The sequence below is a fragment of the Clostridium sp. UBA3061 genome (assembly GCF_002367465.1).
GTDB classification, from domain to species: domain Bacteria; phylum Bacillota; class Clostridia; order Clostridiales; family Clostridiaceae; genus Clostridium_J; species Clostridium_J sulfidigenes.
In genome coordinates this window covers 115,344-173,014 of record NZ_DFCF01000010.1, presented here as the reverse complement: position 1 = coordinate 173,014, position 57,671 = coordinate 115,344, and the positions used below count along the sequence as shown (strand labels likewise).

Sequence of the window (57,671 nt, the reverse complement as noted above, 5' to 3'; positions counted from 1 at the left end):
TTTCTTCTCGTCTTGGTGGAGGAATAATGCTGATATTAGCAAGTATAGCCTTTGGTATGTTCTTCTAAAATCAGATTTTGAAAATAAATATAAAAAGAGTGTTGCTGTCAACACTCTTTTTATATTATGATACAATGTAAGTATCCTATAGTTATAAACTTATAATGGAGTGAAAGATATGAGTAAAAAGAAAAATAGAAAAACAAATAAAGAAATTTTACAAGAAGCTCATGCAGAAGGAATGTTTAGTGAAGCAGAAGAAATATCTAAAGGAAAAAAGAAATATGAATTTAAAAGTGGATTTGATGCTGTGTTTTCAGTAATTATTGTAATTATTGCATTACTAATAATATCCTTTGTAAGAAGATACTTTAACTTATAAAATTAAGATAGGATGTAATTTATTAAATGAGGTGAAGAAATGTATTATAACACTCAAAAAATAAATCTTAATTCTAAAATAGAAGTAAATAGGGTTGAGGAATTTTTAAGGGGATTTGCCCTTAAATATGAAGATGTAGATTATACTTTAATAATAGAGGAAGAGGGAGAAATAATAGCTACCTGTTCTAAGAAAAATAATATCGTTAAATGTTTTGCCGTAAGCGAGGAGCATCAAGGTCAAGGTATATCAAATATACTTATTACTGATATCACTAATAAACTCTTTGAAGAAGACATATACCATAACTTTATTTTTACAAAGCCTTCGAATAATTTTCTGTTTCAAGGACTTGGATATAAGGTAATTGTTGATACGGATAAAGTTAGTTTATTGGAAGCTGGAAATAAAAATATCCATAGTGAGTTGAAAAATATAAAGAAGAGTTATGAATTAAAGGAAGAAGAGCAATATGCTGCGTTAATTATGAACTGTAATCCTTTTACATTAGGACATAAATATATAGTTAAGAAAGCAGCTATGGATAATAAAAATGTTATAATTTTTGTGGTAGAAGAAGAGAAGTCCTCATTTCCATTCCAAGTTAGATTTCAACTAATAAAAGATGGAGTTAAGGAATTTAATAATGTAACTGTAATACCTGGTGGGAATTATATTATATCATCAGCTACTTTTCCAAATTATTTTTTAAGAAAAGATGACGACATTTTAAAAGAATATACTAAAATAGATGGAAACGTCTTTGGAAAATATTTTTGTAAGGAACTAAATATAACTAAAAGATATGTAGGAAGTGAACCTTACTGCAATGTTACCAATACTTATAATGAAACTTTAAGAGAAGTATTGCCTAAGTACGGTGTGGAAGTTGAAATTATAGAGAGATGCGAGATAGAAAATAAAGCTATAAGTGCGTCTAGAGTTAGAGAATTACTTAAAGAAGATAGACTAGAAGAAGTAAGGGAGTTAGTCCCATTAACTACCTATGAATTTTTAACAAGCAGCCTAGGGAAAGATATTATAGAGAAGCTTAAACTTAGAGATTTGCCTCATTAAAATAATAAATATTTCCTATGACAAAAATTGAAGGCTAATTAATAGACAATATAAACATTTAATTTTATCATAGTAAGGAAGGGGAAAAGTGATAGGATAATTATTGCCTATCCTTACATTAATATGGACTATACAGAAATAGATGAATTTTTAAATCATAGAGAAAAGAGAGTATTATATCAAGAACAACTTCTGAGAAATACATCTGGTGGAGTTACTCTTGCCACTGTAAGAGTAAACTATCCTGGTATAAAAAAATCTAATTATATTACAGATAGAATTGCCAAGATAGTTTGTGAGGATATATATTTATTTCATAATAAAAATATAATTTGTAAAGAAATCTATAAGAATAAAGAAGGAGTTATAGGTCATTTCATTTTTAATACTGATAACATTGAAGTAAAAAAGCAACTTATATATATGGAAGAAAATCATATATTAGGCAGATGTGTAGACATAGATGTATATTATCTTGATGATAGTGATCCATTGATGCCGTCCTTGCGTGGAGTATCTAGAAGTGACATAGGCCTAGAACCTAGAAAATGTTTTTTATGTGAAGAAGAAGCTAGAATATGTTCTAGAAGTCAAAAGCATAGTATAGAGAGGATAAAAGAGTATTTTATTAGTAAGTATGAAGAATATACCTGCTATGTAGATAAAAGAGATAGATTGTCCTATGAGATATCTCAACTAGCCCTTAAATCAATGATTACAGAGGTATCAACTATGCCTTCTTATGGATTAGTTTCACCTGTTACAAAGGGGTCTCATAAAGATATGGATTACTATACATTTTTAGAGAGTAGTTTTGCCATAGCACCATTTATAAAGGAAATGGTAGAAGCGGGATATAGCTATGAAACTCCAAAAAATATTTTTAAAGCTATTAGAACTATTGGAATAAAATGTGAAGAGACTATGTTTAAAGTTACTAAAGGTATAAATACCCATAAAGGTATGATATTTTTAATAGGAGTAGTGGCTACTGCGCTAGGTAAAGCTCTATATGAGAAAATATCCTTCAATAAAGTTCAAATTATATTAAAGAATATGTGTGAAAATATATTGGATGATTTTAAAGATTTGCATAAAAAGAAAGACTTAACTCATGGAGAGGCTTTATATTTAAAATATGGCTTTGCTGGAATTAGAGGAGAAATTAAAAAAGGTCTTGAAAATATTTTCCAGGAAATAATACCCAAACATAAAAATTCTAATCTAAAAGGAAATGATTTGTATTCTGAAACATTGCTTATGTTGATTAGTAAAGTAGAAGATAGTACCATTGTGCATAGACAAAATATAGAAAAACTTCGTGAAGTTCAAAGACGTGCCTATGAAATTTTAAACTTGGGGGGCTTCAATAGCGAAGAAGGAATTAAAGCAGCCCATGACTTTGAAAAGCAGTGTATAGACGAAAATGTGAGTCCGGGAGGATCAGCGGACTTATTGGCATTAGTTATATTTTTGACAGAGTCTGAAAGGTTCTTTTCATAAACTTTAACTCGTTACAGATGTAAATTTTTAAAGTAGATATATTTAATTAACACAGGATGTTAAATATATCTACTTTATTTTATAATTTTTTCAAAAATACCCATGGAATATAGAGAATATATAATAATCATATATAGAAATTAATGTAAAATTAAAGTAAATATAAAAAATGCAGAAATAATAGTTTACATATTTAATATAATATATAGAAATTAATTAAAAAAATAATTATTTTTATGTATTGAAATATTTGAAAATTCAGTATAAAATGTAATAGTGATAATAATTTAACAAGCATTGTAGGGGGGAAAACAATGAATACATCCTTTAATTATGAAGAACTAGATGTTATATTAAAAAATCATGGATATAACCCTAGTAGTATAATTGCAATATTACAAGATACTCAGGAGATATATAGATATCTTCCAGAGGAAATATTTCCATATTTCTCTAAAAAGTTAGGTATTAGCGAAGCAAAAATTTACAGCGTAGCTACATTCTATGAAAACTTTTCTTTAGAACCTAAAGGGAAATATGTAATAAAAATATGTGATGGAACAGCATGTCACGTAAGAAAATCTATACCAATATTAGAGAAGCTAAGAAGTGAATTGAATCTTTCAGAAAACAAAGTTACTACAGATGATTTAATGTTTACTGTGGAAACGGTTTCATGTCTTGGAGCCTGTGGTTTAGCACCAGCACTAACTGTTAATGACAAGGTTTATGGGGCTATTACTCCTGAGAAGGCAATAGAACTTTTAAATATGCTTAAGGAGGACAAATAATATGCTTCTTAATAGAGAGGATTTAATTAATATAAGAAATACCTATAAAGAAAGCTTTCACAACGAAAAGGTAAAAATTCTTGTATGTGGAGGTACCGGTTGTATAGCAGGTGGTTCATTAGAAATATACGATGAGTTTGTAAGACTAATGAAGGAAAAAGATATAAGATGCGAGGTTAAATTAGAAAAAGAATCTCATGAAAAATCTGTTGGAATTAAAAAAAGTGGTTGCCATGGATTCTGTGAGATGGGACCTCTAGTAAGAATTGAACCATGGGGATATTTATACATAAAGGTTAAGCCACAGGATTGTGAAGAAATTATAGATAAGACTATTGTTTTAGGTCAATGTGTAGATAGATTGGCTTATGAAAAGGATGGTAAGGTTTACAGAACTCAAGATGAAATACCTTTCTATAAAAAACAAACTAGATTGGCATTAGAACATTGTGGTCATATTGATTCTACATCTATAGAAGAATATTTTGCTATAGGTGGATACTCTGCTTTAGAAAAAGTACTATTTGATATGACTTCGGATGAAATTATAAAAGAAATCGATGATTCAAATTTAAGAGGCCGTGGTGGCGGTGGTTTCCCAACTGGCCGCAAGTGGGGTCAAGTAAAACGTCAACCTGAGGGTGAGAAGTACATTGTATGCAATGGTGATGAGGGAGATCCAGGTGCATTTATGGATAGAAGCATAATGGAAGGAGACCCACATAGAGTTATAGAGGGAATGATGATTGCAGCAGTAGCCTGTGGAGCACAGGAAGGATATATATATGTACGTGCAGAATATCCTCTTGCTGTTAGCAGATTAAAGAATGCTATAGAAGAAGCTAAAAAGTATGGAATATTAGGTGAGAACATTCTTGGTACAGGTTTTAGTATGGATATAAAAATCAATAAAGGAGCAGGTGCTTTTGTATGTGGAGAAGGAAGTGCACTAACAGCTTCTATTGAAGGAAAAAGGGGTATGCCTAGAGTTAAGCCACCAAGAACTGTAGAACAAGGATTGTTTGGAAAACCAACAGTGCTTAATAACGTAGAAACCTTTGCTAATGTACCTATAGTAATTGAAAATGGAGCAGATTGGTATAAAACCATGGGTCCAGAGAAGAATAATGGAACAAAAGCTTTTGCATTAACAGGAAACATCGAAAATACAGGACTTATTGAAGTTCCAATGGGTACAACCTTAAGAGAAATAATATTTGATATCGGTGGAGGAATAAGAGGAGGAGCAGAGTTTAAAGCTGTACAAATTGGAGGTCCTTCAGGTGGTTGTTTAACAAAAGAACATTTAGATTTACCACTAGATTTTGATTCTTTAAAGAAAGCCGGAGCTATGATAGGTTCTGGTGGGCTAGTTGTAATGGATGAAAATACTTGTATGGTAGAAGTCGCTAGATTCTTTATGAACTTTACTCAAAATGAGTCTTGTGGTAAGTGTATACCATGCCGTGAAGGTACTAAGAGAATGCTTGAAATATTAGAGAGAATTGTAGCAGGTAAAGGTGAAATTGAAGATATTGATTTATTACTAGAACTTGCAGATACAATATCTTCTACAGCTTTATGTGGATTAGGAAAAACTGCAGCATTCCCAGTAGTAAGTACAATAAAGAATTTCCGTAGTGAGTATGAAGCGCATATTATTGATAAGAAATGTCCAACCAAGACATGTCAAAAACTTAAGACTATCTATATAGATGCAGACCTTTGCAAGGGTTGTTCAAAATGTTCAAGAATTTGTCCAGTAGGTGCCATTTCAGGTAAGGTTAAAGAACCTTTTGTAATTGATAAAAATAAATGTATTAAATGTGGTGCCTGTATTGAAGCTTGTGCCTTTAAAGCTATAAAGGAGGATTAATAGAATGAATGAACAATTTATGATTATAGATGACATCCCAGTGGAAATAAAGGGAGAAAAAAATATTTTAGAGGTTATTAGAAAAGCAGGAATAGATTTACCAACTTTATGCTACTACTCAGAGCTTTCTGTATATGGAGCTTGCCGTATGTGTATGGTAGAAAATAAGTGGGGTGGAATTGAAGCTGCATGTTCTACACCACCAAAAGCTGGTATGGAGATATATACTAATACACCTAGATTAAGAAAATATAGAAAGAATATATTAGAATTATTACTTTCAAATCATTGTAGAGATTGTACTACATGTGAGAAAAATGGACATTGTAAACTACAGGAGTTAGCACATCGATTTGGGATAAGACAAGTAAGATTTGACAATACAGCAGAAAAAAGCGAATTAGATACATCATCTTTATGTATAGTAAGAGATAAGAGTAAATGCATACTTTGTGGTGACTGTGTAAGAATGTGTAATGAAATTCAAAATGTAGGTGCCATTGACTTTATAAAAAGAGGAGCAGAGATGAGTGTAGGTACAGTTTTTGACAAACCTATAGCAGAATCAAACTGTGTAGGTTGTGGTCAGTGTGCAGCAGTATGTCCTACAGGAGCTATAGTAGTAAAAGATGATACACAAAAACTATGGAAAGATTTAAGTGATAAAAATACTAAGGTAGTAGTGCAAATAGCTCCAGCAGTAAGAGTTGGAATAAGTGAGGAGCTTGGACAAAAAGATGGAGAAAATGTAATGGGTAAAATCGTTGGAGCTTTAAAGAGAATGGGCTTTGATGAAGTATTTGATACATCTACTGGAGCTGATCTTACAGTACTGGAGGAAACAGGAGAATTTATTTCAAGATTAGAAAATAATGAAAGACTTCCGTTATTTACTTCTTGTTGTCCAGCTTGGGTTAACTATGTAGAAAGAACTTACCCAGAGATGATGAGTAATATCTCAACATGTAAATCTCCTATGCAGATGTTTGGTTCTGTTTTAAAAGAGCACTATAGTCATTCTAGTAAAAGAATAGTTAATGTAGCAATAATGCCTTGTACAGCTAAGAAATTTGAAGCTGATAGAGATGAATTTAAAGTTGATGGAGTTAAGGATGTAGATTATGTTATAACTACTCAAGAGCTTATAGCTATGATAAAGGAAGCCGGAATTGTATTTTCAGAGATAGAACCAGAAGCTGTAGACATGCCATTTGGTGTTAGTAGTGGAGCGGGAGTTATATTTGGAGTTACAGGTGGAGTTACAGAGGCTGTTTTAAGAAGAGTTTTAGATGACAAATCTGTATCTACACTAAGAACTATAGCATTTAATGGAGTAAGGGGAATGTCTGGTGTAAAGGAAACTAGTATTACAGTAAATGACAAGGAATTGAAAATTGCTGTAGTTAGTGGTCTTAAAAACGCTGATGACCTAGTGAAAAAGATAAAATCAGGAGAAGCACATTATGATTTTATTGAAGTAATGGCTTGCCCAGGTGGATGTGTAGGTGGAGCAGGACAACCATTTACTATGTTTGAAGGAAAGCAAAAACGTGGAGAAGGTTTATATGCAGCAGATAAGATGAGTAGCCTTAAACGTTCAGAAGAAAATCCAGTAATGATGTCTCTTTATTCAGGATTATTAAAGGGAAAAGTTCATAAGTTATTACATGTGAATTATAATAGAGGGGAGTAAACGCTGTGGTAAACTTAAGTGTTTGTATAGGTAGCGCCTGTCATGTAAAGGGATCTTATAATGTTATAAATGCTTTTCAACAGAGCATTGAAGAATATAATCTATCTGATAAAGTAGACTTAAAGGCAGTATTTTGTTTAGGTCATTGTTCTGATGCTGTATCTGTAAAAATTGATGACGGAGAAGTATTCAGTGTATCAGGCTTAACGGCAAAGAGTTTCTTTAAAAAAGAAGTATTACCAAGAGTAAAATAAGGTAATAAAACAAGCTAAATGTTAAATTAATATTGAGCCTACACTTATAATAAAGTGTAGGTTCAATATTTTGTAAGTTTTAGTGAGCTATTTTGAGAAGAAGCTCTATTTACTAATAGTAAATAAGTATAACTTCTAAAAAATCTCTGCAGTTGTTAATTAAAATCTATATATGTGATATAATGATGTGCATGTAAAACTTAAGAATTAATTAACAGGAGCTGATATAAATGTATGTATTATTTGGTGAAAATGTAATTCATAATGATGAGATGAAAGAAATAATAGAAAGTAAAACTGATTTTAAAGTAATTAAGGATATGACAAAGGGAACTAAAAGAGAAGATGTTCATGCCTTTTGCTTAAGTGTGAAAATCTCAATCTTAAATGAGATTATAGAAGAAGAATATGATGATTTTAATTTAAGTGAAATGGAAGAGGACGACATTTTTGATGAATATCTCAGTTTAGCAGAAGAGATGGCCTTAGATATGGAAGAGTTTATTCCAGAGGAAGCTATTATAGATGCAAAGGCCTATAAATGGGATCAATCAGATAAAGATATAAAAATTATTGTTATCATTGGAAATGACCAATTAGAAGAAAGAAAATTGAGAGATATAATGAAAAGATTACTAACTCAAGCAGAGTAAATGTGATATTTTTACAAAAAATTCACAATATATTCTTTATTTTATATAGAATTAGGTATAAAATATTTTATACGGTTGAGTATAAAATTTTATTATTTTTGTTTGGAGGAGATATATATGCTTAAAGAGAATGGAAACATTTCAATTCACACTGAAAATATAATGCCGATTATAAAAAAATGGCTATACTCTGATAAGGATATATTTATAAGGGAACTTATCAGTAATGGTTGCGACGCTATTAATAAATTAGAAAGACTAGTGACCTTTGGAGAAGCAACTGTGGAGAAGTCTAAATACGAAGTTACTGTATCCTTAAATAAAGATGAAAAAACTATAAAGTTTATAGATAACGGTATAGGAATGACTTCAGAGGAAGTAAAAAAATATATTAACCAAGTAGCTTTCTCAGGAGCTGAGGAGTTTTTATCTAAATATAAAGATAAGATTGATGAAGGAAAAGGCATAATTGGCCATTTCGGATTAGGGTTTTATTCAGCTTTTATGGTATCAGAAAAAGTTGAAATTGATACTTTATCTTATAAGGAGGGCGAAGAAGCTGTTAAGTGGATTTGTGAAGGCGGTACAGAATATGAAATTGAATCTTCTGAAAGAACTTCTAGAGGAACAACTGTTACTCTTTATATAAGTGAAGATAGCAATGAATTCTTAGATTATTATAAATTAAGGCAAATTATAAAAAAACATTGTAACTTCTTCCCTGTTGAGATTTATCTAATAGATGAGAATGAGAAAAAAGATGATAAGGATTCAGAGAAGGATATAGAAAAAACTCCTTTAAATGATACAAAACCATTATGGATGAAAGCTCCAAAGGATTGTACAGATGAAGAGTATAAAGAGTTCTATAGAAAAGTCTTCAATGAATATAATGATCCGCTATTTTGGATTCATATGAATGTAGACTATCCATTTAATTTAAAAGGGATATTGTACTTCCCTAAATTAAAACATGAATTTGAAGCTACAGAAGGAGAAGTGAAACTTTATAATAAGCAAGTTTTTGTGGCAGATAACATAAAAGAAGTTATTCCTGAGTTTTTACTTTTATTAAAGGGTGTTATTGATTGCGAAGACATTCCTTTAAATGTATCAAGAAGTTTTCTACAAAAGGACAGTAATGTATCAAAGGTTTCTAGACACATTGTAAATAAGGTAGCTGATAAACTTACATCTCTATTTAAAAATCATAGAGATGAGTACAATGACTTTTGGAAAGATATAAATATTTTTATTAAATATGGTTGTCTAAGAGATGAAAAATTCTATGACAAGGTTAAAGATATACTAATTTTCAAAACTACTAATGGAGACCATGTAACATTAAAACAATATCTAGAAAACAATAAGGAAAATCATGATAAAAAAGTTATTTATGTTAATGATGAAAAGCAACAGTCTCAATATATTAAAATGCTAAAAGACAATAACTTAGAAGCTGTGATTTTAAATACCACACTAGACAGTCATTTTATTACTTTAATGGAGAGTAAAGAGGAAGGAGTACAATTTAGTAGAATTGACTCTGACTTAACAGAAATATTAAAGGCTGATGCAATAGATGAAAGTCCTGAAGAGAACAAGGCTATAGAAGAGATATTTAAGAATTCTATAAATAAGGAACAACTAAAAATCTCTATAGAGCCTATTAAAACAGAGGAAGTTCCTGCTATGATTACTCTATCAGAACAGTCTAGAAGAATGGCTGAGATGAGTGCGATGTTTGGAGGAGGGGATATGTCAATGTTCCCTAAAGAAGAGACTTTAGTTGTAAATAGTTCAAATCCATTAATTAAAAAATTATTTAATTTATCTAAAGATGAAAATAAAAAAGACTTGGTTAATGATATTTGTAACCATGTGTATGACTTAGCTATGATAAGTCATGGACAATTAGGTGCTGATGAAATGTCTGATTTCATAAAAAGAAGCAATGATTTACTTGGAAGATTAATTAACTAGAGGTACCTAATAATTGTAATGATGAAGTGTATGTCCTAAAATAATTTGGGGACATACACTTTATTTTATACTATAATGGTATAAAATAAAAATGATATATTATATTAGGAGGTTTCAATGAAAATTTTAGTTGCTGATGATGATGAGAGAATTTTAAGACTTATTGCGGATTATTTAACTTTTAATAAATTTGAAGTAGTTACTGCAAAAGATGGTAAACTTGCTTTAGAGAACTTTGATGATACCATTGATTTAGTAATTTTAGATGTTATGATGCCTATTTATGATGGATGGATTGTATGTAAAGAGATTAGAAAGATATCAGAAGTACCTATAATTATATTAACGGCTAAAGATAGTGATTTAGATGAACTTTTTGCCTTTGATATAGGAGTGGACGACTATGTATCTAAACCATTTAACATAGCCCTATTACTTGCTAGAGTTAATAGACTTTTAAAAAGTAAAATTATTAAGGCGGGAAGCATTGTATTTAAAGGGATTGAAGTAAACGAAGAAAGTCACATGGTAAAAATGGACGGTAAGGAGAAAGAACTAAATCCGAAAGAATATGAACTATTGCTTTACTTTGTAAAAAATGTAAATAAAGTAATAAGTAGAGAAACGCTACTAAGAGTTATATGGGATGAAGATTACTTTGGTGATACTAGAACTGTAGATACTCATATAAGTCGGTTGAGAAATAAATTGGAAGATTATAATAAGTATCTAAAGACCATAAGGGGTTTTGGATATAAGTTTGGAGAAGTATGATGAAATCAATTAAATTAAAGTTATTTTCTGGTATAGTTCTCATATTCAGTATTTTTATCTTAGGGATTGCAACCTATGGAGTCACATATAAAGACTTTTTTCAAAGGGAAAAGTTAATGGAAATGAATGAAGTAATTGAAGAAATTAAAAACTATATAGATAAAGATTATGATAATAGAGTTGATGGGAAGTTAGAAGGACTTTCAGAGAAGTATAGTGTTCAAATAGATATAAAAGATGCACTAACATCAGAGAGCAGATTTTCTAGCCATAAAATGGGTAAAAATAATATGATGAATGGGCAGCATAGGTTTGAAGTTATAGAATTTATAGGTGAAAAAGAAGGAGTAAGTGAAACCATAACTCTTGATAGATCTACAGGTGTAGAGTTCTTAACTGCTGTAGGAAAAAATGTATATACTTACGAAATAACTGTTAAAACACCAATTACTGTTATTGATGATGCAGTAAATAAATCTATGAAGCTTTTATTTATGATAATGGTACCTGTTGGATTTATAGCACTTTTTATAACAGCATTATTTTCAAGACAATTTACTATGCCAGTAATAGAAATAACTAAAAAAACTAGAAAAATAGAAGAGCTAAGCTTTTGTGAGGATTTAAATATAAAGAGTATTGATGAAATAGGAATACTAGCTAAAAGTGTTAATAATTTATCCCATAAAATAGAAGAAACCTTAAAAAATCTAAAAGAAAAGAATTTAGAGTTAGAGACTATGATGAATAATGAAAAGAAAAATCAATTAGCTCGAAGGGAATTTGTGTCATCTGTATCTCATGAACTAAAAAGCCCTATAACTGTTATTTCAGGTTATATTCAAGCACTTCAAGAAGGTTTTATATCTTCAGAAGAGGATAGAAAATATTATTTAGATGTAATAGGTGGAGAAACAGAAAGATTAGGTATCATAGTCAATGATCTTTTAGATTTATATAAGCTAGAATCAAATACCTTTAAATTAAATAAAAAAGAAGTAAATATAAATAGTTTGATAAAAAAAACTCTAGAGAAAAATAAATTTAGATTCGAAGAAATGAACATAAATCTTAACTTTACGGAAGGTGAAAATATTACTATTATAGTGGATGAAGTTAGATTAGAGCAAGCAGTACAAAATTATATTAATAATGCCCTTAGCCATGTAGATGAAAATAAAATAATAGATATTAATCTAAAAGTAATTGAAGATAATTTAGTAATCTCTGTGTATAATAGTGGCAGTAACATTGAAGATGATAACCTTACTAGGATTTGGGAAGGGTTTATAAGGGTAGATAAGGTAAGAAACTATAAAGAAAAACGCCTAGGTTTAGGTTTAGCCATAGTGAAACAAATAGTAAATCTTCATGAGGGTACCTATGGGGTAAAGAATAGGAAGCATGGTGTGGAATTTTGGATAAGCTTAAGGTTATAAAAATGTATATTTATTTTAATCTAACTATTAGATTGTTGTAACATTAATGTAACATTCCTTTGTTATTATAAAGGTGTAAAAAAAATAAAAAATAATTAATGAAGGGAAGGATTTAATATGAAAAAATCAATGATAGCTTTAGCACTAGTAGGAGTAATTACCGCTTCGGGAGCAACTATGGCCTTTGCGGAGGAAAATTTAGGAGGAGCTTTTAGAAATGGTGGAGCTACACAGGTTCAAAGCTTAGTAGAAGAAGGAAAGACTTTAGAAGATGCAAAGAAAATTATGCTACAAGAGAAATATGAAAGAGTAGATGCTGCGGTAGAAAGAGGAACAATAACTGCAGAAAGAGGAGAAGAAATTAAAGCTGAAATGGCTGAAAATAGTGCTACTTGTGATGGGACTAGCATGAATAGAGAAAACAAGGAAGGCTATGGACTTAATCAAGGCTTAGGTAATGGTGCAGGTCAAGGTAGAGGAGCTGGCCAAGGAAAAGGTGCTGGTAGAGGAAATTGTATAAATAACTAAATTTATTATTTAGGTAGATAATATTATAGGAAGGATAGATATATTTATATAAGTATATCTACCTTCCTTTTTTCTATAATATTTCTTTACATTAGTTTGGATAGTTATGGTAAAATATTGTATATATACTACGACTATGAAGGAGATAATAATATGAAATGTGTAGTTATTCATGGTAGCCCAAGAAGAGGAAATACGTGGAATGTATTAACTCTAGTAAAGGAAGAAATGAGAAAAAGTTTAGACATAGAGTTTATTGATATTGAGCTAAGAAAAGAAAATCTTCCCCTATGTATAGGATGTTTTAATTGCATTTATAAGGGCGAAGATAAATGTCCTCACAAAGATATTATGAGTAAAATTATGAAAGAAATTAAAGAAGCAGAAGCACTAATAATTACTTCTCCTGTATACTCTATGCAAATAAGTGGATTACTAAAAAACTTTATAGATCATATGTCTTACAATTTCCATAGACCAAGTTTATTTACAAAGAAGGCTTTAATAATAACCACCACAGCTGGCGCAGGTCATAAGGATGCTGCAAACTATGTGAGAAGTGTTTTAAACTACTGGGGATTTAATCATGTTCAAACTTTACCAATTGCTTATAGAAGTAGGGAACTTACAGAGAAAAATAAAAAAAAGGTATTAGAGTGTGGAAAAAAATTTAGTGAGGAATTAAAATCTAAAAAGATTCATAAACCTTCCTTAAAATCAGTAGTTATGTTTAACCTTTGGAAAGCCATGTCAAAGGAGAAATATGAAGAAGGAAGTGCAGACTATGATTACTGGCATAGTGAAGATATGAGTAAAGGTGTATTCTCACCTAAAGTTCCTATTGGTATATTAAAAAAATTAATGGGAACAATTATTTATGGGTTAATGAATAAATAAGGTATGTATAAATATATAAAAAGTGGAAAATAATATATGAAAGATATAAGAATTTAGCTTGAACTATAACATGATAAGTACTATAATATGAATACATTATNNATAATGTATTCATATTATAGTTATTAAATAAAAAATCCGCGGTTGGGGTGATGGTTTTGGATATAGAAATTGAAGATATACTTGTAAAGTTGTTAGAAGGTCAAACAAGACTTGAGACAGAAATTAATGGTGTTAAAAGTGAGATAAAGAAAAATTCAATAAAAATTGAAGCTATAGAAAAAAATATAGATATGATTGTAGAAGTACAAAGTTCACATAGGGAACAAAATGAAAGTTCATTTAAAAGCACAGATTTAATAATAGAAGAGAAGACAGACTTAATTGAGAAATCAATAAAAAACATTTCTAAAAATGTTAAAGAAGTAAAAGAAAGCATAGAAGTATTAAAGGACATGACAGGTAGACATGAAGTAGATATTAACATACTAAAACGAAGGCCGGTATAGATAAAAATTTAATGACTTCATTAATAACCATTTTATTAATTTAAGATAGTTATTTTTTATGGCTAAAATATAGATTAAATACTAAGGGGGTGCTACAAGCACCCCTTATATATTATAGATTTAGTTAGCTATAGGATAACTTGCATTTAGGTTATATTTTGTAGAAGTACTATGAGCACCATTATATCCAACAACTTTAAGATAGTATGTGCCTAGTGTACGTGCTGAATAAGAAATGGATTCATTTGATGTTGAGCTTTTAGTAGAAGAGGCTACTCTTTTTCCTGATGAGTTATAGAGGTATAAGTCATAGTCATATGGTAGATTTGTTAATGTTGCAGAGATAACACCAGATTTGTTAGTTGTTACTTTATAATAATCAACGTCTGTATTTGAATATATATATGAACTATAATCTACACCACTATTTATAGTATATGCTTGGGAAGTAGAATCGTTTGGTTCATATGGGTCTGCTGGTTCTTCTGGATCTGTAGGGTCTGTTGGATTTGTAGAGTCTGGTAGGATTTGTATAGATGGGTCACCGAATAATGTCCAAGTGTTGAAGGTTAACAAATCACTGCTTGTACCGTTATCTAGCATTCTAGTTTCACCAGAGTAACACAAGCCGCCTAGTGACACCCTACTGTTGTTGCAAAGTAAGTCAATTATTCCGTCTTGACCATTCATAGGAGGTATCCAAGGTTGATTTACTGTTGACATTAATGTTCCTATTGCACCTATTGGGTTTCCGTTACTATTCTTTGAGCGAAGCCAAGTTTCTGCAAAACAAGTACCGCTTTGGAATTTACCACTTACACAAGAAACACTTATAATAAAAGGAAGTTGTCCTGGGTTTTGAAGATTTTTTATATTGGTATTGCTGAAGCCTGTTGTTACCCAGTAATTTTCAGCACCGTGTCCACAATAATTTATTATACCTCTGCCTTGGTTTAGACTATTAGTAACAGAAGAAGCTGATGCACCTGGATCGTATATACTATCCACTTGAGTATAACCTGCATTTAGAAGTCTACTCTTTATACTATCCATTTGTTGTATATCTGTTTCTCCAGAACCTTCATCTGATGCTATACCAACGCCTTTTTTAAACCATGCAGCTGTATTATAACCATTTTGTTCAAACTCAATAGATCTTTGTACTTGAGTTTCAACATCTGCAATACTTTCTGCAGAAAAACGGCCTACATATATGTCAGGATAATCATCTGAACCTGCAACCTTTGTATAAGTAGGATCAGAAACCCCTGTAGAGTAAGTAGGAGAGGATACATGTGCATAGTCACCTACAAGAAGTACATAAGTTAATTCAGGGTGTTGATTGTAATAGTTTTGTATATAGTTTTTTATTTCAGTTGGATTATTAGATGATGATACTGTAGACATATTTACTAATGTAGTGTTTATTCCTCTGGAGTTTTTCCAATTAATAAAGGAATTCATAGCACTACTAAACTGATCATAGGATATGATAAGCATAGAGCCTGTCTCTGAAGGATTATTCATTAAACGATGAGTAGGAGTTTTTAAATTACTGTAGTTAATAAATGTGTTTGAATAAGCAGGTTCGAAATCAGAAGTGGTTTTATTAGACCTTGAAGTGGTAAGTGAATTTACTGATGATTTACCATCTGTTATTATTTCTACAGTTACAGATTTATAAACTCTTAAAGTTTCATTTTTAGGTTTATATTGAAATGCATTTAGTGTAATAGTTGTCCCTCTTAATTCTCTCATTATGAAAGGTTCACTAAAAGAAACTAATTCTGAAGGATAAAAGTTTTTATTTTTATATTCCTTACCTAACTTATAAGGTATATCTTCAGGATTTTTATCCCTTGTTATAGAACCTTTTGATGGAGCTATAGGGATGTTTTTATAGTCTTTATATTCTGATGATATAACGTTCAACTTAACGTCGGCATCATTTGGTATAACTATATTTCTGCATATGCGAGGAAGTTCAGGAGCCCCTTCTTCAAGAGGTAAGCTAGTACCCTCACAATTAATATTATAGTAAGATTTATTGTTAATGTTTACTAAGTCTTTACTAAAATTATTAATATCAAATTTTACAACTGTATGGTGAGAATCAGACTCTAACACAGTAACACTAACATCTTCAGTGCTATTTGAGTTACCATCATTGTCAAGACTAGAAGTGGTTCTAGTATTAAATACGAAGAAACATTGAGTAACTAAAAATGTCAGTAGAAATAAAAATACTGATAGTTTTGATTTAAACAATTTTTTCATACATTCCCTCCTAAAAATTAGAATTTAATAGAGATAAAATAAATAGAAAATTATCTAAATAGTACATCCCTCCTTTTAAATTATTATAATTGTAACTTATGATATGAAGTGTGTTTTGTCTATATAGATAACAACTAAAATATGAAATTATTAAAGTTGTTTATCTCAAATATAATATTATGAAAAATTATAATTTTAATATGGGGTTTGAAAATTAATTATGTGACAATAGATAAATCATATTATATAAAATTGGATGAATAATTTTTGAAGATGTTTATAAAAGTAGTTCATCACTTTTATGAAAGAATGCATATGGATTTTATGCACAATTATATGTAATAATTAAATGAAAAATTTATGTTATTTATATATTAGAACAAATTTACATAATTGTAAATATGAAATGTGAAATTTCTTTAAAAAGTTAATAATATGGAAACAATTAACAATAGCTTAAATTCAAAATAGTGTATATGATATGCGATATACTGAAAATTTGCATAGGTAAGGTGTAACTTTATTGTATGACGAATAATTGTTAGATAAAACGAGATAACTATAAATTTAAATAATACTTTATTAGTATTATATGTTATAATTTCCTTATTAAAGATAATAACTTAAAGAAAAAGTGATAAGTTCATCTAGTAGTAAGAGCATAGTTTATATAATAAAACATTTAGGTGAAAATTAAATTTAAAAAGTGGGGGAACTATGATGTATAAAATTAAAGATAGTAAAAGAAAACATATGATAGAAGCTTATGACCAAGACAATAACTTAGTAGGGGAAGGTATAATTTCACCTTTTATGGAATCTGATTTATATGAAAGGCCTAGATTAAATATCTACATTGATATTAAAGTAAAGGATGTTATAGATAAAAGGGAGTTAAAAGATCAAATCTTTGATGAAATAATGAAGAAATCACAAGTAATAAGACAAGAAAATAAGGAGCTTGATGTAAGAATCTATCATTGTTGTTTTTCAGACAATAAAGAGAATATAGCATATTATTCTTCTAAAAAAGGCTTTAACCATGATGAAGGAATGCATATTATAAAGAAAAAAATAACTGAGGAGAGTTTCCAGATTACAGATATTGAGGGTATAGACTTTGCTACTCTTGAATTTATAAACGAAGACGAGATAAAACAGTTAGTAGAAAAGCAAAACGAAGTATTTGTTAGAGGCTATTCCATTGAGGATATAAAGGAATTAAGAAGAGAAAATCAATGGTTCAGTATAGCAGCTAAACATAGGGGCGAAATTGTAGGTAATATTATTATTATCGTAAAGGAAGATGGATTAAACAATAAATATGGTTGGGTGGATGATTTATTTGTTTCAAAAGAATGGAGAAAGCAAGGTGTTGGAAAAAATCTGATTATAAGAGCCTTTCAAGGGTTAAAGGATTTAAATATCAAGGAATCAAGACTAGAAGTCTGGAGTGCAAACAAAAGAGCATTGTCAGTTTATAATAGTGTAGGATATGAGTTTCACGAAGAAACAGAATCATCAATTGGGATGTCTCTTTAATGCTATTTTATATGAAATACTTAACTTGTAATGATGATTATTTATATGAGGATACAATAATTGAAAGTTATATTATAAACTATAAGAAAGGAACATTGTAAAATGAAGTTATTGATACATGACTTAGAAAATAAAGAGTTTAAAAAGATATTTCCTAATCAATTAGATGATACAATTATTATTTCAGATGATGGTACAATACATCATTGCATTGGTTGTTTTGGTTGTTGGATAAAAACACCTGGAGCTTGTATAATACGAGATAAATATGGTGATATGGGAGAGTATTTGTCAAAGTGTCAAGAGGTCATTCTTATTAGTAAATGTTGTTATGGTGGATTTAGTCCCTTCGTAAAAAATGTATTAGACCGAAGCATTTCTTATATCCATCCCTATTTTGCAATAAGAAATGGAGAAATGCATCATCGAAGAAGATATAAAAATCATATAGATATGAGAGTTTGGTTTTATGGTGAGAATATAACTGAAAAAGAAAAACAAACTAGTGAAAAATTGGTGAAAGCAAATTCTATTAATTTGGATTGTCATGTTAGTAGTATTTCATTTGTTAATAGCATTGAGAAAATGGAGGATGAGATACTATGAAAATAGCTATTATTAATGGAAGCCCTAAAATTAAAGATAGTGCCTCTGATTGCATCTTACAAGAGTTGAAAGTTTTTTTAAGTAAGCAAGATAATACGATTATAGAATATCACTTTAGAAAGCCACAATTGAGTATAAAGGAAATGGAGAATCTAGTAGAATGTGATGATTTAGTATTTGCGTTTCCTCTATATGTAGATGGAATTCCATCTCATTTGCTAAGTTGTCTTACAAAATTAGAAAATTATTTTCAAGCTGTAAATGAAAAAGAGATTAAAGTTTATTCTTTGGTGAATTGTGGATTTTATGAAGGTCATCAGAATAAATTAGCCATTGAAATTATGGAAAATTGGTGTATAAAAGCAGGACTTCAGTGGGGACAAGGGCTTGGAATTGGTGCAGGCGGCATGCTCCCATCCTTAAAAAATGTACCTATTGGTAATGGACCTAAGAAAGACTTAAAAAAAGCTATAAACCAAATTGCAAACAATATTTTAAAATCTACCTCAGAAGAAAATATATTTATAACAGCAAATTTTCCAAGGGTTGCCTATAAGTTTGCTGCAGAAATGGGATGGAGACAATCTATTAAAGGAAATGGATTAAAGAGGAAAGACTTATTTTTAAGAAAATAATAGTTTTTTTACTTATTTAGAACAGAAATAATGAAATTCTAAATGATATGAAAGAAAATATTAATATTGAATTATTTAAATTTGGAAATAAGAATACCGCTTATTCATTATGAATAATACGGTATTTTTATTTATTGAAGAACCTTTGAAAAAAGCTTAAAATCAACTTAATATAGTCATAATCTACTTTAGGCAAAAGTTCACATAATCAACTGGCACATCCATTCTAATAGCAATTTCCTTAATTGATAAACCATTATTCAAGAATCTTCTGACAACCATGATCATATTTTCACCAACTTCAATAATATGATTGTCAGGGTCGTAAAATCGAACAACACGCTGCCCCCAAGAATGTTCTACTATGGAATGTACATAATTAATATCTGTCATGTTATTAAGCCTTTGAATAAAGCAATCAAAATTATCTTCTTCAAAGTATAATTCTGTGTCATTTCCTCCAAATACAATTTCATTATCTTTTTTGTGAATAAAAGTACACCACGAATCTTTTGTTTGTAATGCAATACCTCCTGTTAAAGTCACATTTGCACCAAAATCCTCAACAACCTTTAATCCAAGCACTTCATAATAAAACAACTTTGATTTTTCTATATCAGAAACCACTATTAATGAACTCAAAAATTTCATTATATTCCTCCTCATATAAGTAATAATTCTTATTTGATTTAATTATTATAGTAACTTTTTAACCTATTTTTCATATTGTGTAATTGGCAAGAAAAATTTTTCATTAATGAAAAGGGGGGGATTATCATGTTTAAGGAAAAAACGTACAATAAGAATAATTGTAAAAATTCTAGTTATAAATATAAATGTCAGTGTTATACACATGAATATATAGGTATTGCAAGAATTGTTAAATCACAGCCATACCCAAAGCAACCATCGTTTTCTTGGAGCTTCTAGCTAAATAAACCAAGTGTAAATAGAAATGTGTATAAATTTATATTGAGCTGTCATCCCTGACAGCTCTTATTGTTTAATGGCTAAGTGCTAGTTGTTTTCAATAGCTCAATTTTCTAAAAGATTAGATAGTTGTTCCTAATTTCTTCATTGTATAACCTATGATAAATAAATCAATGACTAATCCTAAAATTATAATAACTGTTTTTGAAATTAGTGATAAATGAAAGCTAAGGGATATTTTAATAAATATCAGTGATGTTAATAAGCATATAATTATAAATACACCAATCAAAATAGCAAATTTTTTAATGCCATTTTTTTTTGTATATTCAATAATATCATCAATACTACACAATAGAATGGTTATCATTAATATGGCACTATCCCATTGCTGAATTCCAATAAGTTTAGCTAAAATCCATAAAAGTATACCAAATACGATGATAAGGTGCTTGTATTTTTTCCATGAATTCATTTTAAATTACTCCTATTCACTCAGAATGCATTAGAATTATTTATTGATTCTGTTTAATTAATATACATAGTATAACATATTTTTCAATACAGTTCTATTAAGCTTAAATATCAAGCTATTGTAATTCATTTTCAACATTTATTTATTACTATCAGTAATTTATACACCTGGGCATTCTCCTTGTCATATGTGTTTTTAGGAGAAGAAAAGAGGATATTTATTTTCAGGTGACTTAATTTATAAAGGAACTTTAGATATTTTTTATCCTACAACAAATCCTACTGACTTTATGCAATCAGTTCAAAAAATCAGTACTCTAGATATTAAAAGAATTTTCCCAGGGCACCACAGTTTAGATATTAGTGTTAATTTAGTTGATGAAATTAATCAAGGATTCGCTAAAATTAAGAAGTAAGGTTGTCTGCATCAAGACGCTGGAGTCTTTAAATTTGAGAATTTTGCAATTCATATTTGAGCAAATTTAATGTATACAACTATAAATATAATAAGCATAGTCTACTCTATAAACACTTATATTATAAAATAATTTCTACAACATAATATAATAAACCTAAAGAATATATTTGGATTTTTCTTGTTAATACAAAAATATATGCGTAAAAAACTATTTAACCATTTATATAGGTATACAGGTATATAGGAAACTATTAAAATATATAACTATTTAAATAGTTGTTTTATTCATGCGGGTTTCGGGCGGTTTTCATGTTTTAGTGGTAAGCGTTAATGAAGTAAGAATTTTTTATTTTATATTTACTTTTATTGGTTTATAATTAATTTATGGGTTATAATGTATTATCTAGTATATAAAGAAGGATAAACGTGCTATATATAGTCTATGGTTTTATAGGATTATGAGTATACTATTTTGTTACAGTGCTATTTGGTGGAGATTCTGGAATAGGGATATTAGCTGCAATAATAATAGTATGCACAATAATTATTATAGAAAAACTTAATGATATAAAAATGAAATTAGATGGAAAAGATAAATAAATTTTAATTGGAGGCTTAAAATGGATTGTGGATTTGAAAAAGAAGATGGATGGTTTAGATATAGAGCAGCAGCGATTATAATAGAAAATGGACAAGTACTTTTTGTGAAAAATGAAGTAGACGATTATTATTACTCCGTTGGAGGAGGTGTACATCTTGGGGAAAAGGCAGAAGATGCAGTAAGAAGAGAGGTTTTTGAAGAAACAGGCGTAGAATATGAGATTGAAAGATTAGTTTTTATTCATGAGAACTTTTTTAATGGTACTGGATCATTAGAAGGGTTAAAATGTCATGAGATAACCTTTTACTTTTTAATGAAGTCAAGAGGAAGTCAAGAACTCAATAGCAATAGTTATTCCCTAGGTGGTCGTGAATATATGCATTGGCTACCTATTGAAAAATTGAGGGATTATTTAGCTTTTCCTAGCTTCTTTGCAGAGAAACTAACATGTATTAGTGATACTCTTGAACATATTGTCACATATGAAAGCATTTAATTTAATATTATTTAGGATATATGGAGTTGTTAGTACATATATAGTGAATATTAGGGAGGTTAAATGTAATGAATAAAATAGAACCTTATAAAGGGATTTCTGCTATATACGAGGAGATAAGACCTTCTTATCCAGAAAAATTAATTCAAGATGTAATCTCAAAGACTGATTTGAAATTCAATGATAGGCTACTTGAAATTGGATCAGGAACTGGAAAAGCAACTATACAATTTGCAGATAAAGGCTTTAGAGTTCATGGAATAGAATTAGGGGAAGATATGGCAGAAATACTAAGAGATAAGTGCAGAGACTACCCAAATGTTTCAGTTGATGTAGTATCTTTTGAGGAATGGAATTGTCCTAATAATGAAAAATATGACATGATTTTTTGTGCTCAGGCATTTCATTGGCTAGATAAAAATATTAAATATAAAAAATGTCATGAACTTTTAAAGGAGAATGGCTATCTTGTTTTATTTTAGTATAATCCATGTGATGATGAATTTCCTAGAACAAAAGAAATTGAAAGAAAGGTTGAAAGTATTGTTAAAAAGTACATTTCTAATTACTTTACTGACAATAGAAAACCTGAAAGACGTGTACATGATGGAATATCAACCAATGATGAAAGAAAGGCAGAAATAGAAGCATCTGAGTTGTTTGATTTAGTTGAAAAAATAGAATATACACAAGAAGTAAGAAATAATTCAAGGCAGTATTTAAAGGCTACAAAATCAATGCCAGCATTTGCTTCTATTATTGATGGATTAGATGAGGAAATCATTAAAAAGATGGATAGTGAAATTGAAGAGGTTATAAATAATAATGAAGGATATGTAAGTGGGTTCTTTAAGTTTTCTTTGTATATAACTAGGAAAAGATGACTTAATATTATAACATAAGACAATGATNNATCATTGTCTTATGTTATAATTTATTAAATAAGGAATTAACTATTTTACTTCAATAGAAATTAATAAATAATTATAGTACAATAGTTTTTGAAACATAAAGATAAATCAGGAGGGAACAATGAAAGAAAAATCTTATTTCTGTGAAAAACAAGTTACGGATGAAACTACTAATGAAACAAACATCCTAGAACAAGAAGCTAATGACTTAAAGAATGAAAAATATTTAGAAGATGTAGATACTGAAATTGCAGGGTTAGTAGATGAAATTATCCTTAAAAGAATTCAAAGGACAGCTAAGAGTGCATTGAAAAGAGAGTGTTCTAAAGATTTAAAGGAACTTCTAAAAGTGGAAACCAAGGATACTTTAAAAGAGATAATGAATGAATTAAACATTGAATATAAGTCAGCTGATAAAAAAGATGATTTGATTGATAAAATTGCCATTAATTATGAAGATGCAATCTTAAAAGTATTGAAATATGTAGATAGTGATTGTTATATTTCTTTACAAAAAATACTAAAAAATAATGGAATTATTCCTATAAGTGGACATATGGATGAGTCCGAAAACTCTATATTTATGCAAGAAATGGGAATGTTATATATTGCTGAAAGTGATGATAAATTATATCTTTGTGCACCAGAGCAGTTTCTTAAAGTTATACCGCAAATAGACAAGAAGTCTATAGAGAAGAATGATGAAATAATAAAGTTATTTAGAGGTATGCTTTACTATTATGGTGGGATTGCTGCAAAAGAATTTATGGAAAGATTACCTGAGGATGCAAAGATAGATTTACCCTTAGAAGAAGTAGAGAAAATTTTAGCTATGGGAGAAAAAACTTGTGCTGAGTATATCTATGAAGATAGTTTTGGGTTAAATGGTTTTTTATGCGATATACAGGAGTTGGAAGCTCTAAAATTACAAGGATTAACAGATGACTACAAACAACTTACAAAAACAGAGTTGCTTAAGGCTAGTAGAAGAGATTACATAGGTGATAAAAATAACTATAAAAAATTTATAAAAGTTATTAAGGATAACTATGATATACCAGGAGATGGTATAGAACAATTACTGGAGTTTACATATGAAACATATCAATTTGAAGGTAAAGAAGAACTAATTAAGAAGGCTCTTGATCATCTATCTGTACCAGAATTTTTGGAAAGTGAAATAATTAATGCAATAGATGATGTTTGTAGGAAAATCCCAGCTTGGAAATATAATGGGTATACAGAAGCAGAGAAAAATAATTCTAATAGAGTTAACATAGAAAAGGTAAGAGTTGGAAGAAACGATCCTTGCCCATGTGGTAGTGGTAAAAAGTATAAAAAATGCTGTGAATCTAAGGGATTATAACTTGGTTAGGAAAGTCTTAGTTTTATAAAGTTTAATTTAATAGTAAACATAAGTAAATAAACTTCAGAGGAGATAGTGCTCTTCTGAAGTTTATTTTTGTTTAAATTTGTTTGATTTGCTCATAAGATAAATAGATATCCATGTAAAATAAAGTATAACTTTATAAAAAGAGGAATATTAAAGTTTTTAGCGTATATATAAAGGATGGTAAAAAGATGCTATTAAAATAAAGGAATTATTGGGATTTAAATGAAGAATAGCAGAATAGAAATGGATATATAGTAGCAATATCTTTATGATAAATGTTTTAGGGGAGGTATTTAGTTATGAACTTATGTATTAAACAGTATAAGTATGAATATAAAGATGAAGTAAATGAGCTTATTTCAGATGATGATTTTGTAAGAAACGATGTAATTAGCTGCTTAAATAGATGGCCTCAGTATGGGAGCATTGTTGTAGTTGAATCTGAAGTAGTTGGTGTAGGTGTATTTACTGGAGTAAGTAAAAAGACTAGTATGACTTTTTATGTGAAACCAGCAAAAAGAAAAAAAGGTATTGGAACTGCCTTGTTAAAGCACTTAGAAGATACAATGAGAAATGTTGGAGTTAAGGAAATAGTTTGTGATTTTAGAATTAATGATGTTGAAAAAACATTTTTGTATAAGAATGGATATAACTATTGGTTTAAATCTAATTTTATGACTTATAATGGCAGCAAATTGGCGGTAGATAACGATGAAATTATAAATTATGAAGATAAGTATTATCATGAATGTCAAAAAGTTTTCAGTGAAGCATTTCATAAAATGCGTTTATCTGTGGGTCTAGATTCTACATTGAGCCTTCCAAGTGATGAAGAGAGAAATCAGTACAAAGAAAATGCAGAAAATATATTTCTGCTTCGTAAAAATGGTGAAATAGTAGCAGCTGTTAGACTTGAAGCTAATGAAATAGATTCACTTGCAGTAGGAGTAGAGCATCAACATAAAGGGTATGGAAAAGCATTGTTAAGCTATGCTGTTAATAGATTGTTAGATAAAGGATATACAACAGTGGCACTTTGGGTAGTTGAAGGAAATTCAGCAAAGTTTTTATATGAAAAGGTAGGTTTTATAAAAGAACGTGTACATGAGTTCGTTGTTAAAGGTATAAAGTAGAAAAGGTTATAAATAAAAGTTTATAGAGTAAATAATTTTTATTTATAACATATGGAGGAAATATATTATGAATAGTTGGAAAAGTGATAGAATTGGTTCTGCAGAAAGAGATGAAAATCCTACAGTAATGGTAAAAATGAAAAGCGGCTTTGCTGTTATAGGAGATAATCAATTTCTGCCTGGATATTGTGTTCTTCTTGGATATCCAAGAGCGAGTTCATTAAATGAATTATCTCTAGAAGAAAGAACTCAATATTCAACTGATATGACATTAATAGGAGACGCCATTATAAAAGCATGTAATCCATTAAGAATTAATTACTCTATTTTGATGAATTTAGATCACTATTTACATGCGCATATTGAGGCTCGTTATGATTGGGAACCTGAAGAGAATAAGTGTAGACCATCTTATTTTTATCCAAAGGAACAAAGATATGGTAGTCAGTATGAATATTCAGATGAAAAATATGGTGATTTAAAAACAAATATAACAGAAAATTTGTTGGAATTAATGAAGGAGATTGATTACTAGATGTATGAAGAATATTTTAGTGAGGTGTATACCGTGATTGATTACAATGAAATTTTAAGAGAAAATTTAGTCTTAAAATCAAAGAGGTTAATTTTAAGACCATTCACTATGGATGATATAGATGATGTTTTTTTATATGCCAGTGATGATTTTGTAACAAAATATTTAACATGGCCTTCATATAAGGATATATCAGAAATAGAGGACGTTGTGAAAACATACTATATTGATAAAAGTGGAGTTTTTGCAATTGAATTAGAAGAAGAAGAAAAATGTATTGGGTGCATTGATTTAAGACTATATAATCAAGATAATAAAGCGAGTTTTGGTTATGTTTTGAATAGAGGTTATTGGAATAAGGGTTATATGTCAGAGGCTTTAAATCTAATATTAGACTTTTCTTTTTCAAAACTAGAATTGAATCGTGTTGAAGCTACGCACTACATAGGAAATGAGGGCTCTGGTCGTGTTATGCAAAAATGTGGTATGAGATATGAAGGAACTGGCATACAGGAAGTAAAAGTAAAAGGTATTTTCTATGATGTTGTTCACTATGCAATTTTGAGAGAAGAATGGTTAATTGGATATAGTGACTAATGAAGATAAATTTAAGTTAATTGGAGGGGTACATATATGGATATAGTTTTTGAACTAGGACAAGCTGATGATTTTGATGAGTTAGAACAGCTTTATAACGATTTAAATGACCATTTAGCAGAAGGAGTAAACTATCCTGGATGGAAAAAAGGGATATATCCTGTACGGCAAAATGCAATTGATGGAGTCAAACATGGAAATCTTTATGTAGCAAAGCATAGTAATAAAATAGTTGGTTCTATTATTTTAAGCCATGAGCCTGAACCTGCATATTATAATGCAGAATGGGGATTTAAGTCTGATTATTCAGATGTTTTTGTAGTATATACATTTGTAGTACACCCAAAGTTTTTGAAATGTGGTGTAGGTAAAGCGTTAATGGATTTTGCTATTGAGCATAGTATTAAGTCACAGGTTAAATCAATTAGATTGGATGTCTATGAAGGTAATATACCTGCAATTAAGCTATATGAAAAATGTGGTTTTAAATATATTGATACCGTTGACTTAGGGCTTGGAAACTATGGGTTGAATTGGTTTAGATTATATGAAAAATTACTTTGACAGTGTGAGTATACTCTATAGTTAAATTATTAAGTATAAAAGTGGGAGGAAATTATGGGGATTAAATGTAAAGAAGTTTCAGATTATTTTGCAAGTTATGGAGTGGAAAAAGAAAAACGATTGGAGTCCATTAGAAATATAATTCACGATATAGTTCCTGATATAAAGGAAAAAATGTGGACTAAAGTTCCATGTTTCTATATAGATAGAGCAACTATTGTTATTCGCGTATTCAATGATCATATAAATATTTTTGTAGATGAAGTATTTCAATATAAAGATGAGTTATTAGAATATAAAATTACACCAAAAGGCGCACTACAAATATTTGATAAACAAGCAATACCATTTGAAACTTTATCAAAGATATTTAGATCTTGTTTCACAAGTGTGTATTAGGATTCCTATAACTGCCCATCACACCTTATATGATTGTTTGGCTTGTCAGCATATTTGTCCAATGAATTCGGAGCAAAAAGAGAAAATTATTGAGGATATAATTTTTACAGAAGAAGAAACCAATATGTTATTAGAAGGGAAATCCATTGATTCTTTTTCAGCGGGCTTTAAATCGAAGGTGTATATGCTAGGAATTGATCAATGGTATGAAGCAATTCCAAGAAATTTGAAAGTTTTATTTGATAATATGTAATACCGGTAATATTGAAACTTTGTAGTAAAATTATATAATAAGAGAAATATAAATTAAGAATTGGAGGATTAGAATGGATACTAAGAAGAAGTTAGTTATTGCTATAGCAGCAGTATCTGGTGGTGGAAAGACTACTGTTACAACAGTATTAAATAAAAAATTACATAATTCTAAAGCATTATACTTTGACGATTATGAATTTAATGGTCCTGAAGATATATGTGAGTGGGTTGAGAGAGGTTCAGATTATAATGAATGGAACTTGACACCTTTAATTAATGATTTAAATTCTTTGCTTTCCAATTCTATAGAATCATTAGACTACATAATACTTGATTATCCATTTGCTTACAAACACAATGAAATGAGTAAATATATAGATTTGACAGTATTTATTGATACATCTCTGGATATTGCCATGGCTAGGCGTATATTGAGAGATTTTAAAGAATTTTCTTTTGAAAGTATAAGGCAAGATTTAGATGTTTATTTATCACGTGGAAGATTAGGTTATTTAGAAGCGTTGAATTCAATTAAACCAAACTCTGATTTTGTAATAGATGGTTCCTTACCAGTAGAGGCTATAGTAAGTCAGATTCTTGAAATAATCAATAGGAGGAGCAAATTTGAGAATATGAATTACGTAGAATACATACGTGATAGAGTTGGACATGATGCAATAAATTTAACAGGGGTAAATATTTTAATAATCAACAAAAACAATCAAATTTTGCTTCAAAGAAGGGGAACATTTCCATATAAGTGGGGACTAGTTGGAGGAATTACAGAATTAGGAGAATCCCTTGAAGAAACTGCTATTAGAGAATCAAAAGAAGAGACAGGATTAGATATTAAGGGGCTAAGGCTACTAGGAACTACATCAGGAGAAAAATGCTATATGGACTTACCTAATGGCGATAAAGCATACTTTATAACTGTTGGATATTTTACTAAAAGTTTTAGTGGAGTATTAAATATAGATGATTTTGAAACCAAGGAATTGAAATTTTTTAGTTATGAACAATTACCTGACAATATACCAAATAGTCATAGGATCATGATTGATAAATATTATAATAATTTTAAAGGAGAAGATTTAAATGTGGATGGAGTTAGATAATATTTGGCAAGAGGCTTTTTCATTGGCTTGGGAATCTTTTAAAAGGAATACTATTCCTATAGGAGCTGTTATAGTTAATGAAGAAGGCAATATCATATCAAGAGGAAGAAATAGAATCTTTGATGATTCTAGTAACAATCCGTTGGTAGGAAGTAATATGGCTCATGCTGAAATGACTGCTATGATAAATTTAAAAGAAAAGGAACATCCCGATATAAAGAAATATACCTTATATACAACTATGGAACCTTGTCCTATGTGTTTTGGGACCATGGTGATGATGGGAATAAGAAATTTGAGGTATGCAGCAAGGGATGGTTTTGCTGGTGCAACGGAATTAAATTATAATATGGATTATATAAAAAGCAAAAAAATATTTATATATAAAGAAGATGATGAATTAGAGTTATTTCATATTTGTCTACAATCTGCTTATGAGTATTCAAGAAATCATAAGAGATTAGAAGAAGTATTGAACTCATGGAGAACCTATTGTAGAGAAGGTGTTTTGCTGGGAAAACAACTGTATGATGAAGGTTATTTTTTAGAAGCTATAAAGCAAAGAAAGGAAATTGGACAAATATATGATGAAGTAATACTTAGATTTAACAATATTTAATATTATTGGGAGGAGCACCTTAATGAATCAAGATATATTGTTTAAAACTAATGACTTTGTTTTTAGTTATCGAGTTGCAGGATTATTAATTAAAAATAACAAAGTTCTACTTCAACGCCCTATAAGTGATGCAGGATATGCAATTCCAGGAGGGCATGTTTCTTTTGGAGAAACAAATGAAGAAACTCTAATTCGAGAATTTAGAGAAGAAATAGGTGTAGACATAAAGGTAGAGAATTTAAAGTGGGTAGGTGAAATTTTCTTTCCTTGGGGAGATAAACCATGTCATCAAATTAATTTATTTTATAAAGTTACTTTAACTGAAGATACACAAATTCCATTGAATGGAGATTTTTATGGGATTGAAAAAATAGAGAATGGCTCATTTAAACTTGAGTTTTTATGGGTGGATTTGAAAGATATTTTAAATGTTGATCTATATCCTACAAATGCCAAAGAGTTACTATTAAATAATTCAAAGGAAATAAAGCATTTTATTTATCATGAAGAAGTATAGATAATGAACTCAAACTATAGATAAATTAAATCAATTTATAATTTAGCAGACAAGGATAAAGAGGGGAGATTTTTATGAATTTGCATGTAAGAGAAGCAGTTAGAAGTGATTATATTGAGATCAATAATCTTGTTAAAGAAGTACATAATTTACATGTTGAAAATAGACCAGATGTTTATGTGAATACTGATACTCCTTTGATAAAAGAAGATTTTTATGAGTTATTAAGCACCAGTGACACAAAGGTATTTGTAGTAGAAGATCTTAATAATAAAGAGTTAGTAGCATATAGCATTGTGAAAATTATGGCCCATAGAAGTATTCAGATACTTAGAACAATGACACTTGCTTATATAGATGATTTTTGTGTTAAAGCTAGTAAGCAAAAGAATGGTATTGGAAGATTACTTTTTGATTATGTTGTAAGTTATGCAAAATCAGAAGGAGCTTTATCTTTACAGTTGATTGTATGGGAGTTTAATAAAGATGCTATTAAATTCTATGAATCATTGGGAATGACAGTAAGAAATAGAAGAATGGAATTAAACTTGAGTTAATATAAATGTAAAAAATATAATTTAAAGATAGGTACTGAGGGAAATAAATCCCCTAGTACCTTATTGTTTTTTATGAACATTTATTATTATAGGTGAGTATAATAATAATGAATCTAATAGAAATAAAATTTCATATAGATAATAGGGGGAAATCATTTATGTCAGAATATTATAATGGTGAAAACATCAATCAAATAAATTATACAAACCAAGGTTTAAATGTAGACAATAGTGATTATAGTAATGATTCAAGCTATTGCCCAGAGTATCAATATAATTGCTCACAATGTCCTTATTACAACCAATGTCAACAACAGTGTTGCTGCTGTATTGGTCCAACAGGACCACAAGGTCCAAGAGGATGCATTGGACCGCAAGGCCCAACAGGACCACAAGGTCCAAGAGGATGCATGGGATCGCAAGGGCCAACAGGACCACAAGGTCCAAGAGGATGCATTGGACCGCAAGGCCCAACAGGACCACAAGGTCCAAGAGGATGCATGGGACCACAAGGTCCAACAGGCCCACAAGGCCCAAGAGGTTACATGGGATTACAAGGACCAACAGGCCCACAAGGAGCAACAGGTGCGACAGGTGCACAAGGACCAACAGGTCCAATAGGAGCAACAGGTTCAACTGGAGCTCAAGGACCAACAGGCCCACAAGGAGCAACAGGAGCAACAGGAGCGACAGGAACAACAGGAGCAACAGGAGCAGCTGGAGCAACAGGAGCAACAGGAGCTCAAGGCCCAACGGGGCCACAAGGTCCAATAGGCCCAACAGGCCCACAAGGAGCAATGGGAGCAACGGGTGCGACAGGAGCTCAAGGCCCAACAGGCCCACAAGGAGCAACAGGAGCGACAGGAGCAACAGGAGCAACAGGAGCAACAGGAGCAACCGGTGCGCAAGGTCCAACAGGTCCACAAGGACCAATAGGGCCAACAGGACCACAGGGAGCAATGGGAGCAACAGGAGCGACAGGAGCTCAAGGTCCAACAGGGCCAATGGGAGCAACAGGAGCAACGGGAGCAACAGGAGCCCAAGGAGCAACAGGATCGCGAGGCCCAACAGGCCCACAAGGACCAATAGGCCCAACAGGCCAGCAAGGAGCAATGGGAGCAACAGGTGCAACAGGTGCGCAAGGTCCAACAGGTCCACAAGGCCCACAAGGAGCAACAGGAGCGACAGGAGCAACAGGAGCAACAGGAGCAACAGGAGCAACAGGCCCAACAGGCCCACAAGGGCCACAAGGAGCAACAGGAGCAGCGGGGGCAACTGGTTCTACAGGCCCACAAGGACTAACAGGAGCAACAGGAGCTCAAGGTCCAACAGGTCCACAAGGACCGATTGGAGCAACGGGAGCAACAGGAGCAACAGGAGCTCAAGGCCCAACAGGCCCAATAGGACCAATAGGGTTAACTGGAATTCAAGGTCCAACAGGACCGCAAGGAGCAACAGGAGCAACAGGAGCTCAAGGCCCAACAGGCCCACAAGGACCGATTGGAGCAACAGGAGCGACAGGGCCACAAGGAGCAACAGGAGCTCAAGGTCCAACAGGCCCACAAGGACCGATTGGAGCAACAGGAGCGACAGGGCCACAAGGAGCAACGGGAGCACAAGGGCCAACAGGACCACAAGGACCAACAGGCCCTACTGGTGGAAATTCACAATTAAGAGGACTTCAAGTTTCTAGAAATCTTCAACAAGAAGTTCTAGCAAATGCTCCAATCATATTTGATGCTATTAATGCAAATTATGATGGAGATTTAGTTTGGAATACAAACACAACTATTACTATTAACAGAGCAGGAATTTACTACATTAGTTGGTGGGTTTCTTATGAGAGAACAACAGCAAGTTATGTTTCTTTTGCAGTCTTGCAAAATGGGTCCATACAGGGGCCAGCAAGTAATCCTAGTAATGTAAGAGATCAAATTTCTGGATTTGTAATAATAAATGGAGCTGTTGGAGATACAATTAACTTAACCAATATAAGTACGAGTTCAGTATTGCTGGCTACAGACGCAAATGTTCGTGCATCTTTATCAATAGTTAGCGTACACCTATAAAATTTACTCAGCTGGGGTTATAATAACCCCAGCTAAATTTAAAGATAGTAATAGAAATACTTAAAGATTATAAAAATAAATGTATAAATTGTAAAGATTTTAGAGCATAGTGAGGTGTTTTATGATGAATTCATATAAAATTTGTGTATATGCAATATGTAAAAATGAAGAACAGTTCGTAGAAAGATGGGTAGACTCAATGTCTGAAGCTGATAGTATAATAGTTTTAGATACTGGTTCAACAGATAATACAGTAAACAAGCTGAAAGAATTAGGAGTAAATGTATATAAAGAAATTTTTAATCCATGGAGGTTTGATGTAGCAAGAAATAAATCGTTAGAACTAGTGCCAGAAGACACTGATATTTGTGTATGCACAGATTTAGATGAGGTATTTGAAAAGGGTTGGAGAGAAAAGGTTGAGAATGCATGGAAAGAGAATACTCAACAGTTACGATATAGATATACTTGGAATTTTGATGAAGATGGAAATGAAGGATATGTATTTTTATACGAAAAAATTCATGCACGTAATGGCTTTAAATGGGTTCATCCTGTTCATGAAGTTTTGAATTATTATGGTGATCAACAATATATTGTTAGTACTGAACCCAAAATACAACTAAATCACTATCCCGAAAAATCAAAATCTAGGGCACAATATTTAGGTCTTCTTGAATTGTCGGTACAAGAAGATCCAACTGATGATAGAAACTTACACTATTTAGGTAGAGAATATATGTACATGGAGATGTGGGATAAATGTATTAGTACATTATTAAAGCACCTAGAATTACCAACAGCATTATGGAAAGCTGAACGTTCTGCTTCTATGAGATATATAGCAAAATCTTATATGGAGAAAGGAGATATTAGTAAAGCTAAGGAATGGTTTGCCAAATCCATTTTAGAGGAACCTAATTTGAGAGAACCCTATGTAGATATGGCAAATTTATTATATAGATTACAAGAATGGTCAGGGGTGCTTTATATGATAGAATGTGCACTTAAAATAGAAGATAGACCGTTATCTTATATTAATGAACCAGGACCATGGGGTTCAGAACCATATGATCTTGCTTCCATTGCTTGTTTTAATTTACAACTTTACAAGAAGTCATATTATTATATAACAAAAGCAGTTGAAATATCACCTAGTAATAAGCGTTTAAAGAATAACCTTGATTTAATAAAAAAATTTATCTAATAATAATTATTAGAGATAGATGAAGTTATATACAATATGATTAATAATAAAAATAGAAACCTTTATTTTTGATGTTAACCATTTGAAAAATGTGGAATTAAACTTGGGTTAATATAAATGTAAAAAATATAATTTAAAGATAGGTACTGAGGGAAATAAATCCCCTAGTACCTTATTATTTTATATCATGTTAAATTTCAAGTTACACTAAATCTATATTTCTTCTAGAAATTTTAAATCCTATTTTTTCTTCAATTTTTTCAAGTAAATAGGTATCTTTTGGGTCCATAAAACAGCAAGTATAACCACTTTCACCAGCTCTAGCTGTTCTACCAATTCTATGAATATAGCTTTCTGGAGATTCTGGAATGTCATAGTTATATATGTGAGTAATACCAGAAATGTCAATACCTCTTGCAGCTACATCCGTTGCAATTAGATATTGAATATCCGCATTTCTAAAGGACTTCATGATTCTTTCTCTTTTATTTTGAGGAACATCGCTATGAATTTTCTCGCAATTAAATTTTCTTTTACCCATAGCCATTTCAAGAGCATCGGCTCTTCTTTTAGTTCTGCAGAAGATTATTGCCATAAATGGGTTATCTTCTTCAAGAGCTTTGAAGAGAGAATCTTGCTTTAAGCGATCTGTAGTTTCAACGATTTCTTGATTTATAGTAGAAAGAGTTATGCTTTCTTTTTTTACAGACACCACAATAGGATCTTTCATATATTTATAAGCAAGTTTTTTAACAGAAGAATCCATAGTAGCAGAAAAACATAATGTTTGATGGTTTTTAGGGGTATGCTTAATTATATTTTCTACTTCATTTTTAAAACCCATAAGTAGCATTTGATCTGCCTCATCAAGAACAAAGGTTTTAAGCTTAGATAAATTGATTGATTTTCTCTCAAGATGGTCAAGAAGTCTTCCAGGGGTAGCTATTATTAAGTGAATGCTTCCCTTAAGCTTATTTAATTGGGAACCTATATCTTTTCCACCATAAGCAGCTAAAATATTTATGTTTACGCTCTCAGCTAATTTAGAGGCCTCGTTAGTAATTTGAATGGCTAACTCACGGGTTGGAGTCAGTATTAACACTTGTGTAGCATCAAGGTTCGGATTAATATTTTCAAAAATGGGCAATAGAAATGCTAAAGTTTTACCTGTGCCAGTTTGAGCTTCAGCTATAAGGTCTTTTCCATCTTTAATATATGGAATACTTTCTCTTTGAATATCAGTTGGATCTTTTATCCCAGACTTATTTAATATATCTATTATATTTGTACTAATTCCTAATTCTTTAAAATTCATTTACTCATACCTTTCATCCTTTATTCAACGCCTAATAGTAACACATATTAAAGTATTTATCAATTTAATAGATTCCATACAAATGAGATGAATAATCCTTATAATGTGGAGCATAATGAATGGTGAAAAAGAAAGGTAGTAGAAAAGGCCATTGCAAGGTAATAACACGAAATATATTACTGTTGAAAGTAAGGTGAAGATATTGAGTAAAACTACTAGAAGAGGATATGTCCCAAGGGATGAAAAGGAATTTGGAGATGAATACAGATGTAAATTACAAAAGGCAGGAGAAGAGCTTTTGTTTCTATTAAATAGGGGATATAACATAAAGGGAGCATCAACTTTTATAGGAAATCACTATCTTTTATCTGAAAGGCAGAGGCTTGCATTAGTCAGGGGAATTTCTAAAAGTGAAGATGTTACAAATAGAAAATCTAAAGAAGTTACTGATTCTTTATCTGGTAAAACAGTTAACATAGATGGTTTTAATACAATAATAACTCTAGAAGTTGCACTTTCTAATTCACTAATTATAAAGTCAATGGATGGTACAATAAGAGATTTAGCAGGACTTCGGGGTACATATTCAGTCATAGATAAAACAGATATAGCAATTAAACTACTAGGTGAAAGATTAGGACAATATAAAGTTAATAAAGCTATATTCTATTTAGATAAACCAGTTTCGAATTCAGGGAGACTGAAGATGAGAATCTTAGACTTGCTAGGAAATTTACAATTTGAAGTGGAGGTTGAGATTATTAACAATGTGGATAGTATATTAGAAACAAAAGAAAATGTAGTATCTAGTGATGCAATTATCATTGGTAAATGTAACAGTTGGATAAATATGAATAATAATATTATTGAGGATAAGAAGTTAGGGGGTAATTGTGTGGATTTTAGTAAATTTTATTTTTTGTAAGGATGTATGAACGCATAAGTAAAAACATTACTGTTTTGTATAAATCAACAGGTAAAAGAAGGGAAGCAATTTTGGAACCAAACGTAGTAAAAAGACGCATAAAAAAGCTGTTGAGGGAGTGAGTAAAATTCTACCTACTAGATAGTAGCAAAATAAATACTTCTGCCATAGTTATTTGGCAGAGGTATTTATTATTTTATTATAATACAGTACTGAAAAAAAGTTCCATGTACACCTTCTGGAAAGAGATATCTATTCATTAACTTTTGGATTAATGTTATTCAAATAAAAACTTTTCAAGTTCCTCAACCTTATTAAAATAATAATCACAGTTTTTTTTCATAAATTCTATAATTAAGCTATTTGTGTGTGACCATCCAGCACTAGCAAAATCTACATTACAACTCTTTGCCATATCAAAGCCTGGCTTTAAATCATCAATCATTATAAGTTCATTAGGTTTAAGATCATATTTACGCATAATTTCCTGAAGAGGATATGGATTAGGCTTACGCTCTTCTTCACAGCGTTCCCATCCGAAAATCATGTCTGGAGCAAGACTACAATTCTCTAAATAATCACGATTTATGTTTTCACTGTAGGAATGAGAGACAACACAAACTAGTCCATCTTCTTCTTTTTGCCTTTGAATAATTCTTTCGAATCCAGTATAGAAAGCAGGTACATTGTTTTTTACGTACTCATTCCATGTAGTAAGTTGATATTCCATTTCCTCCTCTGTAAACTTCAAAATATCAAAGCATAAAGAATTAAATCCAGGATCAAAACAATACATCATAAATTCATCTAGAGTTATTTCTGTATTTGGACGAAGTTTAAATAAGGTATTTTTAAATACTGGAAAATGTATTTCAGGTGTACTTCTAACAACGGTATCGTCATGGTCAAGGACTAAACATTTATATTTCAACATAGCTGACTCCTTTTATATTTTTATATTTTGGAATTTAATTTTTAACTTGTTAATATTATAAATACAAATGTATATTAACTAATATATATTATACATGAATATGAAAATATTTTGGAGATATTTTCATATAGATTGCAGAGATAGGTTTGGAATTAAATAAGTTGACATATCAATGAGTCATTTATATAATTATCATTGAGTAGTTTAAAACTCAATTTTAAGAAAGGCAAGGTATTTGCAGACATGAGAATATAATTCACTTTTATTTATGAGAAATCAAAATTAGAATGAGGCCTCAAGAAAGGCTTTGTTGTTATGCATTTTATTTGATTTTGTGAGTGGATAGTATTTTTGTAACTGTTGATGGTTTGTCAATATAGTGTGTTATTAACCTTAATTAAGACTTTGAATCCTAATATATACTGATTTTTTTGTATATATTTTAAGGTTTTATTTAGTGCAGATTAAAGGTTATGATATAGTTGCGATGCTATCCTCTCCAGGTTATAAGGAGGGGATTTTTTGTTATTAGTTGAATGTAGTAATATTAAAAAAAGTTTTGGTGATAGATCCATCTTGGATATAGAAAATTTAAAGGCTTGTTCCCAGGATAGAATAGGTGTTGTAGGTGTAAATGGAGTAGGTAAAACTACATTAATTAATATATTGTGCCAAAGATTGCATCCAGATGAAGGCCATGTTAAGTTATATGGAACATACTCATATATATCACAGTTAGAAGAACCAGAAAGTATATCAATAACTAGTGAAATGGCTTCTAGATTTAATGTAGAAAGTATTTGGAATGAGAACATGAGTGGAGGAGAAAAGACTAGATTTAAACTTGCTTATGCACTAAGTCAGAATAGCCAGTTGATATTTGCAGATGAGCCTACTAGCAATATGGATATAGAGGGCATTGAGCTTATGGAAAAAAGTTTTGAAAAATATAAAGGAGCTCTAATTCTTATATCCCATGATAGAAACTTCTTAGATAGGTTATGTAATAAGATTTTAGAAATAGAGGATGGAAGAATAAAAATATATTATGGTAATTACAGTGACTATGCTGCTTTGAAAGCTAAGGAGAGAGACCGAGCTGAATTTGAATATGAGGAGTATAAAAAAGAAAAGAAGCGACTTCAAAGTGTAATTATCCATGCAGAACAAAGGGTGAAAGGTATAAAAACTACTCCTAAACGAATGGGAAATTCTGAGGCTAGGCTTCACAAGATGGGAGGTCAAAAGGCCAGGGCAAACATTGAAAGAGCGGTGAAAAATATTGAAAAGAGAATAGATCACCTTGAAGTTAAAGAGAAACCCAAAGAACAAGTGGACATAAAGCTAGACATTGAGGATTCAAATAAGCTCCATAGTAAAATAGTTATAGAGGGTAAAAATATAACTAAGGCATTTGACAAGAAGATGATACTAGATAATGCTGAATTTAGCATATATAACACCTCAAAGGTAGCACTCATTGGTCCTAATGGATGTGGAAAAAGTACTTTAATAAAGATGATAATGGACAATGATAAATCTATTAGAATTGCTAAAGGAGCAAATATAGGATACTTTAGTCAAGCTATTGACATTTTAAAAGAAAATTATACTATTATAGAAAATGTAATGGAAAGTAGCATATATGATGAAACTTTCGCTAGGATACTACTAGCAAGATTATTATTTAAAAGAGAAGATATTTATAAAAAAGTAAGTGTATTAAGTGGAGGAGAACGAGTTAAAGTATCCTTTGCAAAAATGCTATTACAAAATATAAATCTTCTTATATTAGATGAGCCCACTAATTATATGGATATAAACTCTCTTGAGGTTGTAGAAAATGTACTTAAAGATTATTATAGCACTTTATTGTTTGTATCCCACGATAGAAGATTTGTAGAATCTATTGCAGACAATATAATGACTATAGAAAATCATAAAATTAAGATGTTTAAAGGTAATTATAATGAGTATTTAGAAAGCAAAAATAAAAATAAATATAATGATAAAGAAAAAATTGAAAATGAAATTTTCATATTGCAAAATCGTCTTTCAGAAGTTGTTGGAAGGTTATCCATGCCATCAAAAAAGGATGATGTAGTTGAACTGGATGAAGAATATAATGAATTATTGGGTAAATTAAAAACGTTAAAAACAAATTTATCAAAATAGTAAGAAAACTCTTTACAACATATTGCAAAAGTGATATTATTGTTTTCAATAAGAGGAAGTGCACAGAGCTCTTTAAAATTAAAAACAAAATGAACAATGAAAGGGACGAGTATTATAGAGTACAATTTATAGAGAGGGAGTGTTTTGGGCTGTAAACATTCCTAAATATGACTATAAGAAAACTAACCCTAGAGTTATGGCTGATTAGCTAATATTAGTAAAATGCCATCGGTAAATACCGTTATAAAATTTGAGATGAATTGAGTTATTTTAATTCAATTTGGGTGGAACCATGGATGTTATGCATTCGTCCCAAGGTGGGACGGATGCTTTTTGTCGTATAAAAGTAATTCAATAATTTTTGTTAAGGAGGGGATAAGTATGATAAGTATAAAACTTAAAGATGGTTCAATAAAAGAAATTTGTGATGATTCTAATGTTTATGATCTTGCAAGTTCAATCAGCAAAAATTTAGCTAAATCAGCAATAGTAGGTGAAGTAAATGGAACCTTGGTTGATTTAAGTTGCAAATTAAAAGATAATGACCAGGTAAATATTTTAACCTATGATGATGAAAATGCTGTTGAGGTAATTAGACATTCAACTGCACATATTATGGCTCAAGCAGTAAAAAGAATTTATAGTAATTCGAAACTTGCTATAGGACCTTCCATAAAAAATGGTTATTATTATGATTTTGATATTGAAAGTCCCCTATCTGCTGAAGATATAGATAAGATTGAAATAGAAATGAATAACATAATTAAAGAAAATTTAAAATTTCAGAGAATAGATGTTTCTAGAGAAGACGCAATTAAGCTAATGGAGGAAAAAGGGGAAACTTATAAAGTTGAACTTATAAGAGACTTACCAGAAGGAGAGAAAATTTCCCTATATAAGCAGGGAGAGTTTATTGATCTTTGTAGAGGACCTCATATACCATCTACAAAGTATGTAAAAGCTTTTAAACTAACAAGTGTAGCTGGGGCATATTGGAGAGGCAATGAAAAAAATAAGATGCTACAGAGAATATATGGTGTTGCCTTTGCAAATAATACATTACTTGAAACTCATTTGCATAATGTAGAGGAGGCTAAAAAAAGGGATCACAGAAAATTAGGCAAAGAACTAAAATTATTTAACTTTGTTGATGAAGGCGTAGGATTTCCATTTTTCTTACCTAAAGGAGTAGTTCTTAAAAACACTTTAATTGATTTTTGGAGGACTTTGCATGCACAAGCAGGTTATGTTGAGATCGAGACTCCAATAATGCTTAATAAAAGATTATGGGAAGTTTCTGGGCACTGGGATCATTATAAAGAGAATATGTATACTTCAATTATTGATGATGAGGAATTTGCATTAAAGCCAATGAATTGTCCAGGAGGAATGTTAGTATATAAATCTGAAGCTCATTCCTATAGAGATTTTCCAATGAGAGTAGGTGAACTTGGTAGAGCTCATAGACATGAACTTTCAGGAGCATTACATGGACTTATGAGAGTAAGAGCTTTTACACAGGATGATGCTCATATATTTATGTTACCAAATCAAATAAAATCAGAAATTAAAGGAGTAATTGAGCTCATTGATAAAGTTTATTCAAAATTTGGATTTAAGTATAATCTCGAGCTTTCTACAAGACCAGATAATTCCATGGGAAGTGATGAAGACTGTGAATTAGCAGAAGACTCCTTAAAAGGGGCTTTAGATGAATTAAGTTTAGACTATAAAATAAATGAAGGTGATGGAGCATTTTATGGTCCTAAGATAGATTTTCATCTTGAGGATAGTATAGGAAGAACATGGCAATGTGGAACAATTCAATTAGATTTTCAATTACCTCAAAGGTTTGAATTAGACTATATTGGAAGTGATAATGAGAAACATAGACCAATAGTTATTCATAGAGTAATATATGGAAGTATAGAAAGATTTGTAGGTATATTAATTGAACACTTTGCAGGAAAGTTTCCAACATGGCTTGCTCCAGTTCAAGTAAAGGTACTGCCTATATCAAATAAATTCAATGAGTATTCAGAGAGTATTAAAAAGAAGCTAAGTGAAAATGGCATAAGAGTTGAAATGGACTATAGAGATGAAAAGATAGGCTATAAAATAAGAGAAGCTAGAAATGAAAGAATACCTTATATTATTGTTGTAGGAGAAAAGGAAGAAAAAGAAAATACAATTTCACTACGTAGTAGAAAAAATGGAGATGAAGGAACTTTTAAATTAGAATCTTTAATAGAAAGAATCAGTAATGAAATAAGGAATAAAGAATTATAAACAGAGTTCTTAGCTTCTATGAAGCTTTAGAAATCGTTATCCAGGGACATAACAGCTCTTTAGTCCCACTTTGAAGAAGATGGGAGTATTAGAGCTGATAGTCATCGGATAAAATAAGGTAAATATATAAAATAACATCCTGAAAATGGATGTTATTTTGTGTTTTTAACAAAAAGGGTATATTACTGTAAGAACTACAAATAAAGATGATATTCTTATTATATTTATTAGAGCAAGAGGAATTGATGAAATTGAATTAAAGATAAAAAAAGCTACCACAACGGCTCGTACATGCAATTTCAATAAACTACTTATTCCAAACTTTGATGATGTGATTGACAACTGATAATAAGACTATACCTGCTGTTATTTATAGAACATAAAATATTGAGGTATGTTTTAAACTTAGGAGATAAGAAAATAAACATATAAATAATATTGTTCGTGTGGATATTATGCTATAAAATGTAAGTATGTATATCATAAATTTCAAATAAGATAATTAAAGCTTATTTATATTAATTACACGTAGATATGCCTCAACTGCTATTATACCTAACTAAATATAAAGTACTTTTTAATAAGTAAGAAAGAAAGAAGAGGAAGTTAGTTTATGGAATTAAAAAAAATATCTAATAGAATTTATTACTTACCTGCAGAAGAAGAAACTGATAGACCAGTTATTGGATATATCAAAGGAGATAAATATTCATTGGCTATCGATGCAGGTAATTCATCTAAACATGTAGAAAAATTTTATTGTGAATTAAATAATGCAGGTTTGAACTTACCAGATTATACAGTGATTACCCATTGGCATTGGGATCATACATTTGGCATGCATTCAGTAGTAGGAAAGACAATTGCTGGACAATTGACAAATAAAAAATTGAAAGAAGTTGCAACATGGCAATGGTCTGATGATGATATGAAAAGTAGACTTGAAACAGGTAAAGATATTGAAATGTGTGACAAATGTATTAAATTAGAGTATTCAAACAGACAAGATATAAAAGTAACTTCTGCAAATATAGAATTTAGCGGAAGTTTAAAAATTGATTTGGGTGGAATTTATTGCGAAATAACTGAAATTGAAGCACCTCATTCAGAAGATTCGGTATTGATTTATGTACCCGAAGAAAAAGTGGTGTTTATTGGTGATGCAGATTGTGAAGATCACTATGATAATAATGGCCAATATGATAAGGATAAGTTAGGGTGTTTTATTAAGCTAATTAAAGAAATTGATTTTAATACTTATGTTCTGGGACATGATAAACCTGGAACAAAGGAAGAAGCAATTTCATATTTAATGGAAGAATTAAAAAAGTTAAGTTGAGACATAAAGAGAGGAATCGTACCATAAGTAGGTGCGATTTTTTTGTTAGTTTAAGTGGTGAGTTGAAATTGAATATATATTAGTATTAAAAGAGAATTTTAGATGATTAAGATAATATATGAATAGGAACTTTGCAAAGGAGTATTAACACATGAGAGAGATAGTAATATGAATGATTGAATTATCAGTGAAGATATAAATTATATAGAAAAGTAGGTTTTACATATATGCGAGCCAACCATAACCATGGTGAAATATCGTCAATAGTCCACGGAGATAAAATGTTCAAAGTTTTGGTAGTAATCATGCTACAAAATTTTTAAATAATCAAAGAGAAAATAACAGATAGTATATAGTAAGATATATCATATTAAAGCATATATGGGAATATATTTCATTAATATGGATTACATGATACAATTTTATTGTAAGTAATATTTTTTATGTTTTAATGTAAAAAAGAAAAATTAAATGGGGGTGTAAAATAGTATGGATATGTATAAAGTTATCGAGATTAAGCAAAATGTTTTCGAAAACAATGATAAACAAGCAGAACTACTTAGAGAAGATTTAAAAAAAGATAAGACTTTTTTGTTAAATTTAATGTCATCACCAGGGTCAGGGAAAACAACAACTGTTTTAAGAACAATTGAAGCTTTAAAAGATGAAATGAGTATTGGGGTCTTAGAAGCTGATATTGACTCAGATGTGGATGCTAATACTGTTTCAAAGACTGGTGCAAAGGTAATACAATTGCATACCGGTGGCATGTGCCATCTGGATGCAGATATGACTAAACAAGGACTAAATGGATTGGGAACAGAAGATATTGATTTTGTAATATTAGAAAATGTAGGAAACTTAGTATGCCCAGCAGAATTTGATACTGGTGCATCAAAAAATGCAATGATACTAAGTATACCAGAGGGAGATGACAAGCCCTTAAAATATCCTTTAATGTTTTCCATTGTTGATGTTTTATTAATTAACAAGATAGATGCAATAGATTATTTTGACTTTGATTTAGAAGCAGTGAAAGAGCGTGTGAAAAAATTGAATCCCAATATTAAGGTCATCCCAATCTCTGCTAGAACTGGTGAGGGAATTGATGACTGGGCTAACTGGATACGTAATGAAGTAAAAGATTGGAATAAAAAATAGGGTATATTGAAAAATTATTGGGGGAATGGGTATGGTAAAAGTAAAAGTATTAGAACTTGCCAATCATATAAGTAAGATAAAACCTGGTTCGAAAAATGAAATAAAGCCTAAAGATCCAGAATATAAAATTTTGGAACCAGTTGTTACAGAAGAAATGGCAGAAGTAGGACTTTGCGTTGAATTCCGTAAACCAAAGAGCGCAGAAGAAGTTGCTGCTTTATGTGGAAAATCTTTAGAGGAAACAAAGAGAATTCTATGGGAACTAGCCCTTGCTGGTGTTTGCTTCGTTGGTAAAGAAGATGGCATTGATAAGTATTGGTTTGAGATTTGGGTTCCAGGACACATGGAAATGATAGTTAACCACCCGCATAAGGAAAGTGTTGAGAATTATAAGCAAATTGCCGAGGCTTTTGAGGCCTATGGAAGAAAAAAAGCACCTATAACAGCAGGCATTTTTCCAGTTGGAACAGGTCCTATGCGTGTTATTCCTATAGAAACATCAATTCAAGGTGAAACAAAAAGAGCATCCTATGAGGAAGTTTCTAAATATCTCAATGAAAATACTGTTTTCTCCGTTTCGGATTGTTCTTGTCGTACATCAAGAGAAGCTATGGGAGAAGGTTGCGGCCACTTGAAGGAAGATATGTGTATTCAGCTTGGTCATGCTGCTGAATACTATATCCGAACAGGAAGAGGTAGAGCAATTACCCGCGAAGAAGCTTTTGAAATCATTAAAAGAGCCGAAGAAAATGGTTTAATGCACCAAATGCCAAATGCAGATGGTCCAGGAAAAACTCATGCCATTTGTAACTGTTGCGGCTGTTCATGTTACGCTACGAGAATTGCAGGAATGTTCTTAAATAATGATATGGTGCGTTCAAATTATGTATCAAGAGTTGATAAAGACAAATGTGTTGGTTGTGGAGAGTGTGTTCAAGTTTGTCCAGTTAATGCATTGAAATTAGGTCAAAAATTATGTGCTAAAACACCAATTATTGAGAAGAAGAGAGTTGACTTTGCCCACAATACAGAGTGGGGTCCAGATAAATGGAATGTAGATCATCGTATCAACAAGAAAAATGTTGTTGATACAGGTACAAGTCCTTGTAAAACACAATGTCCAGCACATATTTCTGTTCAAGGCTATGTTAAGCTAGCATCTCAAGGAAGATATAAAGAAGCGCTTGAACTTATTAAGAATGAAAATCCATTTCCAGCAGTATGCGGACGTATTTGTCCAAGAAAATGCGAATCTGCTTGTACTAGAGGCGATATTGATGAACCAGTCGCTATAGATGAAATCAAAAAATTCATTGCTGAACAAGATTTAAAAATGGATACTCGTTATGTACCAAAATTAAGACATGAATACGGTAATAAAATTGCAGTTATAGGTGCTGGTCCTTCAGGTCTCTCTTGTGCTTTTTATTTAGCTCTTGATGGTTATAAGGTAACGGTATTTGAAAAGCAAAAGGTACTTGGTGGTATGCTTACCCTTGGTATTCCTTCTTATAGATTAGAAAAAGAAGTTATAAATGCAGAAATAGATATTTTAAGAGAACTAGGAGTAGAATTTAAAACTGGTATTGAAGTAGGTAAAGACATAAGTCTTAAATACTTAAGAGGTCAAGGATATGAAGCATTCTATATTGCAATCGGTGCCCAGTTAGGCAGAAACCTTGGTATCCATGGTGAAGATTCAGAAGGGGTTATTACAGGGGTTGATTTCTTGCGTAATGTAAACTTGGGTAATGAGGTAAACCTTGAAGGAGACGTGGTTGTAATTGGTGGCGGTAACGTTGCTATTGATGTTGCAAGAACAGCTACAAGAGTTGGAGCTTCAAAGGTTAACATGTTCTGTCTTGAAAGTCGAGAGGAAATGCCAGCCCTTGAAGAAGAAATTGAAGAAGCATTATCAGAAAGCATTGAAGTTAACAATTCTTGGGGTCCAAAGCGAATCCTTGAAGAAAATGGGAAAGTTATAGGCATAGAATTTAAAAAGTGTCTTTCAGTTTTTGATGATAATGGGAAATTTAGTCCTATATTTGATGAAGAGATCACTAAGATTGTGAAGGCAAATCATGTTCTAATTTCAGTAGGTCAAGGAATGGATTGGGGTAGATTGCTAGAAGACAGCAAAATAGAATTGAATCCAAACAAAACAGTGAAAGCAGATTCCTTCACTCTACAGACAGGGGAGCCAGATGTATTTGCTGGTGGGGATGTATTAACAGGTCCTAAGTTTGCTATTGATGCCATTGCTTTGGGTAAAGAAGGTGCAATTTCAATTCATCGCTATGTTCAACCTGGACAGAGCTTACTTCTTGGAAGAGATAGAAGACAGTACTCTGCACTTGATAAAGAAAACTTAACATTACAAGGATATGACCGCATACCAAGGCAGAAAGTAGACCATGTAGATGGAACGAGATCAAAAGAAACCTTTAAGGATTTACGCCCTACATTTACTGAAGAGCAAGTGATGAAGGAAACAGAACGTTGCCTTGGCTGTGGTGCTACAATTACAGATGAATATCAATGTATAGGCTGTGGTGCATGTACTACTAGATGTAAGTTTGATGCTATTACACTTTTTAGAAAATATGATGCACAAAGTGTACCACTTGAAAAGCTTAAACCTATAATTGTTAAAAATATAATTAAGCGTAAAGGTGTAATCACAGCTAGAAAGATTAAAAAGTTATTCACAAAAGATTCTTAAAAATAAAACGAAATAATTGACATATTACAGGAGAAAAGGTGAGGGAACATATAGTTGCCTCCACCTTTTTACCTAGATTAGAAGGGTGATTTTAATGCATGAATTAGGTGTAGTAATTGAAGTGGTTAAAACTGTTGAAAATTTCGCAGAAAAGAATGGATTAAAGAAAATAGATACAATAGTTTTACAAATTGGAGAACTTTCTTCAATGATTCCTAAATATATTGAATCTTGTTATCCAGTAGCAGTAGATGGTACAAGATTACAGGACACAAAATTAAAGATTGAAATATTACCAGGTAATGCAATCTGTAGAAAATGTAGAAAAGTTTTTAATATCATTGAGAATAGTAGTAAGTGTCCAAGCTGTACAAGTGAAGAATGGGAGCTATTATGTGGAAAAGAGTTTATGATAAAGGAAATAGTTGCTTGTTAAGGTAAGACTTAAAAGATAAGAGATAGAAATACGTATAAGATATTTTACTAGGGGCATAATATGGACAAGCGATTAACATTTAATGAGGATACTAGCATTTATTATAAATGGCAATGTTTTAAATGTTTATGACACCATAGATTTATATTTAGTAAGAAAATAGGAGGTATAGTGTGAAGATATTTATTGATGAAATAAGTGATGTAGTAAAAAATACTTTTGAAGAGCTAGGATATGATAAAGAATCAGGAAAGGTAACTGTATCTAATAGACCAGATTTATGTCAGTATCAATGCAATGGTGCTTTAGCTAATGCTAAGAAATACAAAAAGGCACCCAGTGTCATAGCGCAAGAAGTTGTTGAAAAATTGAAAGAAAATAAGTTTTTCTCTAAATTAGAAATTGCAGGACCTGGGTTTATTAATATAACGGTTAATGATAAATTAATAATTGACTATGTAAATAAGATGAATAATGATGAAAAGTTTGGAACTTCATCTGCTACAAAAGTTAAAAAAATATTTGTAGATTATGGTGGAGCAAATGTTGCAAAGCCCTTACATATAGGTCATTTAAGATCAGCAATAATTGGAGAAAGTATAAAAAGAATTGCTAAGTTTATAGGTCATGATGTAATTGGAGATGTTCACTTAGGTGATTGGGGTCTTCAAATGGGTATGGTTATCTCTGAAGTTGAAAGACGTAATCCCAAATTACCTTATTTTAATGAAGGTTTTACTGGAGAGTATCCAAAAGAAGCTCCATTCACAATAGATGAATTAGAAGAAATATATCCTTATGCTAGTAGCCTTGCTAAAAATGATGAAAAAGTTATGAATGCAGCAAAACAAGCTACCGTTGAGCTTCAACAAGGTAGAAAAGGATATCTAGCATTATGGAAACACATATTAAATGTTTCTGTTAATGATTTAAAGAAAAATTATGGTGCATTAAATGTTGACTTTGAATTATGGAATGGTGAAAGCGATGCACAAAAGTTTATTCCGGATATGATAAAATATTTAAAGGATAATGGATATTGCTATGAAAGTGAAGGGGCCTTAGTTATTGATGTAAGTAAGGAAGAGGATAAGAGTGTACTTCCACCATTACTATTATTGAAATCAGATGGAGCATCACTATATGGAACAACTGATTTGGCTACAGTTGTAGAGAGAGTTAGAAACTATGAGGCTGATGAAATAATATACTTAGCTGATAAAAGACAAGGACTTCACTATGAGCAATTCTTTAGATCAGCTAAAAAATCTGGAATTGCAGGTGAGAATGTAGAATTAGATTTTATAGGCTTTGGAACAATGAATGGAAAAGATGGAAAACCATTTAAAACTCGTGAAGGTGGAGTAATGAGGCTTGCAGATTTAATAAATTTAATTAAAGAAGCGGGTAAAGAAAAGCTTAAAGGTAATAAAAATATATCAGCAGGAGATGTTGAAGAAATCTCATCAAAGGTAGGTTTAGCAGCTTTAAAATATGGTGATTTATCAAATCAAGCTTCAAAGGATTATATATTTGATATAGATAGATTTGCTTCCTTTGAGGGAAATACAGGACCATATATTTTATATACAATAGTAAGAATTAAATCTATTTTAAATAAAGCTAACACATCTGAGTTAACGGAAAATGTATTAGAACCACAAAGTGATACAGAAAGAAACCTAATGTTACAATTAATTAAATTTAATGAAGTAATTGAGCTGAGCTTTAGAGAACGTGCACCACATAAGATATGTGAATACGTTTATGAATTATCAAATAACTTTAATAAATTCTATAATGATACAAGAATATTATATGAAGAAGATGAAAATAAAAAAAATTCTTGGTTAGTTCTTATTACTTTAGTTAAAGATTTATTAGAACAATGCTTAGATTTATTAGGCATGGAAAGTGTTGAAAAAATGTAATATACTGCAGTCCTTTTTTTAGTCATGGATGGGATTTAAAGCAATTCGCCGCCATCAAGGTGTAACATCATTTTATATTTTTTCATACATTAGATATATACAAATACTTAGGAAGTGTGTTATTACGAGCTTTATAAGCAAAGTCTTGTACAAAATCGCCATTGAAGGTGGGGGATTAGTTAAAAAGAAGTTTGATAAAGAAACTAGTAATTGCAAAAAAGTCAATGCAGAAGTGTTATTGAAAATATTAAGAGAAAATTGCAAAAGTGAAATCGGAATTAAGTTTAATTTTCGAGATATCAACTCCATAGATGATTTTAAAAAACATGTTCCATTAACCCAATATGATTATTACGAAAATTATATAAGACGAATGTCAAATGGTGAAAAGAATATTTTAATAAGTGAAGGTGTAGAATACTTTGGTCATACATCAGGAACCACAGGAAAGCAAAAGTTAATTCCATCTACTAAAACAAGTAGAAAACTTGCTTCAAAATATATGGCATTACTTACCAATAAGTTTTCTTATGATAACTTTAGAGAAAATTGGAATTATGGAAGAGGCTTAATGATAGCTGATATAGTAATGACAACTTATACCCAAGGAGGAGTACCAATATGTTCTGCCACTTCTGGAGGGATGAATGGTATAAGATTTATATTACCATACTTATATACTTCACCAATAGAAGTCATGAAAATAAAAGATAAGGAATCCTCCCTTTATCTTCATCTGCTATTTGCATTAAAAGAAACTAATCTTTTATATATTAGTGGAGTTTTTATATCTAATATATTGGATTTATTTAGGATATTAGAAAGTAAACATCAGGATTTAGTTAGAGATATAAGGAGAGGATGTATAAGAAATACTTTGAATATTGATGAAAACACTAGAAAAAAGTTAAATTCACTTCTTTCTCCTGATGCTAGTAGAGCTGATAAATTAGAGTATGAATTTGGAAAAGGATTAAAGGGTATAAGTAGGAGAGTATGGCCTAATTTATCATATATTGCCACAGTAACTGGAGCAAACTTTTCTATATATGATGATAAAGTAAATTATTATACTGATTCATTGCCAATTTATTCACCAGCCTATGCAGCTACTGAGGCTATGATTGGAATTAATCCTTATGCAAATAAGATAAGATATGTAATTATCCCTGACACTGCATTTTATGAATTTATTCCACAAAAGGAAGGAAAAGAAGATAGTCAGAACACCCTTTGTTTAGAAGAGCTAGAAATAGGGACAAAGTATGAAATAGTTATTACTAATTATGCAGGCCTTTATAGATACAGAATGGGTGATGTTATTCAGGTAGTGGGATTTTATAATAATTGTCCTGAAGTGGAGTTTTTATATAGGAAAAATCAAGTGTTGAATATGGTATCTGAAAAAACTAATGAAGAACATTTAACTAATTCTATAAAAAGTACAATAAAAAAATTAAATTTAAACTTAGTAGACTATACTACAATGCCTGATAACTCAATTACACCTGGAAGATACACGTTTTACTTTGAATTTAAAAATAGTATATCTAATTATAAGATTAAATTATTAGCGGAAACCTTGGATAAGGAGATTAGAAGTTCTAACTTAGCCTATGATAGAGCTAGAAATAACAAGAATTTATCTATGGTAAAGGTAATACTTTTACAACCAAATACCTTCAATACAATTAAGGAATCTTTATATAAGAAGGGAATATCAAAAAATCAAATTAAAATTCCAAGGGTTATTTCTAATAATAGGAGTATATTAAATATTATTAATAGAAATAAGGTATGATATACTTCTTTAATATTATTTGTATTTGTAATATTCTTAAAATATAATATTATTAATAAAGTTTTTATAGGAGGATATTATGATGATAACAAGAGAGGAAGCGTTGGAACTACTTACCGAATACAATAAAGAAGGATTTCATATTCAGCATGCATTAACAGTAGAAGGTGTTATGAATTACTTTGCAAAGAAACTTGGATATGAAGATGAAGCAGAGTTTTGGTCTAGAGTTGGATTGCTTCATGATTTAGATTTTGAAATGTATCAAGAACAACATTGTAGCAAAACTCAAGAAATAATGAGACAACGTGGTCTTGATGAAAGATTAATAAGAGCAGTAGCTAGCCATGGATATGGACTTTGTGCAGAAGAACAACCGAAACCAGAACATGAGATGGAAAAAATATTATTTGCGGTAGATGAACTTACTGGTTTGATTGGTGCAGCTGCAAGAATGCGTCCATCTAGGAGTGTTATGGATATGGAACTTTCAAGTCTTAAGAAAAAGTTCAAAGATAAGAAATTTGCTGCTGGATGTTCAAGGGATGTAATTAGACAAGGAGCAGAAATCCTTGACTGGGAATTAGATAAATTATTTGAAGAAACAATTCTAGCTATGCGTTCTTGTGAGGATTTCATTAATAAGGAAATGGAATTATATAACAATTGGTAGATTATATTGGATAATTTTTATACTTATGTAACCATATGGGTAAGTAAATTTGACAAGTAAAAGTAAAAATGATATTATTATATTGTCAGTGTGTATGAAAACTCAAGACCATCTGAAGGTGGTTTTGAGTTTTTTTATAATAAGGTTTCTTACAAAGATATGAGTCGTTGGTTTATGCCATAGGTAATGATATTTTAAAAGAAAAAATATCATGAAAGAAGAATGGCTGAAAGTAAAAATTATTAAAACACTAGTTTGAAATTAGAGAGGAGACGGTCAAGAATGAATATAAAAAATGAGCAAGTTAATCATATTAAATTCGGATCAGGAGTTATAACAGAGGTAGAGGGCGATAAGATATTAGTGCAATTTCAAGATGACCTTGGAGTAAAAGCCTTCGCATATCCAGAAGCATTTAAAATGTTTCTAGAAGCAGCAAATGAGGAAGTTCAGAATAGTATATTAGAAAAATTGTATATAAAGCAAGAGCAGTCAAAAGCTGAACTAGAAGAGAAAAGAAATGAAGAAAAACAGGAAAAAGAAATACTTGAAAAAGCTGCAAAGGAAGAGAAAAAAATATTACTTGCAGAAAAGAGAGCAGCAGCAAAACTTGCAAAAGCAAAAGATGCAAAATAATCAGTAGTTTTTGATAAATATAGAGTCATTGCATAGCTTTATGATTCTAAAGATATAATAAAAACACATTAGCAGAGGCATAAGGCTATTTTATTAGCTATATGTCCCATTCTAATTTTAACATATCTTTAAGTATTTCTACCTTATCAGTTCCAATTTTCTCACATAGTGTTTGCTCTATGGCTGCCTTTTGAGATAAATTTATCTCATAACATTCTTCACCTAAGGGAGTCAACTGCAAACATTTATCCCTATTATTGTTTGTTGAATTTGTAATTTCAATTAAGCCCTTTGCTTCAAGATTTTTTACAAATTTATGAGTTGCCTGTCTAGAGATATCAACATGTTTTGTAACGTAAGATAGAGTTGGTTTTTTATTATATATTCTTGCCATGATATACCATTCAGAGTTTGAAATATGTATATCACTACTATCATTCCATGATTTTTCACATATTCTACGAAGTAGAACGTGACGCTCACTTATTAAATCAATTAAATGTAAGTTTTGTAATTCAGAATTCAATGGCTTCACTCCAATCGTTATCTTTGCTAAAATAATATACAAATAATATACATAATTCATTAAGAATTGTCAATTTAATTGACAATTTGTTTAATTTAATGTACAATGAAATTAGTCAACTTAGTTGACAAAGTACAACAAGGGAGAAATTGAAATGTTTAATATTGGAGAATTAATAATTTATTCGGCCCATGGAATTTGCCGTGTAGATGACATATTTGAACAAATAATAGGGGGTAAAAAAAGAAATTACTATAAATTGCACCCAGTGGACGATAGTTCATTAAGTATAAGTGTCCCAGTTGAGAGTGATAAGGTAGCCATGTTACAGCTTGTAAACAAAGAAGAGGCAGAAGAACTTTTAGAATCCTTTAGGGAGCCAGGTGTAGAGTGGATAGAAGCTAGTACTGAAAGAAATCAAGTATATTCTAAGGTTGTAAAGAATGGAGATCGTAAAGAAATCTCTAAGGTAATAAGTACTTTAATGAGAAAAAAGCTTAAAATTGAAGCAGAAGGAAGGAAATTTCATCAGCAAGATATCAAACTTTTATCTAATGTTCAAAGTATATTGTTTACAGAATTGGCATTCAAATTAAACACAACTTTTGAAGTAATAAATAGAAAAGTTGCTAGATTAATTAATGAAAATGACTACTAAATATGCTCATAATAGAAGTGTATGTTAAAGAGGGCTGTTTTACTCAGTAGAAGTTAAAAAAGTGAGACATAATTTAAGCTATAAGGGCTTTTGAAAGGGTAGTTGATAAAAATGAATATAAGTAATGATAGAAGTATGGCCATAGAAACAGTTATGAACCATATAGAAAAACAATTTGGAAAAGGTTCCGTAATGAAGCTTGGAGGAACCTCAACAATGGATATAGAAGCTATCCCAACAGGATGTCTTGCTTTAGATATAGCCCTTGGCGTTGGAGGAGTTCCAAAGGGTAGAATAGTGGAGATATATGGACCAGAATCTTCTGGTAAAACAACAGTAGCACTACATATAGTGGCAGAAGCTCAAAAAAGTGGTGGTGCAGCGGCGTATATCGATGCTGAACATGCTTTGGATCCATCCTATGCAAAAAAACTTGGTGTTAATACTGATGATCTGATTATTTCTCAACCTGATACTGGAGAACAAGGCCTGGAAATAGCTGAAGCGCTTGTAAGATCAAATGCTTTAGATGTCCTTGTGGTTGACTCTGTTGCTGCCCTTGTTCCAAGAGCTGAAATAGAAGGTGACATGGGGGATTCTCATATAGGATTGCAGGCAAGGTTAATGTCACAAGCCTTAAGAAAACTAACTGGATCAATTAATAAATCTAAATGTGTTGTTATATTTATAAACCAACTAAGAGAAAAAATAGGTATTATGTTTGGTAATCCTGAAACAACAACAGGTGGAAGAGCGCTGAAGTTTTATTCATCAGTTAGGCTTGATATAAGGAAAATAGATATTATAAAAGTAGGGGAAGATATTCTTGGAAGTAGAACAAGGATAAAAGTAACCAAAAATAAGGTTGCTCCGCCTTTTAAGCTAGCTGAATTCGATATAATGTACAACGAAGGAATTTCAAAGGAAGGTGCACTTATTGATATAGCAGTTAAGGAAGATATAGTTGAAAAAAGTGGAGCTTGGTTTTCTTATAAAGATGCTAGACTTGGTCAAGGAAGAGAAAATTCTAAGTTATATCTAAAAGAAAATCCTGAAATAGCTCTTGAAATAGAAAATATAATAAGAGAAAAATATAATCTTAAATTAGTAAAACAGACTAAGGAAAATGAATAAATGTTTTAAATATAAAAGAAAGAGAATCATCATATTATGGAGATTCTCTTTCTTTTATTTTCTTTACGATAAGTATATAATGGAATAATAAATAATAATTGGAAAAGCTAAATTTAGATAAACTATGTCTTAAATAATTGGAGAGATAACAATGATTGAGATACCGGAAGCTTTAACACTTGCAGGGCAGATTAACAATACAATTAGGGGAAAGAAGATTGTGAATGTTGTTGCTGCTCATAATCCACATAAGTTTGCGTGGTATCATGGAGATCCACAAAAATACCATGAAATACTTGTAGGAAAGACTATTAATATGGCAACTGCCTACGGAGGTATGGTTGAAATTAGTGCTGATAATACATCAATATTAATTGGTGATGGGGTAGGATTTAGATATAGGCGCAGTGGTGAAAAACGTCCGGTCAAACATCAACTTCTGTTAGAGTTTAATGATTCATCTGAAGTTAGTGCATCAATTCAGATGTATGGAGGAATATGGTGTTTTAATACCAAAGAAGGGTTTCCCAATAATTATTATCAGGTTACAAAGGAAAAACCATCTCCACTTTCTTATGAATTTAATGAAACTTATTTTGATAAACTGATATCCTCACAGGATTTACAGAAGCTAAGTATAAAAGCATTTCTTGCTACAGAGCAGCGAATACCTGGCCTTGGAAATGGAGTGCTACAAGATATATTATGGCAGGCTAAAATTCATCCAAAACGAAAAATTAATACATTAAAGGATGAAAATAAGGAAGTTTTATATACTTCCATTAAAACTGTTCTTTCTAAAATGACAGAACTCGGTGGAAGAGATACAGAAAAGGATCTATATGGCAATAAGGGTGGATATAAAACCATGATGAGCAAAAATAATGTAGGCTCTACTTGTGTTTCTTGTGGTGGAGTTATAAAAAAAGAAAATTATTTAGGTGGTAGCATTTATTACTGTGAGAATTGCCAGCTACTATAACTCAATAGGGTAAAATTAATTAAAAGAAGCTATAAGAAGAACTGTTCTTGTGGCTTCTTTATTAAATTGTATTAATAATGGAATTATAATAGTAAATTAGTACTTGTGCAAAATTGTTGACATGGAAACAAAAAGATGATAGTATTGTTTACAAGGAAACAATATGGAGGTGTTTAAAGTAGATAATATTAATATTATTATGAAAAGTTTTAAAGAAATATATGAAAAGGAAGAGATTTTAGGTAAGTTGGCTTTGGGTAGTGAATATGAAAATTATGGGGTTTCAGAAATACACTGTATAGATTTAATAGGGAAAATAGAAAATCCTAATGTTACTAAAATATCCCAAAGTATGAATATGACAAGAGGTGCTATTAGTAAGATAACTAAAAAGCTTCTTAATAGTAATCTTATTGATAAATATAAAAATCCTAATAATGATAAGGAGATATATTTCAAATTAACGGAGTCAGGTGAAGAGTTATATAAATATCATGAAATAAAGCATAAGCAATGGGAAGCAAGAAATAGGATATTTTTTAAAAATGTAGATAAGAAGGAAGAAAAAATTGTAACTAATTTCTTGATTAAATTTAATAGTTATTTAGACGAACTAATAAAAACAGAAGGAGAAATATAATATGAATTTACACTTAACAGATTTTAACATTCCGGTAGAAATATTAAAGTGGGGAGACTCACAGCCGACACACCAAAGGCAACATATAGGAACTCATATAGATTGCTACAATCTATCCAATATAGAATTACCATCACAAATAGATGTTAAGGTAATAGATGCTAGGAAAATAGATATTATAGACGTTAACATATTAGAAAACTTATCAATTAAAGCAGGTTCCTTTGTAATATTTAGAACGGGTTACTTAGAAACCTATGGATATGGAAGTGATGAGTATTTTAATTCTAAGCCTAGTCCATATTTAACTAATGAACTTATAGATAGATTATTAGACTGTAATGTAAAATTAATAGGCATTGATCTAAGTGGAATACAACATGGAAAAGATCACGTAGCAATAGATAAATATGTTGAAAATAAAGGAGCCTATGTTATAGAAAATATATGTAATTTACATAAGGTTACTACAGAATTCAAGGCGAATTTAAAATGGATTCAACTAGAAGGTGCTACAGCAATAAAAGTTGAGATTGAAACTATATAAATTTATATATTATAGAATAAAGATTAAAATTCAGAGAAAGATTAAACTTCATCTGGATTTTATTTTTGATATTTATGTAAAAAACTATTGACAAGAATATTTGCAAGTTGTATTATTGTATTAAGAGATTAGTACAACAACACAATAATACAAGAGAGGTGATTAGATGGCATGGGAATTTAAGGACCAAAGGCCTATATATATTCAATTAATTGAGCAGATTAAACTAAAGATAATTTCAGGAGAATACAAGCCAGGACAAAAGTTTCCAACGGTAAGAGAGCTTGCTGAAGAGGCATCAGTTAATCCTAATACTATACAAAAGGCTTTAGCAGAGTTAGAACGGTCAGGGTTTGTTTATAGTCAAAGGACTAGTGGAAGATTTATCACGGAGGATATAGATATGATAAAAGAGATTAAACTGGATATAGCTAAAGACCAAGCAGTAAATTTTCTTAAGAGTATGAAAAGTTTAGGACTTAGTAATGAGGATATCATGGAATTTCTAGGGAAAATGGCAAAGGAGATGAAGTAATGGGTGAACCAATTTTTCAGTGTAAGGAATTAGTTAAAAAATATGACAATAAGGAAGCACTTAAAGGTATTAATTTAACTTTAGAAAAAGGCAAAATAGT

60 protein-coding genes and 1 other annotated feature (2 of these 61 cut by a window edge) are annotated in these 57,671 nt (G+C 30.7%); of the genes, 54 read left to right on the top strand and 6 right to left on the bottom strand.

Annotation, left to right across the window (positions count from 1 at the left end):
* From citS to B2P65_RS08355, 15 genes are all read left to right on the top strand, one after another.
* Positions 1 to 68: the end of a citrate/sodium symporter CitS gene (citS, locus tag B2P65_RS08425; RefSeq protein WP_346876918.1), read on the top strand. The gene continues 1,279 nt to the left of window position 1, outside the view; 68 of the gene's 1,347 nt are visible here — the last part of the coding sequence; its start codon lies beyond the left edge, outside the window; the stop codon is at positions 66 to 68.
* A 110-nt stretch (positions 69 to 178) separates the two neighbouring features.
* A complete protein-coding gene (locus B2P65_RS08420; RefSeq protein ID WP_150842468.1) occupies positions 179 to 382 on the top strand; it encodes a hypothetical protein in 204 nt (67 codons plus the stop codon).
* 39 nt (positions 383 to 421) lie between these two features.
* A complete protein-coding gene (gene citC, locus B2P65_RS08415) occupies positions 422 to 1,459 on the top strand; it encodes a [citrate (pro-3S)-lyase] ligase (protein WP_346876917.1) in 1,038 nt (345 codons plus the stop codon).
* A 123-nt stretch (positions 1,460 to 1,582) separates the two neighbouring features.
* Positions 1,583 to 2,962 carry a triphosphoribosyl-dephospho-CoA synthase CitG gene (citG, locus tag B2P65_RS08410; RefSeq protein ID WP_346879175.1) on the top strand — a complete coding sequence of 460 codons (1,380 nt, stop codon included), beginning with the start codon at positions 1,583 to 1,585 and terminating at the stop codon, positions 2,960 to 2,962.
* A 314-nt stretch (positions 2,963 to 3,276) separates the two neighbouring features.
* On the top strand, positions 3,277 to 3,753 hold the full coding sequence (locus tag B2P65_RS08405) for an NAD(P)H-dependent oxidoreductase subunit E (protein WP_346846622.1): 477 nt from the start codon (positions 3,277 to 3,279) through the stop codon (positions 3,751 to 3,753).
* Between the two features lies 1 nt (position 3,754).
* Entirely contained in the window at positions 3,755 to 5,629 is a 1,875-nt protein-coding gene (gene nuoF, locus B2P65_RS08400) for an NADH-quinone oxidoreductase subunit NuoF (RefSeq protein ID WP_346876915.1), read from the top strand.
* A 4-nt stretch (positions 5,630 to 5,633) separates the two neighbouring features.
* On the top strand, positions 5,634 to 7,322 hold the full coding sequence (locus B2P65_RS08395; RefSeq protein WP_346846624.1) for a [FeFe] hydrogenase, group A: 1,689 nt from the start codon (positions 5,634 to 5,636) through the stop codon (positions 7,320 to 7,322).
* 5 nt (positions 7,323 to 7,327) lie between these two features.
* Positions 7,328 to 7,576 carry a (2Fe-2S) ferredoxin domain-containing protein gene (locus B2P65_RS08390; RefSeq protein WP_035133546.1) on the top strand — a complete coding sequence of 83 codons (249 nt, stop codon included), beginning with the start codon at positions 7,328 to 7,330 and terminating at the stop codon, positions 7,574 to 7,576.
* A gap of 230 nt (positions 7,577 to 7,806) precedes the next feature.
* Complete coding sequence (locus B2P65_RS08385; RefSeq protein ID WP_346846625.1) at positions 7,807 to 8,229, top strand: hypothetical protein; 423 nt, start codon at positions 7,807 to 7,809, stop codon at positions 8,227 to 8,229.
* Positions 8,230 to 8,346: 117 nt separating this feature from the next.
* Positions 8,347 to 10,212 carry a molecular chaperone HtpG gene (gene htpG / locus B2P65_RS08380; protein ID WP_346846626.1) on the top strand — a complete coding sequence of 622 codons (1,866 nt, stop codon included), beginning with the start codon at positions 8,347 to 8,349 and terminating at the stop codon, positions 10,210 to 10,212.
* A gap of 117 nt (positions 10,213 to 10,329) precedes the next feature.
* Complete coding sequence (locus tag B2P65_RS08375) at positions 10,330 to 10,986, top strand: response regulator transcription factor (RefSeq protein ID WP_346879979.1); 657 nt, start codon at positions 10,330 to 10,332, stop codon at positions 10,984 to 10,986.
* Positions 10,986 to 12,425: a HAMP domain-containing sensor histidine kinase gene (locus B2P65_RS08370; RefSeq protein WP_346846628.1), complete on the top strand. Its 1,440-nt coding sequence runs from the start codon at positions 10,986 to 10,988 to the stop codon at positions 12,423 to 12,425. Before B2P65_RS08375 ends, B2P65_RS08370 begins: the two co-directional genes overlap by 1 nt.
* A 117-nt stretch (positions 12,426 to 12,542) precedes the next feature.
* Positions 12,543 to 12,953, top strand: a complete 411-nt coding sequence (locus B2P65_RS08365; RefSeq protein WP_346846629.1) for a hypothetical protein — start codon at positions 12,543 to 12,545, stop codon at positions 12,951 to 12,953.
* A 153-nt stretch (positions 12,954 to 13,106) separates the two neighbouring features.
* Positions 13,107 to 13,850 carry an NAD(P)H-dependent oxidoreductase gene (locus tag B2P65_RS08360; RefSeq protein WP_346846630.1) on the top strand — a complete coding sequence of 248 codons (744 nt, stop codon included), beginning with the start codon at positions 13,107 to 13,109 and terminating at the stop codon, positions 13,848 to 13,850.
* 158 nt (positions 13,851 to 14,008) lie between these two features.
* Entirely contained in the window at positions 14,009 to 14,359 is a 351-nt protein-coding gene (locus B2P65_RS08355) for a hypothetical protein (protein WP_346846631.1), read from the top strand.
* A gap of 120 nt (positions 14,360 to 14,479) precedes the next feature.
* Here the strand turns inward: B2P65_RS08355 and B2P65_RS08350 are convergent, their stop codons facing one another.
* Positions 14,480 to 16,636 (bottom strand): C25 family cysteine peptidase, encoded by a 2,157-nt coding sequence (locus tag B2P65_RS08350; RefSeq protein ID WP_346846632.1) that lies wholly within the window; start codon positions 16,634 to 16,636, stop codon positions 14,480 to 14,482.
* A gap of 720 nt (positions 16,637 to 17,356) precedes the next feature.
* Here B2P65_RS08350 and B2P65_RS08345 point away from each other — a divergent pair.
* The 3 genes from B2P65_RS08345 (at position 17,357) to B2P65_RS08335 (ending at position 19,419) form a co-directional block, all read left to right on the top strand.
* Positions 17,357 to 18,178, top strand: coding sequence for a GNAT family N-acetyltransferase (locus B2P65_RS08345; protein WP_346846633.1), 822 nt, complete (start codon positions 17,357 to 17,359; stop codon positions 18,176 to 18,178).
* Between the two features lie 102 nt (positions 18,179 to 18,280).
* Positions 18,281 to 18,784, top strand: coding sequence for a flavodoxin family protein (locus tag B2P65_RS08340; protein WP_346846634.1), 504 nt, complete (start codon positions 18,281 to 18,283; stop codon positions 18,782 to 18,784).
* Positions 18,781 to 19,419, top strand: coding sequence for a hypothetical protein (locus tag B2P65_RS08335; protein ID WP_346876913.1), 639 nt, complete (start codon positions 18,781 to 18,783; stop codon positions 19,417 to 19,419). Before B2P65_RS08340 ends, B2P65_RS08335 begins: the two co-directional genes overlap by 4 nt.
* 183 nt (positions 19,420 to 19,602) lie before the next feature.
* On the opposite strand, the gene B2P65_RS08330 is transcribed toward B2P65_RS08335, so the two are convergent.
* Entirely contained in the window at positions 19,603 to 20,070 is a 468-nt protein-coding gene (locus tag B2P65_RS08330; RefSeq protein ID WP_346846636.1) for a VOC family protein, read from the bottom strand.
* 126 nt (positions 20,071 to 20,196) lie between these two features.
* Between B2P65_RS08330 and B2P65_RS08325 the strand changes: the two genes are divergently transcribed.
* A complete protein-coding gene (locus tag B2P65_RS08325) occupies positions 20,197 to 20,349 on the top strand; it encodes a hypothetical protein (protein WP_167402807.1) in 153 nt (50 codons plus the stop codon).
* 121 nt (positions 20,350 to 20,470) lie between these two features.
* Here B2P65_RS08325 and B2P65_RS08320 read toward each other — a convergent pair whose 3' ends face one another.
* Positions 20,471 to 20,824 carry a hypothetical protein gene (locus B2P65_RS08320; protein ID WP_346879978.1) on the bottom strand — a complete coding sequence of 118 codons (354 nt, stop codon included), beginning with the start codon at positions 20,822 to 20,824 and terminating at the stop codon, positions 20,471 to 20,473.
* Positions 20,825 to 21,861: 1,037 nt separating this feature from the next.
* On the opposite strand from B2P65_RS08320, the gene B2P65_RS08315 reads away from it, so the two are divergent.
* The 17 genes from B2P65_RS08315 to B2P65_RS08235 all read left to right on the top strand — a co-directional run bounded on the left by B2P65_RS08315 (position 21,862) and on the right by B2P65_RS08235 (position 34,212).
* A complete protein-coding gene (locus B2P65_RS08315) occupies positions 21,862 to 22,338 on the top strand; it encodes an NUDIX hydrolase (protein ID WP_346846639.1) in 477 nt (158 codons plus the stop codon).
* Positions 22,339 to 22,406: 68 nt separating this feature from the next.
* Positions 22,407 to 22,820 (top strand): class I SAM-dependent methyltransferase, encoded by a 414-nt coding sequence (locus tag B2P65_RS08310; RefSeq protein ID WP_346879977.1) that lies wholly within the window; start codon positions 22,407 to 22,409, stop codon positions 22,818 to 22,820.
* On the top strand, positions 22,807 to 22,983 hold the full coding sequence (locus B2P65_RS08305) for a hypothetical protein (RefSeq protein WP_346879976.1): 177 nt from the start codon (positions 22,807 to 22,809) through the stop codon (positions 22,981 to 22,983). Before B2P65_RS08310 ends, B2P65_RS08305 begins: the two co-directional genes overlap by 14 nt.
* Before the next feature lie 11 nt (positions 22,984 to 22,994).
* Positions 22,995 to 23,222: a hypothetical protein gene (locus tag B2P65_RS08300; RefSeq protein WP_346879975.1), complete on the top strand. Its 228-nt coding sequence runs from the start codon at positions 22,995 to 22,997 to the stop codon at positions 23,220 to 23,222.
* A gap of 148 nt (positions 23,223 to 23,370) precedes the next feature.
* A complete protein-coding gene (locus B2P65_RS08295; RefSeq protein WP_346846641.1) occupies positions 23,371 to 24,615 on the top strand; it encodes an SEC-C metal-binding domain-containing protein in 1,245 nt (414 codons plus the stop codon).
* 326 nt (positions 24,616 to 24,941) lie between these two features.
* The gene (locus B2P65_RS08290; RefSeq protein WP_346846642.1) at positions 24,942 to 25,775 is read left to right on the top strand and encodes a GNAT family N-acetyltransferase; all 834 of its coding nucleotides are present in this window, start codon (positions 24,942 to 24,944) and stop codon (positions 25,773 to 25,775) included.
* A 67-nt stretch (positions 25,776 to 25,842) separates the two neighbouring features.
* Complete coding sequence (locus tag B2P65_RS08285; protein WP_346846643.1) at positions 25,843 to 26,310, top strand: hypothetical protein; 468 nt, start codon at positions 25,843 to 25,845, stop codon at positions 26,308 to 26,310.
* 33 nt (positions 26,311 to 26,343) lie between these two features.
* Positions 26,344 to 26,907 carry a GNAT family protein gene (locus B2P65_RS08280; RefSeq protein ID WP_346879974.1) on the top strand — a complete coding sequence of 188 codons (564 nt, stop codon included), beginning with the start codon at positions 26,344 to 26,346 and terminating at the stop codon, positions 26,905 to 26,907.
* Between the two features lie 36 nt (positions 26,908 to 26,943).
* Positions 26,944 to 27,471 (top strand): GNAT family N-acetyltransferase, encoded by a 528-nt coding sequence (locus B2P65_RS08275; protein WP_346846645.1) that lies wholly within the window; start codon positions 26,944 to 26,946, stop codon positions 27,469 to 27,471.
* Positions 27,472 to 27,525: 54 nt separating this feature from the next.
* Positions 27,526 to 27,870: a DUF1801 domain-containing protein gene (locus B2P65_RS08270; protein WP_346846646.1), complete on the top strand. Its 345-nt coding sequence runs from the start codon at positions 27,526 to 27,528 to the stop codon at positions 27,868 to 27,870.
* Positions 27,871 to 27,931: 61 nt separating this feature from the next.
* Positions 27,932 to 28,123: a hypothetical protein gene (locus B2P65_RS08265; protein WP_150843676.1), complete on the top strand. Its 192-nt coding sequence runs from the start codon at positions 27,932 to 27,934 to the stop codon at positions 28,121 to 28,123.
* A 73-nt stretch (positions 28,124 to 28,196) separates the two neighbouring features.
* Complete coding sequence (locus tag B2P65_RS08260) at positions 28,197 to 29,243, top strand: NUDIX domain-containing protein (RefSeq protein ID WP_346846647.1); 1,047 nt, start codon at positions 28,197 to 28,199, stop codon at positions 29,241 to 29,243.
* Positions 29,224 to 29,862, top strand: coding sequence for a nucleoside deaminase (locus B2P65_RS08255; RefSeq protein WP_346846648.1), 639 nt, complete (start codon positions 29,224 to 29,226; stop codon positions 29,860 to 29,862). The genes B2P65_RS08260 and B2P65_RS08255 overlap by 20 nt, the downstream gene beginning before the upstream one ends.
* A gap of 22 nt (positions 29,863 to 29,884) precedes the next feature.
* Positions 29,885 to 30,379, top strand: coding sequence for an NUDIX hydrolase (locus B2P65_RS08250; protein WP_346846649.1), 495 nt, complete (start codon positions 29,885 to 29,887; stop codon positions 30,377 to 30,379).
* 74 nt (positions 30,380 to 30,453) lie between these two features.
* Positions 30,454 to 30,936: a GNAT family N-acetyltransferase gene (locus tag B2P65_RS08245; RefSeq protein ID WP_346846650.1), complete on the top strand. Its 483-nt coding sequence runs from the start codon at positions 30,454 to 30,456 to the stop codon at positions 30,934 to 30,936.
* A 500-nt stretch (positions 30,937 to 31,436) separates the two neighbouring features.
* The gene (locus B2P65_RS18045) at positions 31,437 to 33,005 is read left to right on the top strand and encodes an exosporium protein (RefSeq protein ID WP_414632440.1); all 1,569 of its coding nucleotides are present in this window, start codon (positions 31,437 to 31,439) and stop codon (positions 33,003 to 33,005) included.
* A gap of 121 nt (positions 33,006 to 33,126) precedes the next feature.
* Positions 33,127 to 34,212 (top strand): glycosyltransferase, encoded by a 1,086-nt coding sequence (locus tag B2P65_RS08235; RefSeq protein ID WP_346846652.1) that lies wholly within the window; start codon positions 33,127 to 33,129, stop codon positions 34,210 to 34,212.
* Between the two features lie 202 nt (positions 34,213 to 34,414).
* Here the strand turns inward: B2P65_RS08235 and B2P65_RS08230 are convergent, their stop codons facing one another.
* Positions 34,415 to 35,527 (bottom strand): DEAD/DEAH box helicase, encoded by a 1,113-nt coding sequence (locus B2P65_RS08230; RefSeq protein ID WP_346846653.1) that lies wholly within the window; start codon positions 35,525 to 35,527, stop codon positions 34,415 to 34,417.
* Positions 35,528 to 35,729: 202 nt separating this feature from the next.
* Between B2P65_RS08230 and B2P65_RS08225 the strand changes: the two genes are divergently transcribed.
* Positions 35,730 to 36,452: a DUF434 domain-containing protein gene (locus tag B2P65_RS08225; RefSeq protein WP_346846903.1), complete on the top strand. Its 723-nt coding sequence runs from the start codon at positions 35,730 to 35,732 to the stop codon at positions 36,450 to 36,452.
* 277 nt (positions 36,453 to 36,729) lie between these two features.
* On the opposite strand, the gene B2P65_RS08220 is transcribed toward B2P65_RS08225, so the two are convergent.
* Positions 36,730 to 37,386, bottom strand: coding sequence for an HAD family hydrolase (locus B2P65_RS08220; protein WP_346846654.1), 657 nt, complete (start codon positions 37,384 to 37,386; stop codon positions 36,730 to 36,732).
* A gap of 522 nt (positions 37,387 to 37,908) precedes the next feature.
* Between B2P65_RS08220 and abc-f the strand changes: the two genes are divergently transcribed.
* The 10 genes from abc-f (at position 37,909) to B2P65_RS08170 (ending at position 52,549) form a co-directional block, all read left to right on the top strand.
* Positions 37,909 to 39,561: a ribosomal protection-like ABC-F family protein gene (gene abc-f / locus B2P65_RS08215; RefSeq protein WP_346879973.1), complete on the top strand. Its 1,653-nt coding sequence runs from the start codon at positions 37,909 to 37,911 to the stop codon at positions 39,559 to 39,561.
* A gap of 87 nt (positions 39,562 to 39,648) precedes the next feature.
* Positions 39,649 to 39,879, top strand: a binding site (T-box leader).
* 63 nt (positions 39,880 to 39,942) lie between these two features.
* Entirely contained in the window at positions 39,943 to 41,850 is a 1,908-nt protein-coding gene (gene thrS / locus B2P65_RS08210; protein WP_346879972.1) for a threonine--tRNA ligase, read from the top strand.
* A gap of 613 nt (positions 41,851 to 42,463) precedes the next feature.
* Entirely contained in the window at positions 42,464 to 43,189 is a 726-nt protein-coding gene (locus B2P65_RS08205; protein ID WP_346846658.1) for an MBL fold metallo-hydrolase, read from the top strand.
* A 489-nt stretch (positions 43,190 to 43,678) separates the two neighbouring features.
* A complete protein-coding gene (gene hypB / locus B2P65_RS08200; protein WP_346879971.1) occupies positions 43,679 to 44,350 on the top strand; it encodes a hydrogenase nickel incorporation protein HypB in 672 nt (223 codons plus the stop codon).
* Between the two features lie 31 nt (positions 44,351 to 44,381).
* A complete protein-coding gene (locus B2P65_RS08195) occupies positions 44,382 to 47,072 on the top strand; it encodes an FAD-dependent oxidoreductase (RefSeq protein ID WP_346846660.1) in 2,691 nt (896 codons plus the stop codon).
* A 94-nt stretch (positions 47,073 to 47,166) separates the two neighbouring features.
* On the top strand, positions 47,167 to 47,508 hold the full coding sequence (locus B2P65_RS08190; protein ID WP_150843686.1) for a hydrogenase/urease maturation nickel metallochaperone HypA: 342 nt from the start codon (positions 47,167 to 47,169) through the stop codon (positions 47,506 to 47,508).
* A gap of 173 nt (positions 47,509 to 47,681) precedes the next feature.
* A complete protein-coding gene (gene argS, locus B2P65_RS08185; RefSeq protein WP_346879970.1) occupies positions 47,682 to 49,439 on the top strand; it encodes an arginine--tRNA ligase in 1,758 nt (585 codons plus the stop codon).
* A gap of 28 nt (positions 49,440 to 49,467) precedes the next feature.
* Positions 49,468 to 51,240, top strand: a complete 1,773-nt coding sequence (locus tag B2P65_RS08180; protein ID WP_346846662.1) for a GH3 auxin-responsive promoter family protein — start codon at positions 49,468 to 49,470, stop codon at positions 51,238 to 51,240.
* 82 nt (positions 51,241 to 51,322) lie between these two features.
* Entirely contained in the window at positions 51,323 to 51,913 is a 591-nt protein-coding gene (locus B2P65_RS08175; protein WP_346846904.1) for an HDIG domain-containing metalloprotein, read from the top strand.
* 282 nt (positions 51,914 to 52,195) lie between these two features.
* The gene (locus B2P65_RS08170) at positions 52,196 to 52,549 is read left to right on the top strand and encodes a hypothetical protein (protein ID WP_346846663.1); all 354 of its coding nucleotides are present in this window, start codon (positions 52,196 to 52,198) and stop codon (positions 52,547 to 52,549) included.
* 97 nt (positions 52,550 to 52,646) lie between these two features.
* On the opposite strand, the gene B2P65_RS08165 is transcribed toward B2P65_RS08170, so the two are convergent.
* The gene (locus B2P65_RS08165; RefSeq protein WP_346846664.1) at positions 52,647 to 53,075 is read right to left on the bottom strand and encodes a MarR family winged helix-turn-helix transcriptional regulator; all 429 of its coding nucleotides are present in this window, start codon (positions 53,073 to 53,075) and stop codon (positions 52,647 to 52,649) included.
* Between the two features lie 154 nt (positions 53,076 to 53,229).
* On the opposite strand from B2P65_RS08165, the gene B2P65_RS08160 reads away from it, so the two are divergent.
* The 7 genes from B2P65_RS08160 to B2P65_RS08130 all read left to right on the top strand — a co-directional run.
* Positions 53,230 to 53,733: a CarD family transcriptional regulator gene (locus B2P65_RS08160; RefSeq protein ID WP_346876882.1), complete on the top strand. Its 504-nt coding sequence runs from the start codon at positions 53,230 to 53,232 to the stop codon at positions 53,731 to 53,733.
* Between the two features lie 111 nt (positions 53,734 to 53,844).
* On the top strand, positions 53,845 to 54,867 hold the full coding sequence (gene recA, locus B2P65_RS08155) for a recombinase RecA (protein WP_346846666.1): 1,023 nt from the start codon (positions 53,845 to 53,847) through the stop codon (positions 54,865 to 54,867).
* A 151-nt stretch (positions 54,868 to 55,018) separates the two neighbouring features.
* Positions 55,019 to 55,849, top strand: a complete 831-nt coding sequence (locus tag B2P65_RS08150; RefSeq protein ID WP_346879969.1) for an endonuclease VIII — start codon at positions 55,019 to 55,021, stop codon at positions 55,847 to 55,849.
* A 169-nt stretch (positions 55,850 to 56,018) separates the two neighbouring features.
* Positions 56,019 to 56,489, top strand: a complete 471-nt coding sequence (locus B2P65_RS08145; protein ID WP_346880105.1) for a MarR family transcriptional regulator — start codon at positions 56,019 to 56,021, stop codon at positions 56,487 to 56,489.
* Position 56,490: 1 nt separating this feature from the next.
* A complete protein-coding gene (locus tag B2P65_RS08140) occupies positions 56,491 to 57,036 on the top strand; it encodes a cyclase family protein (protein ID WP_346879968.1) in 546 nt (181 codons plus the stop codon).
* Between the two features lie 166 nt (positions 57,037 to 57,202).
* The gene (locus B2P65_RS08135) at positions 57,203 to 57,571 is read left to right on the top strand and encodes a GntR family transcriptional regulator (RefSeq protein ID WP_035135482.1); all 369 of its coding nucleotides are present in this window, start codon (positions 57,203 to 57,205) and stop codon (positions 57,569 to 57,571) included.
* On the top strand, positions 57,571 to 57,671 hold the beginning of the coding sequence (locus B2P65_RS08130) for an ABC transporter ATP-binding protein (RefSeq protein ID WP_346846669.1). Its footprint extends 601 nt past the window's final position; the window shows 101 of its 702 coding nt (coding positions 1–101); it begins with the start codon at positions 57,571 to 57,573; its stop codon lies off the right edge, out of view. The genes B2P65_RS08135 and B2P65_RS08130 overlap by 1 nt, the downstream gene beginning before the upstream one ends.

What these genes read in the sequence shown, in the direction of transcription:
- thrS (WP_346879972.1), top strand. Translation starts at nt 39,943, where the DNA reads ATGATAAGTATAAAACTTAAAGATGGTTCAATAAAAGAAATTTGTGAT.
- citG (WP_346879175.1), top strand. Translation starts at nt 1,583, where the DNA reads ATGGACTATACAGAAATAGATGAATTTTTAAATCATAGAGAAAAGAGA.
- B2P65_RS08405 (WP_346846622.1), top strand. Translation starts at nt 3,277, where the DNA reads ATGAATACATCCTTTAATTATGAAGAACTAGATGTTATATTAAAAAAT.
- B2P65_RS08360 (WP_346846630.1), top strand. Translation starts at nt 13,107, where the DNA reads ATGAAATGTGTAGTTATTCATGGTAGCCCAAGAAGAGGAAATACGTGG.
- B2P65_RS08325 (WP_167402807.1), top strand. Translation starts at nt 20,197, where the DNA reads ATGTTTAAGGAAAAAACGTACAATAAGAATAATTGTAAAAATTCTAGT.
- B2P65_RS08365 (WP_346846629.1), top strand. Translation starts at nt 12,543, where the DNA reads ATGAAAAAATCAATGATAGCTTTAGCACTAGTAGGAGTAATTACCGCT.
- B2P65_RS08310 (WP_346879977.1), top strand. Translation starts at nt 22,407, where the DNA reads ATGAATAAAATAGAACCTTATAAAGGGATTTCTGCTATATACGAGGAG.
- B2P65_RS08175 (WP_346846904.1), top strand. Translation starts at nt 51,323, where the DNA reads ATGATAACAAGAGAGGAAGCGTTGGAACTACTTACCGAATACAATAAA.
- B2P65_RS08385 (WP_346846625.1), top strand. Translation starts at nt 7,807, where the DNA reads ATGTATGTATTATTTGGTGAAAATGTAATTCATAATGATGAGATGAAA.
- B2P65_RS08295 (WP_346846641.1), top strand. Translation starts at nt 23,371, where the DNA reads ATGAAAGAAAAATCTTATTTCTGTGAAAAACAAGTTACGGATGAAACT.
- B2P65_RS08375 (WP_346879979.1), top strand. Translation starts at nt 10,330, where the DNA reads ATGAAAATTTTAGTTGCTGATGATGATGAGAGAATTTTAAGACTTATT.
- B2P65_RS08370 (WP_346846628.1), top strand. Translation starts at nt 10,986, where the DNA reads ATGAAATCAATTAAATTAAAGTTATTTTCTGGTATAGTTCTCATATTC.
- citC (WP_346876917.1), top strand. Translation starts at nt 422, where the DNA reads ATGTATTATAACACTCAAAAAATAAATCTTAATTCTAAAATAGAAGTA.
- hypB (WP_346879971.1), top strand. Translation starts at nt 43,679, where the DNA reads ATGGATATGTATAAAGTTATCGAGATTAAGCAAAATGTTTTCGAAAAC.
- B2P65_RS08285 (WP_346846643.1), top strand. Translation starts at nt 25,843, where the DNA reads ATGAATAGTTGGAAAAGTGATAGAATTGGTTCTGCAGAAAGAGATGAA.
- B2P65_RS08330 (WP_346846636.1), bottom strand. Translation starts at nt 20,070, where the DNA reads ATGAAATTTTTGAGTTCATTAATAGTGGTTTCTGATATAGAAAAATCA.
- B2P65_RS08255 (WP_346846648.1), top strand. Translation starts at nt 29,224, where the DNA reads ATGTGGATGGAGTTAGATAATATTTGGCAAGAGGCTTTTTCATTGGCT.
- B2P65_RS08195 (WP_346846660.1), top strand. Translation starts at nt 44,382, where the DNA reads ATGGTAAAAGTAAAAGTATTAGAACTTGCCAATCATATAAGTAAGATA.
- B2P65_RS08205 (WP_346846658.1), top strand. Translation starts at nt 42,464, where the DNA reads ATGGAATTAAAAAAAATATCTAATAGAATTTATTACTTACCTGCAGAA.
- B2P65_RS08270 (WP_346846646.1), top strand. Translation starts at nt 27,526, where the DNA reads ATGGGGATTAAATGTAAAGAAGTTTCAGATTATTTTGCAAGTTATGGA.
- B2P65_RS08250 (WP_346846649.1), top strand. Translation starts at nt 29,885, where the DNA reads ATGAATCAAGATATATTGTTTAAAACTAATGACTTTGTTTTTAGTTAT.
- htpG (WP_346846626.1), top strand. Translation starts at nt 8,347, where the DNA reads ATGCTTAAAGAGAATGGAAACATTTCAATTCACACTGAAAATATAATG.
- B2P65_RS08190 (WP_150843686.1), top strand. Translation starts at nt 47,167, where the DNA reads ATGCATGAATTAGGTGTAGTAATTGAAGTGGTTAAAACTGTTGAAAAT.
- B2P65_RS18045 (WP_414632440.1), top strand. Translation starts at nt 31,437, where the DNA reads ATGGGACCACAAGGTCCAACAGGCCCACAAGGCCCAAGAGGTTACATG.
- B2P65_RS08160 (WP_346876882.1), top strand. Translation starts at nt 53,230, where the DNA reads ATGTTTAATATTGGAGAATTAATAATTTATTCGGCCCATGGAATTTGC.
- B2P65_RS08290 (WP_346846642.1), top strand. Translation starts at nt 24,942, where the DNA reads ATGAACTTATGTATTAAACAGTATAAGTATGAATATAAAGATGAAGTA.
- B2P65_RS08140 (WP_346879968.1), top strand. Translation starts at nt 56,491, where the DNA reads ATGAATTTACACTTAACAGATTTTAACATTCCGGTAGAAATATTAAAG.
- B2P65_RS08345 (WP_346846633.1), top strand. Translation starts at nt 17,357, where the DNA reads ATGTATAAAATTAAAGATAGTAAAAGAAAACATATGATAGAAGCTTAT.
- B2P65_RS08265 (WP_150843676.1), top strand. Translation starts at nt 27,932, where the DNA reads ATGAATTCGGAGCAAAAAGAGAAAATTATTGAGGATATAATTTTTACA.
- B2P65_RS08340 (WP_346846634.1), top strand. Translation starts at nt 18,281, where the DNA reads ATGAAGTTATTGATACATGACTTAGAAAATAAAGAGTTTAAAAAGATA.
- B2P65_RS08335 (WP_346876913.1), top strand. Translation starts at nt 18,781, where the DNA reads ATGAAAATAGCTATTATTAATGGAAGCCCTAAAATTAAAGATAGTGCC.
- B2P65_RS08230 (WP_346846653.1), bottom strand. Translation starts at nt 35,527, where the DNA reads ATGAATTTTAAAGAATTAGGAATTAGTACAAATATAATAGATATATTA.
- B2P65_RS08170 (WP_346846663.1), top strand. Translation starts at nt 52,196, where the DNA reads ATGAATATAAAAAATGAGCAAGTTAATCATATTAAATTCGGATCAGGA.
- B2P65_RS08260 (WP_346846647.1), top strand. Translation starts at nt 28,197, where the DNA reads ATGGATACTAAGAAGAAGTTAGTTATTGCTATAGCAGCAGTATCTGGT.
- B2P65_RS08275 (WP_346846645.1), top strand. Translation starts at nt 26,944, where the DNA reads ATGGATATAGTTTTTGAACTAGGACAAGCTGATGATTTTGATGAGTTA.
- B2P65_RS08420 (WP_150842468.1), top strand. Translation starts at nt 179, where the DNA reads ATGAGTAAAAAGAAAAATAGAAAAACAAATAAAGAAATTTTACAAGAA.
- B2P65_RS08235 (WP_346846652.1), top strand. Translation starts at nt 33,127, where the DNA reads ATGATGAATTCATATAAAATTTGTGTATATGCAATATGTAAAAATGAA.
- B2P65_RS08220 (WP_346846654.1), bottom strand. Translation starts at nt 37,386, where the DNA reads ATGTTGAAATATAAATGTTTAGTCCTTGACCATGACGATACCGTTGTT.
- B2P65_RS08245 (WP_346846650.1), top strand. Translation starts at nt 30,454, where the DNA reads ATGAATTTGCATGTAAGAGAAGCAGTTAGAAGTGATTATATTGAGATC.
- B2P65_RS08395 (WP_346846624.1), top strand. Translation starts at nt 5,634, where the DNA reads ATGAATGAACAATTTATGATTATAGATGACATCCCAGTGGAAATAAAG.
- B2P65_RS08320 (WP_346879978.1), bottom strand. Translation starts at nt 20,824, where the DNA reads ATGAATTCATGGAAAAAATACAAGCACCTTATCATCGTATTTGGTATA.
- recA (WP_346846666.1), top strand. Translation starts at nt 53,845, where the DNA reads ATGAATATAAGTAATGATAGAAGTATGGCCATAGAAACAGTTATGAAC.
- B2P65_RS08180 (WP_346846662.1), top strand. Translation starts at nt 49,468, where the DNA reads ATGGGATTTAAAGCAATTCGCCGCCATCAAGGTGTAACATCATTTTAT.
- B2P65_RS08135 (WP_035135482.1), top strand. Translation starts at nt 57,203, where the DNA reads ATGGCATGGGAATTTAAGGACCAAAGGCCTATATATATTCAATTAATT.
- B2P65_RS08315 (WP_346846639.1), top strand. Translation starts at nt 21,862, where the DNA reads ATGGATTGTGGATTTGAAAAAGAAGATGGATGGTTTAGATATAGAGCA.
- nuoF (WP_346876915.1), top strand. Translation starts at nt 3,755, where the DNA reads ATGCTTCTTAATAGAGAGGATTTAATTAATATAAGAAATACCTATAAA.
- B2P65_RS08150 (WP_346879969.1), top strand. Translation starts at nt 55,019, where the DNA reads ATGATTGAGATACCGGAAGCTTTAACACTTGCAGGGCAGATTAACAAT.
- B2P65_RS08350 (WP_346846632.1), bottom strand. Translation starts at nt 16,636, where the DNA reads ATGAAAAAATTGTTTAAATCAAAACTATCAGTATTTTTATTTCTACTG.